Annotated in this window: 59 protein-coding genes (1 of these 59 running past the window's edge); 26 read left to right on the plus strand and 33 right to left on the minus strand. The window is 68.6% G+C overall.

Annotation, left to right across the window (positions count from 1 at the left end):
• Positions 1–171 precede the first annotated feature (171 nt).
• From ACFQ9R_RS23655 to ACFQ9R_RS23670, 4 genes are all read left to right on the plus strand, one after another.
• Positions 172–1,905, plus strand: a complete 1,734-nt coding sequence (locus tag ACFQ9R_RS23655; protein WP_378638427.1) for an ABC transporter family substrate-binding protein — start codon at positions 172–174, stop codon at positions 1,903–1,905.
• On the plus strand, positions 1,902–2,783 hold the full coding sequence (gene mshB / locus ACFQ9R_RS23660; protein WP_378993332.1) for an N-acetyl-1-D-myo-inositol-2-amino-2-deoxy-alpha-D-glucopyranoside deacetylase: 882 nt from the start codon (positions 1,902–1,904) through the stop codon (positions 2,781–2,783). Before ACFQ9R_RS23655 ends, mshB begins: the two co-directional genes overlap by 4 nt.
• A 98-nt stretch (positions 2,784–2,881) precedes the next feature.
• Entirely contained in the window at positions 2,882–4,297 is a 1,416-nt protein-coding gene (locus ACFQ9R_RS23665) for an amino acid permease (RefSeq protein ID WP_378993333.1), read from the plus strand.
• A 10-nt stretch (positions 4,298–4,307) separates the two neighbouring features.
• A complete protein-coding gene (locus ACFQ9R_RS23670; RefSeq protein WP_378993334.1) occupies positions 4,308–4,727 on the plus strand; it encodes a hypothetical protein in 420 nt (139 codons plus the stop codon).
• Here ACFQ9R_RS23670 and ACFQ9R_RS23675 read toward each other — a convergent pair.
• The 3 genes from ACFQ9R_RS23675 to ACFQ9R_RS23685 all read right to left on the minus strand — a co-directional run bounded on the left by ACFQ9R_RS23675 (position 4,717) and on the right by ACFQ9R_RS23685 (position 7,220).
• Positions 4,717–5,070, minus strand: a complete 354-nt coding sequence (locus tag ACFQ9R_RS23675; protein WP_378993335.1) for a DUF1622 domain-containing protein — start codon at positions 5,068–5,070, stop codon at positions 4,717–4,719. The genes ACFQ9R_RS23670 and ACFQ9R_RS23675 overlap by 11 nt on opposite strands.
• 102 nt (positions 5,071–5,172) lie before the next feature.
• A complete protein-coding gene (locus ACFQ9R_RS23680) occupies positions 5,173–6,684 on the minus strand; it encodes a PH domain-containing protein (RefSeq protein WP_378993562.1) in 1,512 nt (503 codons plus the stop codon).
• 35 nt (positions 6,685–6,719) lie between these two features.
• On the minus strand, positions 6,720–7,220 hold the full coding sequence (locus tag ACFQ9R_RS23685) for a PH domain-containing protein (RefSeq protein ID WP_378993337.1): 501 nt from the start codon (positions 7,218–7,220) through the stop codon (positions 6,720–6,722).
• Positions 7,221–7,371: 151 nt separating this feature from the next.
• Here ACFQ9R_RS23685 and ACFQ9R_RS23690 point away from each other — a divergent pair, with 151 nt between their 5' ends.
• From ACFQ9R_RS23690 to ACFQ9R_RS23705, 4 genes are all read left to right on the plus strand, one after another.
• Positions 7,372–9,972 carry a bifunctional FO biosynthesis protein CofGH gene (locus tag ACFQ9R_RS23690; protein WP_378993339.1) on the plus strand — a complete coding sequence of 867 codons (2,601 nt, stop codon included), beginning with the start codon at positions 7,372–7,374 and terminating at the stop codon, positions 9,970–9,972.
• A 108-nt stretch (positions 9,973–10,080) separates the two neighbouring features.
• Complete coding sequence (fdxA, locus tag ACFQ9R_RS23695; RefSeq protein WP_056813450.1) at positions 10,081–10,404, plus strand: ferredoxin; 324 nt, start codon at positions 10,081–10,083, stop codon at positions 10,402–10,404.
• 35 nt (positions 10,405–10,439) lie between these two features.
• On the plus strand, positions 10,440–11,525 hold the full coding sequence (gene dapC / locus ACFQ9R_RS23700; protein ID WP_378993563.1) for a succinyldiaminopimelate transaminase: 1,086 nt from the start codon (positions 10,440–10,442) through the stop codon (positions 11,523–11,525).
• A gap of 124 nt (positions 11,526–11,649) precedes the next feature.
• Positions 11,650–13,290, plus strand: coding sequence for a protein kinase (locus ACFQ9R_RS23705; RefSeq protein ID WP_378993341.1), 1,641 nt, complete (start codon positions 11,650–11,652; stop codon positions 13,288–13,290).
• Positions 13,291–13,322: 32 nt separating this feature from the next.
• Here ACFQ9R_RS23705 and ACFQ9R_RS23710 read toward each other — a convergent pair whose 3' ends face one another.
• Positions 13,323–14,033: a hypothetical protein gene (locus tag ACFQ9R_RS23710; RefSeq protein WP_378993342.1), complete on the minus strand. Its 711-nt coding sequence runs from the start codon at positions 14,031–14,033 to the stop codon at positions 13,323–13,325.
• Between the two features lie 92 nt (positions 14,034–14,125).
• Positions 14,126–14,977 carry an oxygenase MpaB family protein gene (locus ACFQ9R_RS23715; protein ID WP_378993344.1) on the minus strand — a complete coding sequence of 284 codons (852 nt, stop codon included), beginning with the start codon at positions 14,975–14,977 and terminating at the stop codon, positions 14,126–14,128.
• Between the two features lie 122 nt (positions 14,978–15,099).
• Between ACFQ9R_RS23715 and ACFQ9R_RS23720 the strand changes: the two genes are divergently transcribed.
• Complete coding sequence (locus tag ACFQ9R_RS23720) at positions 15,100–16,527, plus strand: acyl-CoA synthetase (RefSeq protein ID WP_378993345.1); 1,428 nt, start codon at positions 15,100–15,102, stop codon at positions 16,525–16,527.
• A gap of 19 nt (positions 16,528–16,546) precedes the next feature.
• Here the strand turns inward: ACFQ9R_RS23720 and ACFQ9R_RS23725 are convergent, their stop codons facing one another.
• Complete coding sequence (locus tag ACFQ9R_RS23725; protein ID WP_378993347.1) at positions 16,547–17,218, minus strand: molybdopterin-dependent oxidoreductase; 672 nt, start codon at positions 17,216–17,218, stop codon at positions 16,547–16,549.
• Positions 17,219–17,372: 154 nt separating this feature from the next.
• Between ACFQ9R_RS23725 and ACFQ9R_RS23730 the strand changes: the two genes are divergently transcribed.
• Positions 17,373–17,762 carry a PPOX class F420-dependent oxidoreductase gene (locus ACFQ9R_RS23730; RefSeq protein ID WP_378993348.1) on the plus strand — a complete coding sequence of 130 codons (390 nt, stop codon included), beginning with the start codon at positions 17,373–17,375 and terminating at the stop codon, positions 17,760–17,762.
• Here the strand turns inward: ACFQ9R_RS23730 and sigJ are convergent.
• The 4 genes from sigJ to dapD all read right to left on the minus strand — a co-directional run bounded on the left by sigJ (position 17,737) and on the right by dapD (position 21,569).
• The gene (gene sigJ, locus ACFQ9R_RS23735) at positions 17,737–18,615 is read right to left on the minus strand and encodes an RNA polymerase sigma factor SigJ (RefSeq protein ID WP_378993349.1); all 879 of its coding nucleotides are present in this window, start codon (positions 18,613–18,615) and stop codon (positions 17,737–17,739) included. The genes ACFQ9R_RS23730 and sigJ overlap by 26 nt on opposite strands.
• Entirely contained in the window at positions 18,612–19,691 is a 1,080-nt protein-coding gene (locus ACFQ9R_RS23740; protein ID WP_378993351.1) for an NAD(P)/FAD-dependent oxidoreductase, read from the minus strand. The genes sigJ and ACFQ9R_RS23740 overlap by 4 nt, the downstream gene beginning before the upstream one ends.
• 138 nt (positions 19,692–19,829) lie before the next feature.
• Entirely contained in the window at positions 19,830–20,309 is a 480-nt protein-coding gene (locus ACFQ9R_RS23745; RefSeq protein ID WP_378638229.1) for a hypothetical protein, read from the minus strand.
• A gap of 309 nt (positions 20,310–20,618) precedes the next feature.
• Positions 20,619–21,569, minus strand: a complete 951-nt coding sequence (gene dapD, locus ACFQ9R_RS23750) for a 2,3,4,5-tetrahydropyridine-2,6-dicarboxylate N-succinyltransferase (RefSeq protein ID WP_378993352.1) — start codon at positions 21,567–21,569, stop codon at positions 20,619–20,621.
• A gap of 119 nt (positions 21,570–21,688) precedes the next feature.
• On the opposite strand from dapD, the gene dapE reads away from it, so the two are divergent.
• Positions 21,689–22,783, plus strand: a complete 1,095-nt coding sequence (dapE, locus tag ACFQ9R_RS23755; RefSeq protein ID WP_378993354.1) for a succinyl-diaminopimelate desuccinylase — start codon at positions 21,689–21,691, stop codon at positions 22,781–22,783.
• A 4-nt stretch (positions 22,784–22,787) separates the two neighbouring features.
• Here dapE and ACFQ9R_RS23760 read toward each other — a convergent pair whose 3' ends face one another.
• Complete coding sequence (locus ACFQ9R_RS23760; protein WP_378993355.1) at positions 22,788–23,600, minus strand: hypothetical protein; 813 nt, start codon at positions 23,598–23,600, stop codon at positions 22,788–22,790.
• 101 nt (positions 23,601–23,701) lie between these two features.
• Between ACFQ9R_RS23760 and ACFQ9R_RS23765 the strand changes: the two genes are divergently transcribed.
• From ACFQ9R_RS23765 to ACFQ9R_RS23785, 5 genes are read left to right on the plus strand one after another with little or no spacing between them, the layout of a single operon-like run.
• Positions 23,702–24,502: a TIGR00730 family Rossman fold protein gene (locus ACFQ9R_RS23765; protein WP_378652287.1), complete on the plus strand. Its 801-nt coding sequence runs from the start codon at positions 23,702–23,704 to the stop codon at positions 24,500–24,502.
• Positions 24,496–25,044 carry a TIGR00730 family Rossman fold protein gene (locus tag ACFQ9R_RS23770; protein ID WP_378638240.1) on the plus strand — a complete coding sequence of 183 codons (549 nt, stop codon included), beginning with the start codon at positions 24,496–24,498 and terminating at the stop codon, positions 25,042–25,044. Before ACFQ9R_RS23765 ends, ACFQ9R_RS23770 begins: the two co-directional genes overlap by 7 nt.
• Before the next feature lie 11 nt (positions 25,045–25,055).
• Positions 25,056–26,822, plus strand: coding sequence for a long-chain-acyl-CoA synthetase (locus ACFQ9R_RS23775; protein WP_378993358.1), 1,767 nt, complete (start codon positions 25,056–25,058; stop codon positions 26,820–26,822).
• Positions 26,823–26,843: 21 nt separating this feature from the next.
• Positions 26,844–27,821, plus strand: a complete 978-nt coding sequence (folP, locus tag ACFQ9R_RS23780) for a dihydropteroate synthase (protein WP_378993360.1) — start codon at positions 26,844–26,846, stop codon at positions 27,819–27,821.
• Positions 27,818–28,756: a glucosyl-3-phosphoglycerate synthase gene (locus ACFQ9R_RS23785; RefSeq protein WP_378993362.1), complete on the plus strand. Its 939-nt coding sequence runs from the start codon at positions 27,818–27,820 to the stop codon at positions 28,754–28,756. Before folP ends, ACFQ9R_RS23785 begins: the two co-directional genes overlap by 4 nt.
• A gap of 56 nt (positions 28,757–28,812) precedes the next feature.
• Here the strand turns inward: ACFQ9R_RS23785 and ACFQ9R_RS23790 are convergent, their stop codons facing one another.
• From ACFQ9R_RS23790 to sigE, 10 genes are all read right to left on the minus strand, one after another.
• Entirely contained in the window at positions 28,813–29,256 is a 444-nt protein-coding gene (locus tag ACFQ9R_RS23790) for a DUF6640 family protein (RefSeq protein ID WP_378993363.1), read from the minus strand.
• A gap of 1 nt (position 29,257) precedes the next feature.
• On the minus strand, positions 29,258–29,851 hold the full coding sequence (locus tag ACFQ9R_RS23795; protein ID WP_378993365.1) for a TetR/AcrR family transcriptional regulator: 594 nt from the start codon (positions 29,849–29,851) through the stop codon (positions 29,258–29,260).
• Positions 29,852–29,953: 102 nt separating this feature from the next.
• The gene (locus ACFQ9R_RS23800; protein WP_378993367.1) at positions 29,954–31,033 is read right to left on the minus strand and encodes an XdhC family protein; all 1,080 of its coding nucleotides are present in this window, start codon (positions 31,031–31,033) and stop codon (positions 29,954–29,956) included.
• Between the two features lie 100 nt (positions 31,034–31,133).
• Positions 31,134–31,700 carry a hypothetical protein gene (locus ACFQ9R_RS23805; protein ID WP_378993368.1) on the minus strand — a complete coding sequence of 189 codons (567 nt, stop codon included), beginning with the start codon at positions 31,698–31,700 and terminating at the stop codon, positions 31,134–31,136.
• A 116-nt stretch (positions 31,701–31,816) separates the two neighbouring features.
• Positions 31,817–32,674, minus strand: a complete 858-nt coding sequence (locus ACFQ9R_RS23810; RefSeq protein WP_056813397.1) for a hypothetical protein — start codon at positions 32,672–32,674, stop codon at positions 31,817–31,819.
• A 191-nt stretch (positions 32,675–32,865) separates the two neighbouring features.
• Positions 32,866–33,285 carry a Sec-independent protein translocase protein TatB gene (gene tatB / locus ACFQ9R_RS23815; RefSeq protein WP_378993370.1) on the minus strand — a complete coding sequence of 140 codons (420 nt, stop codon included), beginning with the start codon at positions 33,283–33,285 and terminating at the stop codon, positions 32,866–32,868.
• A gap of 114 nt (positions 33,286–33,399) precedes the next feature.
• Positions 33,400–33,597 carry a hypothetical protein gene (locus ACFQ9R_RS23820; RefSeq protein WP_378993371.1) on the minus strand — a complete coding sequence of 66 codons (198 nt, stop codon included), beginning with the start codon at positions 33,595–33,597 and terminating at the stop codon, positions 33,400–33,402.
• A 105-nt stretch (positions 33,598–33,702) separates the two neighbouring features.
• Complete coding sequence (locus ACFQ9R_RS23825) at positions 33,703–35,265, minus strand: trypsin-like peptidase domain-containing protein (RefSeq protein ID WP_378993373.1); 1,563 nt, start codon at positions 35,263–35,265, stop codon at positions 33,703–33,705.
• Positions 35,266–35,275: 10 nt separating this feature from the next.
• The gene (locus ACFQ9R_RS23830) at positions 35,276–35,644 is read right to left on the minus strand and encodes a hypothetical protein (RefSeq protein WP_378993375.1); all 369 of its coding nucleotides are present in this window, start codon (positions 35,642–35,644) and stop codon (positions 35,276–35,278) included.
• 59 nt (positions 35,645–35,703) lie between these two features.
• Positions 35,704–36,366, minus strand: coding sequence for an RNA polymerase sigma factor SigE (gene sigE, locus ACFQ9R_RS23835; RefSeq protein ID WP_378638262.1), 663 nt, complete (start codon positions 36,364–36,366; stop codon positions 35,704–35,706).
• Positions 36,367–36,742: 376 nt separating this feature from the next.
• Between sigE and ACFQ9R_RS23840 the strand changes: the two genes are divergently transcribed.
• Positions 36,743–37,375 (plus strand): O-methyltransferase, encoded by a 633-nt coding sequence (locus ACFQ9R_RS23840; protein ID WP_378638264.1) that lies wholly within the window; start codon positions 36,743–36,745, stop codon positions 37,373–37,375.
• Here ACFQ9R_RS23840 and glgC read toward each other — a convergent pair.
• The gene (gene glgC, locus ACFQ9R_RS23845; RefSeq protein WP_378993377.1) at positions 37,372–38,589 is read right to left on the minus strand and encodes a glucose-1-phosphate adenylyltransferase; all 1,218 of its coding nucleotides are present in this window, start codon (positions 38,587–38,589) and stop codon (positions 37,372–37,374) included. The two genes, ACFQ9R_RS23840 and glgC, sit on opposite strands and share 4 nt — an antisense overlap.
• A 110-nt stretch (positions 38,590–38,699) precedes the next feature.
• Between glgC and glgA the strand changes: the two genes are divergently transcribed.
• Positions 38,700–39,866: a glycogen synthase gene (gene glgA, locus ACFQ9R_RS23850; RefSeq protein ID WP_378993564.1), complete on the plus strand. Its 1,167-nt coding sequence runs from the start codon at positions 38,700–38,702 to the stop codon at positions 39,864–39,866.
• Between the two features lies 1 nt (position 39,867).
• Here glgA and ACFQ9R_RS23855 read toward each other — a convergent pair whose 3' ends face one another.
• From ACFQ9R_RS23855 to ACFQ9R_RS23895, 9 genes are all read right to left on the minus strand, one after another.
• Positions 39,868–40,698, minus strand: coding sequence for a putative RNA methyltransferase (locus ACFQ9R_RS23855; protein ID WP_378993565.1), 831 nt, complete (start codon positions 40,696–40,698; stop codon positions 39,868–39,870).
• A complete protein-coding gene (locus ACFQ9R_RS23860) occupies positions 40,695–40,862 on the minus strand; it encodes a DUF3117 domain-containing protein (RefSeq protein WP_011211259.1) in 168 nt (55 codons plus the stop codon). The genes ACFQ9R_RS23855 and ACFQ9R_RS23860 overlap by 4 nt, the downstream gene beginning before the upstream one ends.
• Positions 40,863–40,968: 106 nt before the next feature.
• Positions 40,969–41,601, minus strand: coding sequence for a DNA-3-methyladenine glycosylase I (locus ACFQ9R_RS23865; RefSeq protein ID WP_378993379.1), 633 nt, complete (start codon positions 41,599–41,601; stop codon positions 40,969–40,971).
• Complete coding sequence (locus ACFQ9R_RS23870) at positions 41,598–41,918, minus strand: DivIVA domain-containing protein (RefSeq protein ID WP_378638270.1); 321 nt, start codon at positions 41,916–41,918, stop codon at positions 41,598–41,600. The genes ACFQ9R_RS23865 and ACFQ9R_RS23870 overlap by 4 nt, the downstream gene beginning before the upstream one ends.
• A 37-nt stretch (positions 41,919–41,955) precedes the next feature.
• Entirely contained in the window at positions 41,956–43,092 is a 1,137-nt protein-coding gene (locus ACFQ9R_RS23875; protein ID WP_378993380.1) for an Mrp/NBP35 family ATP-binding protein, read from the minus strand.
• A gap of 73 nt (positions 43,093–43,165) precedes the next feature.
• On the minus strand, positions 43,166–44,029 hold the full coding sequence (locus ACFQ9R_RS23880; RefSeq protein WP_378993381.1) for a lytic transglycosylase domain-containing protein: 864 nt from the start codon (positions 44,027–44,029) through the stop codon (positions 43,166–43,168).
• A gap of 96 nt (positions 44,030–44,125) precedes the next feature.
• Entirely contained in the window at positions 44,126–45,490 is a 1,365-nt protein-coding gene (locus ACFQ9R_RS23885; protein WP_378993383.1) for a lytic transglycosylase domain-containing protein, read from the minus strand.
• A 111-nt stretch (positions 45,491–45,601) separates the two neighbouring features.
• Positions 45,602–46,192: a DUF1003 domain-containing protein gene (locus ACFQ9R_RS23890; RefSeq protein ID WP_378993385.1), complete on the minus strand. Its 591-nt coding sequence runs from the start codon at positions 46,190–46,192 to the stop codon at positions 45,602–45,604.
• Positions 46,189–47,487, minus strand: a complete 1,299-nt coding sequence (locus ACFQ9R_RS23895; RefSeq protein ID WP_378993386.1) for a magnesium transporter MgtE N-terminal domain-containing protein — start codon at positions 47,485–47,487, stop codon at positions 46,189–46,191. The genes ACFQ9R_RS23890 and ACFQ9R_RS23895 overlap by 4 nt, the downstream gene beginning before the upstream one ends.
• Before the next feature lie 52 nt (positions 47,488–47,539).
• On the opposite strand from ACFQ9R_RS23895, the gene ACFQ9R_RS23900 reads away from it, so the two are divergent.
• From ACFQ9R_RS23900 to ACFQ9R_RS23910, 3 genes are all read left to right on the plus strand, one after another.
• Complete coding sequence (locus tag ACFQ9R_RS23900; protein ID WP_378993388.1) at positions 47,540–48,469, plus strand: HpcH/HpaI aldolase/citrate lyase family protein; 930 nt, start codon at positions 47,540–47,542, stop codon at positions 48,467–48,469.
• 66 nt (positions 48,470–48,535) lie between these two features.
• On the plus strand, positions 48,536–49,030 hold the full coding sequence (locus ACFQ9R_RS23905) for a general stress protein (protein ID WP_056813349.1): 495 nt from the start codon (positions 48,536–48,538) through the stop codon (positions 49,028–49,030).
• 4 nt (positions 49,031–49,034) lie between these two features.
• Positions 49,035–49,616, plus strand: coding sequence for a suppressor of fused domain protein (locus tag ACFQ9R_RS23910; protein ID WP_378993390.1), 582 nt, complete (start codon positions 49,035–49,037; stop codon positions 49,614–49,616).
• Here the strand turns inward: ACFQ9R_RS23910 and ACFQ9R_RS23915 are convergent.
• A complete protein-coding gene (locus ACFQ9R_RS23915) occupies positions 49,613–50,701 on the minus strand; it encodes a magnesium and cobalt transport protein CorA (RefSeq protein ID WP_378993566.1) in 1,089 nt (362 codons plus the stop codon). The two genes, ACFQ9R_RS23910 and ACFQ9R_RS23915, sit on opposite strands and share 4 nt — an antisense overlap.
• A 67-nt stretch (positions 50,702–50,768) precedes the next feature.
• On the opposite strand from ACFQ9R_RS23915, the gene ACFQ9R_RS23920 reads away from it, so the two are divergent.
• From ACFQ9R_RS23920 to ACFQ9R_RS23940, 5 genes are all read left to right on the plus strand, one after another.
• Positions 50,769–51,623 carry a PHP domain-containing protein gene (locus ACFQ9R_RS23920; protein ID WP_378638284.1) on the plus strand — a complete coding sequence of 285 codons (855 nt, stop codon included), beginning with the start codon at positions 50,769–50,771 and terminating at the stop codon, positions 51,621–51,623.
• Positions 51,620–51,886 (plus strand): hypothetical protein, encoded by a 267-nt coding sequence (locus tag ACFQ9R_RS23925; RefSeq protein WP_378993391.1) that lies wholly within the window; start codon positions 51,620–51,622, stop codon positions 51,884–51,886. Before ACFQ9R_RS23920 ends, ACFQ9R_RS23925 begins: the two co-directional genes overlap by 4 nt.
• A gap of 51 nt (positions 51,887–51,937) precedes the next feature.
• Positions 51,938–53,494: an FAD-binding protein gene (locus ACFQ9R_RS23930; RefSeq protein ID WP_378993392.1), complete on the plus strand. Its 1,557-nt coding sequence runs from the start codon at positions 51,938–51,940 to the stop codon at positions 53,492–53,494.
• Between the two features lie 425 nt (positions 53,495–53,919).
• Positions 53,920–55,140, plus strand: a complete 1,221-nt coding sequence (locus tag ACFQ9R_RS23935) for an NADP-dependent malic enzyme (RefSeq protein ID WP_378993394.1) — start codon at positions 53,920–53,922, stop codon at positions 55,138–55,140.
• A gap of 69 nt (positions 55,141–55,209) precedes the next feature.
• A complete protein-coding gene (locus ACFQ9R_RS23940; protein ID WP_378993396.1) occupies positions 55,210–55,419 on the plus strand; it encodes a ribbon-helix-helix protein, CopG family in 210 nt (69 codons plus the stop codon).
• On the opposite strand, the gene ACFQ9R_RS23945 is transcribed toward ACFQ9R_RS23940, so the two are convergent.
• Positions 55,402–55,922, minus strand: the 3' portion of a protein-coding gene (locus ACFQ9R_RS23945; RefSeq protein ID WP_378993398.1) for an ABC transporter permease. 184 nt of this gene lie beyond the right edge of the window; only the last 521 of its 705 coding nucleotides appear in the window; its start codon lies beyond the right edge, outside the window; it ends in the stop codon at positions 55,402–55,404. The genes ACFQ9R_RS23940 and ACFQ9R_RS23945 overlap by 18 nt on opposite strands.

Consider the following 55,922-nt stretch of genomic DNA (forward strand, 5'->3'; position numbering starts at 1 on the left):
TTTTTTTTTTTTTTAAAAGATTTATTTTGTGCTTATCGCGGGGGGGTGGGCCCCGTAACCCCCCCCGGCCCCACGCCGTTTTGTGGGCCTGTAATGGGCGACCGGCAGTGGATAGCGGGGTTGGGTAGAGTGCGCAGAGTGAGTCTGGGGCGGCGCGCAAGGTGGCGCGCGATGGTGCTGGCGATGATTGCCTCGACGGCGGTCGTGGCCGGTTGCACGGCGAATCCGCCACCGCCGATCGAGTCCTCCGACTCTCCCAAGACCACCCAGGCCAAGCCGGGCAAGAACACCGTCGTCGTCGCGATCGACGACATCGGGATCGGGTTCAACCCGCACCTGCGCTCGGATCAGTCGCCGGTGACCAGCGCGGTGAGTTCGATGGTGCTGCCCAGCCCGTTCCGCGCCGCGCCGAGTCCCGTGCATCCCGGTCTGGTCGACTGGGTGCCCGATACCTCGCTGATCGTGTCGGCCGATGTGACGGCCCAGGAGCCGTTCACCATCACCTACACCCTGCGTAATCAGGCCAATTGGTCCGATGGCGCCCCGATCGCCGCCGAGGACTTCCGGTTCCTCTGGCAGCAGATGATCAGCCAGCCCGGTGTGGTGGACCCGGCCGGCTACCGGCTCATCTCCGATGTGGCGTCCTCGGGTGGCGGCAAGACGGTGACGGTCACCATGACCCAGCCCTACCCGGCCTGGCGTGAACTGTTCTCGAATCTGCTGCCCTCGCACCTGGTGAAGGACTCGCCGGGTGGGTTCACCAGCGGGCTGGTCGACAAGATCCCGGTCTCTGGCGGCAATTTCACCATCAAATCGGTCGATCGCGGCCGCGACGAGATCCTGCTCGAACGCAACGACCGCTTCTGGGGCACCCCGGCCTCCCCGGATCAGATCCAGTTCCGTCGCGGCGGCACACCCTCGCAACTGGCCGAATCGCTGCGCACCGGCGACGCGCAGATGGCGCTCGTGCACGGCGGTGTGGCGACCCAGGCGCAACTGGCCGCGATCCCCTCGGTGCGGACCACGATCATGCCGCAGGCCCGCGAACTGCAACTCGCGCTCAACGGCCGTTCCGGCGATCTCGCCGATGTCCGGGTCCGCAAGGCGGTGCTCGCGCTGCTCGACCCCGCCCTGCTGGCGACCGTCGGTGCGCAGACCGGTGGTTGGGTAGAACCCGCACGCGCACAAGTGCTTTCGCCGTCGAGTCCCGGTTATGTGCCCACCGCGCCGCCGCGGATGACCGCCGATGAAGCGTTCGCCCTGCTGGCCGAGGCGGGCTTCGGTCGCGCACCGGAGGCGCAGCAGACCGGTTCGCCCACCTCGCCCGCGCCGCGCCCGCGCTCGGTGGCGCGCAACGGTAAGGGGTTGTCGGTGCGGATCGGCGCCGTCACCGAGGACGCGTCGGCGCTGGCCGTCGCCAATACCGCCGCCGACCAATTGCGCAGTGCCGGTATCGATGCCACCGTTCGCGGCCTGGCCGCCGATGAGCTGTACGGCAAGGACCTCACCGAATCCTCGATCGACGCCATCGTCGGCTGGGAGCTCGCGGGCGGCGACCCCGCCACCGCGCTCGCCTCCCGCTACGGCTGTCCGCCCGTCGAACCGGCCGGCGCCGAAGGTCCCGCCTTGGCCGCGGCCGAGGCGTACCGCAAGGCGCCCAGCAATATCGGCGGTGTGTGCGATCCGACTCTGCAACCCTCGATCGACGAAGCGCTGCGGGGGTTCGAGGTGCCGCGGATCCTGGCCGAATCCGAGCCACGATTGTGGGAACTGGCGACCGTGTTGCCGATCGTGCAGGACAACGTCGTCGCGGCGGCCGGTCCGCGCGTCGACGGTGTGTCGCTGTCGGGCGCCATCCAGGTCGGCATCTTCGGTGATACGGCACAGTGGCGGAGGATCCCATGACCGAGACCGGTGGCCTGCTCCTGGTCCACGCCCACCCCGATGACGAAACCCTCACCACGGGTGGCACTATCGCGCACTATCGCCGCCGTGGTGTCCCGGTGACGGTGGTCACCTGCACGCTCGGTGAGGAGGGTGAGGTCATCGGCGAACGGTGGTCGCGCCTGATCGCCGCCGAAGCCGACCAGCTCGGCGGCTACCGCATCGGCGAACTCACCGCCGCGCTGTCGGCCCTCGACGCGGGCGAGCCGTGGTTCCTCGGCGGCCCCGGCCGGTGGCGCGATTCCGGCATGGCGGGCACGCCGTCGGCGGCGAACCCGCGGGCCTTCGTGAATTCCGGTGACGCCGCCGTCGACGCGCTCGTCGCGGTGATTCTCGAACTGCGACCTCGGGTCGTCGTCACCTACGACCCGCGCGGCGGCTACGGCCATCCCGACCACATTCGCGCGCACGAGATCACCACCGCGGCGGTCGCGGCCGCTGCCGAACAGGGCTGGGACGTCCCGAAGTTCTACTGGACCGTCACCGACGGCGACCTGCTGCGCCAGCACACCGCCGCGCTGGCTCGCCGCACCGTCGACGAACTGCCCGGCGCACTGCCCCCGGGCTGGCGTCTGCCCGTCGAGGCGGAACTGGCCGCCATGTCGACGAGCGGGGTGACCACCGTGGTCGATGTCTCGGACGCGGTCTCGGCCAAGCGTGCCGCCATGCGCGCGCACGCCACCCAGGTCACCGTCGCACCGAGTGGCCGAGAATTCGCTCTGTCGAACAACATCGCGCTGCCGGTGCTGCCGGAGGAGCATTTCAGGCTGGTGCGCGGTACTCGCGGCCAGCTCGGCGCCGATGGGTTCGAGCACGACCTGTTCGCCGGTCTCGATTGAGTAGCTAGCCACAGGGTTGCCATCGTGCCTCGGCGCGCGGGCCGGTACCGTTCCGGTGTCCGCGTTCTCGGGTGTTCTCACACGATGGGTGGGGTGTCATGACCGCTGTGGGTGATCGACCGGATCTCGACGCCGAGGACGCCGGATATCACAAGTCCCTCGGCAGACGTCAGCTGATGATGATCGCGATCGGCGGCGCGATCGGCACCGGCCTGTTCCTGAGTTCCGGTGGCAGGCTGGCCAGTGCGGGGCCCATGCTGTGGGTCGTCTACGCGGTCTGCGGCGTGTTCGTGTTCTTCATCCTGCGCGCGCTGGGCGAGCTGGTGCTGCACCGCCCCACCTCCGGTTCGTTCGTCTCCTACGCACGCGAATTCCTCGGGGAGAAAGCCGCTTTCGTCGCGGGCTGGATGTACTTCCTGAACTGGTCGATGACCGGCATCGCCGACTCCACGGCCATCGCGCTGTACTTCCACTACTGGCAGCCGATGACCTCGGTACCGCAATGGGTGCTGGCGCTGATCGCCTTGGTGATCGTGCTGATCGTGAACCTGGTGAGCGTCAAGGCATTCGGTGAGCTGGAGTTCTGGGCCGCGCTGGTGAAGGTGACCGCGCTGTGTGCCTTCCTGGTGATCGGCACGGTGTTCCTGCTGGGGCGCTTCACCATTCGTGGCGAACAGACCGGCCCGTCGATGATCTCCGAGCACGGTGGCATGTTCCCGACCGGCATCCTGCCGCTGGTGCTGGTCACCTCGGGCGTGATCTTCGCCTATGCCGCCGTCGAATTGGTCGGTACGGCGGCGGGGGAGACCAAGGATCCCGAGAAGCTGATGCCGCGGGCGATCAACTCGGTGATCCTGCGGATCGCGGTGTTCTACGTCGGATCGCTGCTGTTGCTCGGACTCCTGCTGCCGTACACGTCCTATCACGCGGGGGAGAGCCCGTTCGTCACGTTCTTCGCCGCGCTCGGCGTGCCCGGCATCGGCTCGCTGATGAATATCGTCGTGCTCACCGCGGCGTTCTCCAGTCTCAACGCGGGTCTGTATTCGACCGGGCGCATTCTGCGTTCGATGTCGATGCGCGGTAGCGCCCCTCGGTTCACCTCGGTGATGAGCAGTCACGGCGTGCCCTACGGCGGGATCCTGCTCACCTTCGGCATCGCGCTGCTCGGGGTGGTGCTCAACGGGTTCGTTCCGGATCAGGCCTTCGAGATCGTCTTGAATGTGGCCTCGCTGGGCATCCTGGCGTCGTGGGCCACCATCGTGCTCTGTCAGCTGCGGATGTGGCACCTGTGGAAGCGGGGGCAGCTCGAGCGGCCCGCGTTCCGGATGATGGGCGCGCCGTACACCGGCTGGGCCACGCTGGCCTTCCTGTGCACGGTGCTGGTCCTGATGGCGATCGACCGCCCGGTCGGGACCTGGACGGTGGCGAGCCTGCTGGTGATCGGGCCCGCGCTGCTGATCGGCTGGCGGTTCTCCCGGGCGCGGGCGGCACAGCAGACCGCTTCGGCCGAATAGACTCACGCGCATGGTGACCGATCGCGATCAGCCCACCGCCGTGCTGCGGTCCGCACGCATCTCCGGCGTGGCGGATCCGCTGATCTCGGGGCTCATCGTCGTGCTGCTGCTGGTCGACGCGCTGATCACCCTGGCCGTCGAAGTGCTGTTCCTGCCGCTGTACATCGGCTCGCTGGCGTTTCCGGTGGTGGCGCTGTTCGCCGCACCCATCAACATCGCGCTGGTCTACGGCATGGAATCGGTGACCGACCGAATCGGCTTCACTTTCGCCCCGATCGTGGTGTGGGTGTTCGGGTTCCTGGTCTGCGCCTCGCGTGGCCCCGGCGGTGACATCATGCTCGGCAGCGACGGCCGCACCCTGTTGCTGTTCGCCTGCGGTGTGCTCGCGCCCGCGGGGTACCTGTACTACCGGTCGAACGTCAGCCGGTAGCTTTCGTCTTCTGCCACGGCCACCGGCCGGTCAGCTCGAGTTCGAGCGAGTAGCTCAGGAACGTCCGCACCAGCACGATCAAGGCCAGCACGCCCACACTGGTGAACGTCGGCGCGATGGCCACCGTGCGGATGATGTCGGCCGCCACCAGGAATTCCAGGCCGAGCAGGATCGCTCGGCCCAGCCCGCGCCGATAGGTGCCGTAGGCGAGCTCGAACTCCTCGTGCCCGGCCAGCTGTCGCAGGAAGCGGACCGTGCCGACGAGCGCGCCGATGACGATAGCCGCGACGCCCGCGGCGTCCAGCACTTTGCCCGCGTTCTCGATAACCTCGGTGAAATGCACGAATCACCCCTAGCGTCAGCGGCACGGCGATCGAATCGAACGCTACGCCGCGTCGCTGTCGCCCGCGTCGCTATCGGGCTCGGCGGGTCTTCCCCGGACCTTTCAGCGTGTGCCGAGTCCGCCCGGGGTCACTTCTTCGATCAGCGCCGCGGCCGCAGCGATCGGGATGTCGACCACCAGATAGGCCTTCTTGCCCGCGGCGGTGGCCGCGACGACGGTGGCGAGTCCGGCGCGGCGCTGCCAGAAGGTCTGCCGCACAGTCCACCCGATGATGCCGGGAGCTTCGAGGCAGTCCCGATTGCGATCGAGGCTGCCGCAGCGGGTGATCAGCCAGGTCGGGCCGGTGGTGCCGGGGAGCACGCGGTGGCCGAGGCCGCGATAGCGGTCCTCGGCGAGCAGGGCCATGACGACGGCGAAGACCACCGGGAAGGTCCAGGCCCACGGTGCCAGATGGCCACCCGTGAGCACGACGGCGAGCATGGCGACGACAACGATCCCGACAGGCCACGCGGCGCGGGTGTAGCGACGACGGCGGGCGGCGGGTCCGTGTCTGCGCAGGTCGACGGTGCCCAGGGCGGAACCGGTGATCGGTTGTGGCGCGGCCGAATCGGCCGATACTTTCGCCTGCGGGGCGCGACGGCTGCGGAGTAGTTCGTCGAGGGTGCGCTCGACGGCGACGCGGGGCGCCTGGGGAAGGATCTTCTGGCGAGGGTTCTCGCCGGTCATGATCATCTCCAGCTGGGCGGCGCGGGCGGCGCGCAGCAGGAGCGGTTCGTTGAGGGTGGCGCCACGGAAGCGGGCGAGGTCGAGGGTGATCTGGCGGGTGGTGAACAGTCCGTGGCGCAGGTGCAGGGTGGTGCCGTTGTCGAGCACGCGCAGGCCGAACCAGGTGGCGAGATACTGGCCGCACGCGGCGAGGCTCACCAGCGCCAACGTCAGCACGGTCAACCCCGCGATGGTGATCGTGACGATCGCCGTGGTGTCGTCGTCGAGGTGCTGCACGACAGCGCTTTCCGACAGCACGTCGATCACCCCGTATTGCGCGCCGAGCCCCGCGATCGGTGCGACGACAGCCAGTCCGGTCAGCGACAGCGGCGCGTAGCGCACCCACGCCGCCCTCCAGTGCCCGATCTCCACCCCGGACTCGGCAAGCGCGTCAAAGCGCGAAACATGGGGCGCTCCGGCCGCGTCGACGTGATCGGGCGCGTGTCGGCCGGTGTGGGAGAGCAATTCGGCCCGCAGCGCCGGGATCTGACTCGTATCGAGCGCGTCGAGCTTGAACTCCTCGCCCTTGTCGGTCTGCTTCCCGGTGCCGATCGCCAGCACCGCCAGCCCCAGCACCCGGTGCAGCAGATCGGCTTCCACATCCACCGACCGGATGCGGGGCCTCGGCACCGACAAGGTCCGGCGCGCCACGATTCCACTGCGCAGCTGCACGTGATCGGCGTCGATCCGATACGACGTGGTGAACCAGCGCGCGATACCGAACGCCGCGACCAGCACCACCGGGATGAGACTCCACAGCGGATTGCCGCTGGTCGTGCCGACGATGATCGAACCGAGCAGCACCGGAATGTATTTCATGATCTCGTTGACCGGATACACCAGCAGCATGCGCGGGTCGAGGCGCTGCCATTCGACGGGCTGGATCACGTCGCGTCCCCGCGGTGCTGCGCGGCGATCGCGGTCAGCCGCAGCACCGTCTCCTCGGCCACCGGCAGGTCGAGCGCACTGATCTTCACCGCTCCGGCCGACGACGCGGTGGTCACGGTGACCGTCGCCAGCCCCAGGATCCGTTCCAGCGGACCACGCTCGGTGTCCACGGTCTGCACCCGCGAGATCGGCGCGACCCGTGACTCCTGATCCAGCCACCCCACCCGCGTGTACACGGCCTCATCGGTCACCTCCCACCGATGCACCGCGTAGCGCCACACCGGGATCACCACGACGGCGAGCACCGCGAGCACCACGAGGGCCAGCCCGGCGAGCACCTGCCAGCCGCGACGGTCCCCGTCGAGCACCGCCCACACCCCGAGCGCGATGAACAACACCACCACGCCGATCGTGTTCTCCAATGCCCACAGCAGCTTGGCCTTGGCACTCGGACGCCAGGCCGGTTCGGCCAGGATGGTGGAACGCGGCAGTGACATGCTGCCCATGGTTCCATGCGCGTGCGACGGTTTCACCCCGTCGGGAATACGCGTGGTCACGGTGGAGGTTGTCGTCGGACAAGGACGACCACGCCGCGCCCGCCGTGGGCCCGTGACCTCACCGACCACACGTCCGGGGAAGAAGTAGCGCATGATCGACGGGGTGACCGATCTTCCGAAGCCGAGCGTTCCGATGTCGCCGCCGAGTCCCGCCGCGATGCGACGGGCCCTGCGCCGAGCCCGCGACGGCGTCACGTTGAACGTCGACGAGGCCACCGTCCTGCTGCATGCCACCGGCGACGACCTCGCCGATCTGTGCGCCAGCGCCGCCAGAGTCCGCGACGCGGGCCTGGAATCGGCGGGCCGCCCACGCACGATCAGCTATTCGCGCAATGTGTTCATCCCGCTCACCAAGCTGTGCCGGGACAAGTGCCATTACTGCACGTTCGTCACCGTGCCCGGCAAGCTGCGCGCCGAGGGCAAGGGCATGTTCCTCGAACCCGACGAGGTGCTCGAGATCGCCCGTCAGGGTGCTGCCCTGGGGTGCAAGGAAGCGCTGTTCACCCTGGGCGACCGGCCGGAGGACCGCTGGCCGGAGGCCGCGCAGTGGCTCGACGAGCGCGGCTACGACTCCACCCTCGACTATCTGCGCGCCGTCTCCATCCTCGTGCTGGAGGAGACCGGTCTGCTGCCGCACCTGAACCCCGGCGTGATGAGCTGGAACGAGATCTCCCGCCTCAAGCCTGTCGCCCAGTCCATGGGCATGATGCTCGAAACCACCGCCACCAGGCTGTTCACCGACAAGGGCGAATGCCACTACGGCAGCCCCGACAAGGATCCGGCGGTCCGGCTGCGCTCGATCACCGACGCGGGCAGGCTCTCGGTGCCCTACACCACTGGCATCCTGGTGGGCATCGGCGAGAATCTCACCGAGCGCGCCGAGTCGATCATGGCGATTCGCAAGCAGCACCGGGAGTTCGGGCACATCCAGGAAGTGATCGTGCAGAACTTCCGCGCCAAGGACGACACCGCCATGCGCGATGTTCCCGATGCGGGCGTGGCGGAGTTCCTGGCGACCGTCGCGGTGACGAGATTGCTGCTGGGCCCCGATGTCCCGGTGCAAGCCCCGCCGAACCTGGTGTCGCACAGTGATTGCCGGGCGCTGATCGACGCCGGCATCGACGACTGGGGTGGGGTGTCGCCGGTGACGGTCGACCACGTCAACCCCGAACGCCCGTGGCCGAATCTGGACACCCTGCGCGAGATCACCGAGGCGGCCGGGTTCACCCTCGTCGAGCGCACCTCCGCGCACCCGAAATACGTTCGCGCGGGCCATCCGTGGATCGATCCCCGGATCGGCGCGCACGTCGACGCGCTCACCGACCCCGCGACGGGCCTGGCCAGGCCCGAGGCCGTGCCGGTCGGCCTGCCGTGGCAGGAACCCGACGAGTCGTGGGATTCGGTCGGCCGCGTCGACCTGAACACCGCCATCGACACCGAGGGACGCAATACCGACAGCCGCAGCGATTCCGGGCTCGGTCAGGAAGTCGTCGGCGCGTTCGGCGACTGGGAGACGATTCGCGAACACGCCCGCGACCTGGCTGTCGTCGCGCCCGAGCGGCTCGATTCCGAGGTGCTCGACGCCCTGCGCGCCGCCGAGAAGGACCCGGCGGGTCTCACCGACGATCAGTACCTGGCCTTGGCCACCGCCGACGGCGCGAACATGGAAGCTGTTGCCGCACTGGCCGACTCGTTGCGACGCGAGGTCTCCGGCAACGAGGTCACCTACGTGGTGAACCGCAATATCAACTTCACCAATATCTGCTACACCGGCTGCCGCTTCTGCGCCTTCGCCCAGCGCAAGGGCGACGCGGACGCCTTCACCCTCAGCACCGACGAGGTCGCCGACCGCGCGTGGGAGGCCCATGTCGACGGCGCCACCGAGATCTGCATGCAGGGCGGTATCGACCCCGAACTCCCGGTCACCGGCTACGCCGACCTGGTCCGCGCCATCAAGGCGCGGGTGCCGTCGATGCACGTCCACGCGTTCAGCCCGATGGAGATCGTCAACGGCGCCTCGCGCGGGGGCCAGAGCATCCACGACTGGCTGTCGGCGCTGAAGGAAGCCGGATTGGGCTCGATCCCCGGAACGGCCGCCGAAATCCTCGACGACGAGGTCCGCTGGGTGCTCACCAAGGGCAAACTCCCCACCTCGGCCTGGATCGAGGTCATCACCACCGCGCACAAGCTGGGCATCCCGTCGAGTTCGACGATGATGTACGGACATGTGGACAACCCGAAGCACTGGGTGGGCCACTTGCGGGTGCTGCGCGGCATCCAGGACGAGACGGGCGGCTTCACCGAGTTCGTCCCGCTCCCGTTCGTCCACCAGAGCGCACCGCTCTACCTCGCAGGCGCGGCCCGGCCGGGCCCCACCAACCGCGACAACCGCGCGGTCCACGCGCTGGCCCGGATCATGCTGCACGGCCGCATCCACAACATCCAGACCAGCTGGGTGAAACTGGGTACCCTCGGTACCCAGGCCATGCTCACCGGTGGCGCCAACGATCTGGGTGGCACGCTGATGGAGGAGACCATTTCCCGGATGGCCGGTTCCCAGCACGGTTCGGCGAAAACCGTCGCCGAGCTCACCGAGATCGCGGCGGGCATCGACCGTCCGGTCCGCGAACGCACCACCACCTACGGAGTGGTCGAGGCCAAACCGGCACCGTTGCCATTGGCTATCGGATGATTGTCAGTGTGAGTTAGGGCAGGCTGACCTGGGAGTAATGTGGGCGGTCGGGATAGTGTTTCGTGGGCGGAGTAACCCCGCAGGTGAGGACAGACTAGGAGAACGGCAGTGCCGTACATCATCGCTGAACCGTGCGTTGACGTGAAGGACAAGGCGTGCATCGAGGAATGCCCCGTGGATTGCATCTACGAGGGTGGTCGCATGCTCTACATCCAACCCGACGAGTGCGTGGACTGTGGTGCGTGTGAGCCGGTCTGCCCCGTGGAGGCGATCTTCTACGAGGACGACACTCCGGATCAGTGGAGCGGTTACATCAACGCCAACGTCGACTTCTTCAACGAGCTGGGATCCCCCGGTGGCGCGACCAAGGTCGGTGTGGTCGATTTCGACCCCGCCTTCATCAAGGCGCTGCCCCCGATGGCCGAAGAGTGAGCGCAGGGGTGCCCACCCAGAGCCGGAAGGGCCGGGTGAGCGGCCTGCTGCCCGATTTTCCCTGGGACACCATCGCGGCGGTCAAGCAGAAGGCGGCCACCCACCCCGGTGGCCTCGTCGATCTGTCCGTGGGTACACCGGTGGACCCGGTCGATCCGCTGATCCGCGCGGCCCTGGGCTCGGTGGCGGCCGTTCCCGGCTATCCGACCACGCACGGCACCCCTGAGCTGCGCTCCGCCGCTGTCGCCGCGTTGGCGCGCCGGTTCGGCGTCACCGGCGTCGACCCGGCGGCGGTGCTGCCGGTGCTCGGCACGAAAGAGCTCATCGCCGGGCTGCCGCGACTGCTCGGTATCGGCGCCGACGATCTGGTGGTGATCCCCGAGATCGCCTATCCGACCTATGAGGTCGGCGCGCTGCTGGCGGGCGCGAAGCCTTGGCGCGCAGACGGTCTCACTCAGGTCGGCCCGCAGAATCCGGCGCTGATCTTCGTGAACTCGCCCTCGAACCCCACAGGCAAGGTGCTGCCCGTCGAGCACTTGCGCAAGGTGGTGGCGTTCGCGCGCGAGCGCGGCGCGATCGTCGCGTCCGACGAGTGCTACCTGGGCCTGACCTGGGAGGGCGAGGCCGTTTCGATTCTCGACCCGCGCGTCTGCGATGGTGACCACACCGGTCTGCTGGCCATCCATTCCCTGTCGAAGACCTCGAATCTGGCCAGCTACCGTGCCGGTTTCCTCGCCGGCGACCCGGAACTGGTGGCCGAACTGCTCGAGGTGCGCAAGCACTCCGGCATGATCATGCCGTTCCCGATCCAGGCCGCGATGACCGCCGCGCTCAGCGACGACGTGCACGAGGCCGAGCAACGTGAGCGTTACCGCGCCCGTCGCGAGATCCTGCGAAAAGCTTTGACGCAGGCGGGTTTCCGCATCGACTTCTCCGAAGCCGGTCTGTACCTGTGGGTTACCCGCGGCGAGCCCTGCCGCGTCACCCTGGACTGGCTCGCCGAACGCGGAATCCTCGCCGCTCCCGGCGATTTCTACGGTCCCCGTTCGCCCGAGCACGTGCGTATCGCCCTCACCGCCACCGACGAACGCATCGCCGAAGCGGCCGCACGCCTGTCCTGAACACCGTCTCCGCACGAACCGCTGGGTAGATCGCGCCCAGCGGTTCGGGCTGTCCCCGGCGGCCGATATCGTGTGGAGCACAGGGGCGGTAGCTGTCCTGCACAAGATCGAGAGGCACAGCGGAATGCGCGGGGTGGAGTTCAGTGCGGGCACGGTCTTCGCGGGGTACCGGATCGACCGGCTGCTGGGCCGGGGCGGAATGGGCACCGTGTACCTCGCGGCGCATCCGCGCCTGCCTCGGCAGGTGGCACTGAAACTGCTCGATCGCGAACTGTATTCCGACGACGAGGTCCGTGGGCGGTTCGAGCGGGAGGCGGACGTGTCCGCCCATCTCGATCATCCCGGCATCGTCTCGGTGCTCGACCGTGGCGTCGAAGACGGCCTGATGTGGATCTCCATGCAGTACGTCGACGGCCGCGACGCCTCGGTGTTCCGCGGCGAGCCGCTTGATCCGGCGCGGGCGATCGGGATCATCGCGCAGACCGCCGAGGCACTGGACTACGCCCATGACCGCGGTGTGCTGCACCGAGATGTGAAGCCCGCCAACATCTTGCTGGCCTCCAGCCGCTCCGGCGACCGTGTCCTGCTCACCGATTTCGGTATCGCGCGGCTGCGCGGCGACGCCCGCCAGCTCACCCGCACCGGAGCCTTTCTCGCCACCCTCGCCTACGCGTCGCCCGAACAACTCTCGGGCGCCCCGGTCGACCACCGCTGCGACCAGTACTCGCTCGGCTGCACTCTGTTCACGCTGCTCACCGGCCAAAGCCCCTTTCCCGCGGACAATCCCGGGGCGGTGGTCGCCGCCCACCTCACCAAGCCGGTGCCGCGCGCGTCCGCGATGATCGACGACTTGCCACCCGGAATCGACGCGGTCATCGCGCGGGTCATGGCGAAGGAACCTGCCGAAAGATTCGACAGCTGTGTGGAATTCGCGCAGGCGGCGACGGCGGCGCTGGTCCGCACCGATCTCGTGTCGCCGGGTGTCGGCAGTTTCGGGCCACCGCGTGTTCGGGAAGTCGGCAGCGCGGCAAGCGGTTCCGCTTCTGGGTCGCAAGCGCCTCGCCCTTCCGATCGGGAAGTGTGGTCTGCGGATCCTGCGGCGAATTCGCTGAACCCGACTCTGGTGAGTTCACCGTCTGCCTCCGTGCCGCGGCAGGCCGTAGATCGCGGCGGGGCGCAGGTCGGCCGTGCGCGGCCACAGCGGGCGGTTTCCTCGCGGTGGCGCGTACTCGCGGTGAGTCTGCTCGTGCTGGCGATGGTCGCCGGGGTCGGGGTGATCGGCGTCGGTGCGATCTATTGGAAGTTCTTGCGCCCGAATCGAGTTCCGCCGCCGCCCACCTGGGGTGCGCACGCGTCGGTGGCCTCGGGATTCACCGACTTGATCCCGTCGGGACCCGCCGGGCGCGGCTGGCGGGAGGCGAACTGTTCGGCGACTCCGTCGCTGGTCGTGCTGCCGGGCGACCCGGCGCCGCTCCAGCAGATCACCTGCACGGACGCCGACGGTCTCATCGCGTGGTACACCGAGTACCCCTCCGCCGCCGACGCCGATGCCTACCTGCTGCGGCACACCACCGAGGACCTCACGCGCGAACTGCACCACACCAGCCTCGCCGCCTACCGGCCACGCGACCCCGCCGCACCGTTCACTCTCGCGGCGAGGGAGCGCGGCAACGTCTTCAGCGCGAACTCGGTGGTGGAGGTGTCGTGGCCGGGCCACACCTTCGAGGAGACCCGCGACGACTGGTGGCAGCAAGCCCCGTTCTGATGCCGGCGGTGCTGTCGCACCATGAACTGCTGTCAGTACGCCCCGGCCAGGCGAAGGATCAGCGCGGGCAGGGCGTCGAGCACATCGGCGGACTGGTCGGCCGGGGTGCCGTAGGTGTGCGCGGCGACCGAGAAGCTGGGCCCGAAGGATGCGGAGGCCACCTCGGGGGCGCCCACATCCGACCATCCCCACTTGCTGCCGTGTACGCCGGGCAGCTGGGCGGTGCCCCAGTTCTGGGGAGTGCCGTCGGCGGCGGTGTTGCTCGCGCCCGCCATCCACTCGAAGATCGGCGAACCCGGGTCTGTGCGCTGCTTGGCGGCCAGGAAGTCGGTGATGTCGGCGGTGCTGGTGCTCGACCGGCCCCAGTCGGCGGTGCCGTGCGTCCCGCGCAATCCGTATTCGCCCGCGGTCGCTTCGATCGCTTGCGGATATTTGCCGGCGAGTTGGGTGGCGGCGCCGTCGTCGGAGTCACGGATCATCCGTTCCGACAGCGCGCGGTCCTGCGGCGAACCGTCGCCGTGGCGCAGCGCGTAATCGGCGATGTAGAGCTTCGACATCGACAGCGCCGCCCGCGATTCGTGCTCGTTGGCGGTGCCCCAGGCGAATCCGCCCGGCATCCGCAGCGACATGGCGGTTCGCGGCGGCACCGTCGCCGGGTCCTCGTCGGCGTGGGCGGCGGGCGCGGCCGCCATGAGGCCGACGGCGACCGCCGCCGCACACCATGTCACTGTCCGAATGCTCACGAACGTCCTCCGATTCCGCGCGACGCGTTGCGATCGTGGGGAATGAAACCCGAACGCCGCAGGTCGGCGTGGGAGGCGCGCGGCAATGCCGATCAGATCAGCGGCTTGCCGCGCCGGTTGCGGCGGCGCATGTCGACGAGGGCGACGTTGAAGGGGAAGTTGCGCAGGGGACGTGGCAGGCGGCCCGTCACCGTGCCGGTGGTGCGCATCAGGCGGTTGAGTTTGCGCTCGTCGGCGGGGCTCCACGACAGGCCGAGTTCGTCTCGGAGGTGTTGGGGGAGTAGGCCGGTGGTGAACCAGCGGTGGAAGCGGGCGAAGGGCAGGCGCAGGGGCGGGCTCACCATCTTCAGGTCGAGCAGGTCGTCGAAGTAGGCCTTGATCGTGGTGTCGATGCTGGTGAGCTTCAGATGCTCGGACCAGTAGGCATCGAACGCGGCGCGATCGGCGGGCCACATCTCGCGGGGCACCTGGAGGGTGGTGCCGAGGTAGTGGGCGTAGTCGTAGAAGGTGTCGGCGACGGCGTCGTCGACGGGGCCGTAGAGGCGACGCATCACGTCGACCGAGCCCCAGTACAGGCACGCGGCCACCCACAGCTGCAAGTTCTTGTCGAAGGCGTTGTATTTCACGGGGCTGTCGGCGGTGGAGTGGACGTGGCGGTGCGCGCCGTTGATGGCGGTGCGGAAGGCCTCGCGGTCCGCGTCGGTGCCCATCAGCGCCACCGACAGGTAGGTGAGCGTGGTTCGGGTGCGCTTCACCGGGTGCTTCATGATGCTGCCGCTGTGCACCGTCGATTCGGCGACGCCGTAGCCGACGGGGGCCAGGCTGAGCTGCATGATCACATTGGCGGTCGCGCCGTAGAAGGCCGCGGAACCGTTGACGTAGTCGCGGATGTCGAAGGGCGCCGGTTCGGACCGCTGCGAACGCGAGCGCGACAGGATGGTCATCGTTGACCCCGTTTTCGTCGAAGAGAGCGTGAGAGACTTATGCATTTAATGTCTCACCACGGTGTCGGAGTGTCAACGACGGCGGCGGCACCCACCGAATCGCGTCACGTTAGCGTTGACGGATGCCCTATGGTCCGCCGCTGCTGCTCGCCTCGCTGAATCCGGCCGCCGTCGCCGCCGGGGATGACATTCCCGACGCCGTCACCATCGATGATGCCACCGTCTCGCGCAGCGATCTGCTGGGTTCGGCAACATCGGTGGCGGAACGCATCGCTCGCGCCGACCGGGTCGCGGTGCTGGCCGAACCCACTCTGCGAACCGTGATCGCCGTGGTCGGCTGCCTGATCGCGGGGGTGACCGTGGTTCCGGTACCGCCGGACTCGGGCGCCGCCGAACGCGAGCACATCCTGCGCGATTCGGGTGCGCAGGCCTGGCTCGGCTCTGCGCCGGAGGGCACGGACCTGCCGGTGGTACCGGTGCGGCTGCACGCACGGTCCTGGCACACCTATCCCGAACCGGATCCGGCCGCGATCGCCTTCATCCTCTACACCTCGGGAACCACCGGGGCGCCCAAGGGTGTGATGCTCAGCCGCGGCGCGATCGCCGCCGGGCTCGACGCGCTGGCCGAGGCGTGGGCGTGGACGTGGAAAGACACACTGGTGCACGGGCTTCCGCTGTTCCACGTGCACGGGCTGATCCTCGGGCTGCTCGGGCCGCTGCGGGTCGGCAGTCCGGTGATCCACACCGGCAAGCCGACGCCGGAGGCCTACGCGGCCGCGGGCGGCAGTCTGTATTTCGGGGTGCCGACGGTGTGGTCACGCGTGGTCGAGCGGCCCGAACTGGCCAAGGAGCTGAGTAGGGCGCGGCTGCTCGTCTCGGGCAGCGCGCCGCTGCCGGTGCCGGTGTTCGAGAAGCTGGCCGAGCTCACCGGGCAGGCGCCGGTGGAGCGGTACGGAATGAGCGAAACCATGATCACGCTGTCCACCCGGGCCGACGGCGAGCGCAGGCCCGGCTGGGTCGGCACGCCGGTGCGCGGGGTGCAGACCAGGCTGCGCGACGAAGCGGGCGAGCCCGTTCCGCACGACGGCGCGAGCATCGGCGGCCTGCAGGTGCGCGGACCGATGCTGTTCGGCGGGTATCTGAACCGGCCGGAGACCACCGCGCGGGACTGGACCGAGGACGGGTGGTTCCGCACCGGCGATGTGGCCGTCATCGATGCCGACGGGTTCCATCGCATCGTCGGGCGCGAGTCGATCGACCTCATCAAATCCGGTGGTTACCGCATCGGCGCGGGGGAGATCGAGACCGCGCTGCTCGGGCATCCGGCGGTCGTCGAGGTTGCCGTGGTCGGGCTGCCCGACGACGACCTCGGGCAGCGGATCGTGGCCTTCGTCGTCGCGCGCGACGGGAGTTCCGACGCACTCGGTGTCGAGCTCACCGCCTATGTGGGCGAACAGCTTTCGGCCCACAAGCGGCCACGGGAGGTTCGCTTCGTCGACGCGCTCCCGCGCAACGCGATGGGCAAGGTGCAGAAGAAGCTGCTCGACTGAGGCTGTCCGGCACCGGGATTCACGCAGTTCGTTCGGTACTTCCGCGAGCGCTCATCCGGCGGATCGGCCCGATCAACGCGTGATAGATCGGCCGGACCACCCTGCCCGGCAGGTATCGATGGCGCTCTTCCGCCCAGACGCGCGCCCTGCGGTGCCCCGCGAGCGGTGACCACTTGTCCGGGTCGACGGGCTGCGCGGTGTGGAATTCGATGCGGCACAGGTGTTTCGTGTTGACGAACCCGTACTGGCCAGGACTCACCAGCCGGATCGGCGCGCCGTGGTCGCTGGTGAGTGGCTGTCCGTCGAGTCGGTCGGCGATGAGCACGTCATCGGCCATGGCGTCGGCGAGTAGCGCGACCGATCGATAACCGTCGAGCCCTTCGAAGACGACATGGCTGATCGAGCTACCCGGCGCGAGCAGCGGTTCGACGCGCGTGCGATAGAGCGTGGCGAACGGGACGCCCGCCCAGCGCAGGTCGGTGGCGGACCAGCCGGCCACGCAGTGGAAGTCGGCCCGCACCTGCACGCGCGGTAGCTCGGCGAGGTCCGCCGGGGTGAGCGTGAGCGGTTCCGTCAGCGGCCCGCCGATCTCGATCACCGGGTTCGCGGGAATCGGCGGCGGTGGGTGATGGAGATGTGTGCCGAAACGGGGGAAGCCGTCGATCGCGCGTTGACCAGGGGGAAGCGTCATGTCGAACCTCCAGTTATACGGTGCCGTATATTTGACAGCCTAGCGCGCGGACCCTGTGAGGTCGAGGGGTGATGCCCGCTCGCGGCTGTGCGCTCACCCCCTCGCCCCCGGCGACCCTTGACCTCGACCGCACTCGAGGTTTTAGCGTCGGTGCATGAGCACAACGCTGACATCGGAACACCTCGCTTACCTGTCGACCCAGCAGCTCGGGCGCTTGGCGACGGTCCGCCGCGACGGCACCCCGCAGAACAATCCGGTCGGCTTCCGCTACAACGCCGAACTCGGCACCATCGACATCGCGGGCTGGAACCTGGCCGCCTCCAAGAAGTTCCGCAATCTCGCCGACAACGCACAGGTGGCCTTCGTCGTCGACGACATCGCCTCGGTGCGCCCGTGGCGGGTGCGCTGCCTCGAGATCCGCGGCACCGCCGAGGCGCTGACCGGGGTCGAGTCCTACCTCGGTGATCAGTCCGACGCGCTCATCCGGATCCACCCCGACCGGGTGATCGCCTTCGGCCTCAGTCCGGAACCCGCACAGCACTGAGCTTTTCGGGGTTGCGCATGGAGTAGATCGCGGTGACCCGGCCGTTGGTGACCTCGATGGAAGTCACCTGGTCGAGCACGCCGTCGACGGTCGCCAGGATCGTGGGCATCGCGTTGTAGATGCCGAGGTGCGCGCCCAGGACACCGAGCCGCTGTCCCTTGGCGAGCAAGCCGATGACCAGCCTGGCCACCTTGTCCTGGCCGTGTACCGGCCTGCGCACCGCGTTCACCACACCACCGCCGTCGCCGAGGAACACCACCTCGGGGGCGAGTACGTCCATCAGTGCTTGCACATTGCCGGTGGCGGCCGCGATCGAGAACTTCTCGACCACCGACTGGGCCTGCGCGGGAGTGGCGACGGCGGTGTGGCGTGCGGCGTGCACCCGGTTGCGGGCGCGCTGATTCAGCTGTCGCACAGCGGCTTCGGATTTGTCCACCGCCGCCGCGATCTCCGGATAGTCGAACGCGAACACCTCGCGCAGCACGAACACCGCCCGCTGCACCGGCGTGAGCGTTTCCAGCACGAGCAGCATCGCGGTGGTCACAGCCTCGCCGGTCAGCACGTGCTCGACCCCGCCGTCCGCCTCGGTGGCCAGGGGCTCGGGCAGCCACGGCCCGATGTACTCCTCGCGTCTGCGGGCGGTGGAGCGCAGCACACCCAGCGCCTGCCGGGTGACGATCTGTGCGAGGTAGGCGCGCGGATTGTCGACCAGGGTGCGGTCGACCTCGCACCAGCGCAGGTAGCTGTCGTGCAGGACGTCCTCGGTGTCGACCACCGAGCCCAGGATCTCGTAGGCGATCGAGAACAGCAGCCGCCGGTTCTCGGTGAAGGTGTCGACGTGTGCCCGGATCACCGTTTCGGGCCGTTGATCCACACGCTGTTGCCGGTGCGGGAGGCGTAGGCGGCATAGCGGCTGATGCGTTCCTTGGTGAACGCCGCGACGGGTCCGCTGACGTAGAGCCGCTGGGCGGTGTCTCGGCGGTCGGTCGTCTGCAGCACTCCGTCGCGCCTGCCCAGGCTCATGCCCTGCCCGCCGTAGCCCATCGAAAATGGCTGCGGTTCCCGTCCTTTGATCATCCTGGCCAGCGTATCGGCCGCGTGTGCGCCCTGGGGAGCCGCGGTGGCGCAGGCCATGCGCATACCGGGGACGGCGGCGCAGTCGCCGACGACGAAGACGCGCGGGTCGGTGACGCTGCGCAAGGATGCGTCGACCAGGGCTCGGCCGTCGACGTCCACCGCGAGTCCGCTGCGGGCGGCCAGTTCGGGCACCGCGGAGATGATCGCCCAGAGGGTGAGGTCGGAACGCAGTTCGGTGCCCGAGTCGAGTCGCAGGGTCGTCCCGTCGATCTCGGCGATCTGGTCGGCCACGATCTCCACGTCCAACCGGGCCAGTGTGGTGCGGATGTGCCGCTGCGCACCGGCCGACAGCGCGGCGGCGACGGTCCCGCTCACCAATCGGACGCGCAGGTCGGGCCGGGCTTCGGCGACCTCGGCCGTGGTCTCGATCCCGGTCAGCCCACCCCCGATCACCGTGACGATCCCGCCGGACGGCAGCGTCTCGAGCGCGATTCGTGCCTGCTCGGCGCCTTCCCATGTGCCGACCGGGATCGCGCCGGGTAGCGGGTTCGCGATGCTGCCCGCCGCGAGGACGGCGTGATCGAAGTCCAGGCTCCGGCTGTCGTCGAGGGTGACGACACCGTCGCCGATCTTGTCCACGCTCGCGGTCTCGATCGCGATCGGGTCCCTGAGCATCTCGGTGAGCGGCCGGGCCGCGGTCCCGCTGCCCGCGAGCTGTTCGTGCAATCGCACCCGCTCGATGAAGACGCCGCGCGGATTGATCACGGTGATGCGGGCATCGGGGGCCTTGCGCTGCAGCCGGTTCGCCGCGACAGTACCCGCGTATCCTGCGCCGATAACCACGATGTTCATCTGTGCCTCCTGCCATGGGAACTGTGTGCTCAACCATGGGATGCGGCCAGGCCCTCGTTTGTGACAGTGATCCGCATCACGGCGAAAAGGCCCCGTACTCCGCAGAAGTACGAGGCCTTTCCCTATCGCGAGGTCAGATCAGGGCTGACCGGTCGCGAACGCGATCACGGCATCCAGGAATTCCTGGCCACCCATCACGTAGCCGCCGATGACCATGCCCGCCGGGATGGTGAACAGCCACAGGAACGGGAAGAACGCGCCGATGACGCCGCCGATGACGACGCCGGGCAGGTTCTTGTTGACCTGCTCCATGAGCCGGTCGTAGGAGCTGATGTCCTTCAGTTCCGCGATGTTGCTCAGTTTCGCGGAATCCTCGGGCGCCATGGTCGAGGTCAGCTTGACGGTGCGGCCGTCCTCGCTGATCTGCTGGTTCACGGCGATCGGCAGGCCCGCGACCTCGGAGCGCAGCGGCGCCTGGTCGACGATCGCGCCGTCGGTGGCCTTCAGCAGCACCGAGGCGCCGTCGGCGGCGAGCTCGAACTTGCCGCTGTCGACCGCCCAGGTGACGGTCTTGTCAGCGGGCGAGACCGTGGTCTGGTAGTTGATTCCGTGCGTCACGCCAGAAGTCACGCCCCCCGAAGCCACTACAGCGGGCTGCTCGGTGGCCACCGCGGGCGCACCGTGAGCAGTGGCCGCGGTAATCCCCACCGCAGCGACTGCCATGAAAACAGCAGTAGTGATCTTTCCGAACTTCATTCTTGTAATCCCTCCGCTTTTTCGCCGTCCTGATCGGACCAGCGAAACGAAGGTTAGCGTGCGAAATTGCTTGTCGCACATTCGGGTTCATCGTCATGAAACCGCAATATTTGCTGAATTGTTTCTGGTGCCGCGAATTGCCGGGCCGCTCGGCCCGGCAATTCGAGGAGATCAATCGTTGGCGTGCAATGCGGCGTTCAGTTCGACGCCGGTGCCCTTACGCGGCACGACCTCGACGGCGCCGGTGGTGGAATTGCGACGGAACAGCAGATTGTCCTGACCCGACAGGCTCGCGGCCTTGACGACGGTGCCGTCGGGTCCGGTGACCTTGGTGCCCGCGGTGACGTAGAGGCCGGCCTCGATCACGCAATCGTTGCCGAGGGAGATGCCGACACCCGCGTTGGCGCCGAGCAGCGAACGCTCGCCGACCGAGATGACCTGGGTGCCGCCGCCGGACAGGGTGCCCATGATGGAGGCGCCGCCGCCCACATCGGAGCCGTCGCCGACCACGACGCCCGCCGAGATACGGCCCTCGACCATCGAGTTGCCGAGGGTGCCCGCGTTGAAGTTGACGAAGCCCTCGTGCATGACGGTGGTGCCCGCGGCCAGGTGCGCGCCGAGCCGAACCCGGTCGGCGTCGCCGATGCGTACACCGGCGGGGACCACGTAGTCGACCAAGCGGGGGAACTTGTCGACGCTGAGTACCGTCACCGGGCCGCGGGCGCGCAGCTTCAGGCGCGTCTGCTCGAAGCCGTCGACCGCGCACGGGCCGTGGTTGGTCCACACGACATTGCTGAGCAGGCCGAACTGGCCGTCGAGGTTCAGGCCGTGCGGTCGCACGAGGCGGTGCGAGAGCAGATGCAGACGCAGGTAGACCTCATGCGCGTCGACCGGGGCGGCCGACAGGTCCGCGATCGTGGTGCGCACCGCGATCACCTCGACCCCACGCGCCGCGTCCACGCCGAGGAGTTCGGCGAACTCGGGCACGTCGGCGGCGTCGAGGCGCTGGGAGCCGGTCTCGGTGAACTCGCCCAGCGCGGGGCTGGGGTACCAGGTATCGAGGACGGTTCCGTCCGAGGTCACATTGGCGATACCGACTGCAGTTGCTCCCTGAATACTCACGGACGCCATTTTGCCCGTTGCGGCCGGTGCGGTGTGCCGCGGGCCCTGTGCGTTCGACCACGCGGTCTGCTTCGCCCGGATCTCCGGGATCGGGGCGCACCCGTACTACTGTCGAAGATGTGACTCTCGATTTGCGTGCCGACCCGATCAAGTTGACCGCCGCCCTCGTCGACGTGCCGAGTGTGTCGCGTGACGAGGCCAAGATCGCGGATCTGGTCGAGCAGGCGTTACGGGAGCAGACCGCCGGGTTCGAGATTCTGCGGCACGGAAACGTGGTGCTGGCGCGCACGCGGCGCGGGCTGCCGACGCGGGTGATCCTGGCGGGTCATCTGGATACCGTGCCGATCGCGGACAATGTGCCGAGCCGACCCGACGAAGTCGACGGTGAAGCGGTGCTGTTCGGTTGTGGCACAGTCGATATGAAGTCCGGCGATGCGGTATTCCTGCACCTGGCCGCCACGATCGCCGATCCGGCCCATGATTTGACGCTGATCTTCTACGACGGCGAGGAGATCGCCGCGGAGTTCAACGGCCTCGGGCACATCGAGCGGGAATTGCCGGAATGGCTCGAAGGCGATCTGGCGATTCTCGGTGAGCCCTCGGCGGGTTGGATCGAGGCAGGCTGCCAGGGCACGTTGCGGGTGCGCTTGACCACCGCGGGTGTGCGCGCGCATTCGGCGCGAGCGTGGCTGGGGGAGAACGCGATTCATGGTCTCGCGCCCGTGCTGGCGCGGTTGTCGGCCTACGAGGCGCGCGAAGTCGATATCGACGGTTGCGTGTACCGCGAGGGGCTGTCGGCCGTGCGGGTCTCGGGTGGGGTCGCGGGCAATGTGGTGCCCGATGTCGCCGAGGTGGATGTGAACTTCCGTTTCGCCCCCGATCGCAGCGTCGAGCAGGCCGTCGCGCATGTCCGCGAGGTCTTCGACGGACTCGATGTCGCCTTCGAGGTCACCGATTCCTCGCCCGGCGCCCTCCCCGGCCTGACCGCACCGGCCGCTCGCACCCTCATCGACTCCGTCAACGCGCACGGCGGTGGCGGCGTGCGCGCCAAGTACGGCTGGACCGACGTGTCCCGCTTCGCCGCCCGCGGTATCCCCGCCGTCAACTTCGGCCCCGGCGATCCCAACCTGGCCCACAAACGTGACGAGCACGTCCCGCTCAGCCAGATCACCGCCGTCACCGCGATGCTGCGGACCTACCTGTCGAAGCCCTAGCCGCTCACCAACCGCCGGTGAACAGGGCCGCCAGACCGGGGACCGGGTCCGATGCGTTGGTGGTGTTCGCGACGGCGACGACGACCATGCTCAGCGCGAGCACGGCCGAGAAGGTGCCGAACACGGCGAGGACGCGGCGAGAGCGCCGGTCGGCGGACCAGACGGCGGCACGCCACAGGAAGGCGCACACCCCGACGAGCGAAACGGCGGTGACGGCGGCGAGCGCGGCCATCGCGACGTGATAGCGAGCGAACTCCTCGATCATCACATCCAGCGGGGGTGTTCGGGTGCCGTCGGCCAACCGCTGGTCGACCTGGGCGAGGACCGTGGCGGGCCCGTCGCCCGGCAGTAAGGGAAACAGCGAGGCGAAGGGCGTCAGCGCGCCCTGCGCGTTCGCGAGCACCAGCACCAGCGAGCACAGCGCCAGCACCGCGGCGGCGCCACCCGATGCCGCGAGCGTCACCCGCTGACCGCGTCCGGCCGCACCCGCCACGAGGAACGCCCGCCAGAGCAGCACCGCCAGTGCGACGAGCACGGCCAGCAGCATCGCCGCGAGCACCGCTTTGGCGAGGTGATAGCGGAACCAGTAGTCGACCACCGTCGTGAGCTCGGCGGGGAAGTCCCGGGTTCCGGCCTGCCAGTACTCGGCGAAGGCCGTGCGCAATGCTCGCCGCAGATCGCTCTCGTCACCGAAGCCGGCGCCCGTACCGTTCGCCAGCGGGCGCGGCGCGACGACGAACGCGGCGATCAACGCACCGGCCAGGGCGACCAGCACCGCGAGAACGCGACCGGAACGCGCCGGAACTGCAAGCGACACAGAGAATCCTTCGGCTCGATCGAGTGCGCGGGGTGGCCGTGGCCCGGCCGATCCGCCAACTGCGCGCCCGTGCCCGGAATCCAACACAGTAGGTTGGGTTCATGTCTACCGATTCCGCTGATGAACAGGTTGGGAAGGCCAAGCCGAAGTTCCGTGGGCCGGTGATGTTCCGCCGCGAGCGCAAGCCCGGCGTGCGGACCGCCGACCGGAACCTGCTCGATACGCGGCAGGACAGCGAGTGGGTGCACACCGATCCGTGGCGGGTGCTGCGGATCCAGGCCGAGTTCGTCGAGGGTTTCGGTGCGCTCGCGGAGATTCCGCGCGCGGTGACGGTGTTCGGCTCGGCGCGTACGGGTCCCGATCATCCCGAGTACGTGGCGGGCAAGGCGATCGGCACCGCGCTCAGCGAAGCCGGTTTCGCGGTGATCACCGGTGGCGGGCCCGGCGCGATGGAAGCGGCCAACCGTGGCTGCTCGGAGGCGGGCGGCTACTCGATCGGACTCGGCATCGAGCTGCCGTTCGAGCAGGGGCTCAACAACTGGGTGGATCTGGGGATCAACTTCCGGTACTTCTTCGTCCGCAAGACGATGTTCGTGAAGTACTCCCAGGCCTTCGTCTGCCTGCCCGGTGGCTTCGGCACCCTCGACGAATTGTTCGAGGCGCTCACCCTGGTGCAGACCCGCAAGATCACCCGGTTCCCGATCATCCTGTTCGGGGTCGACTACTGGTCGGGCCTGGTCGACTGGCTGCGTAGTTCGCTGGCGGGCTCGGGCAAGATCTCGCCCGAGGATCTCGATCTGATCCAGCTCACCGACAGCGTCGACGAGGTCGTGCGGATCATCCAGGGCGAGACCGGCGACCACGCGAACATCGAACGTCTCGGCACCGAGGATCAATGGTGAGCTATTCCGTCTGTGTCTACTGCTCCGCCAGCACCACCGATCCCGATCTGATCAGCCTCGCCGCGCGAGTCGGCACCGAAATCGCCCGGCGCGGGTGGCAATTGGTCTCCGGCGGTGGTCACGTGTCGATGATGGGCGCGGTCGCGACCGCGGCGAGGGCCGGTGGCGCGCACACCATCGGCGTGATCCCGAAACACCTGGTGCACAAGGAAGTCGCCGATGTCGACGCCGACGAACTGCTCGTCACCGACACCATGCGCCAGCGCAAACAGCTGATGGAAGCGCGCGCCGACGCGTTCCTCACCCTGCCGGGCGGCATCGGGACACTCGAGGAGCTGTTCGAGACCTGGACCGGCGGCTACCTCGGCGAGCACGCCAAACCCGTGGTCCTGCTGAACGCGAACGGCTTCTACGACGGCCTGTTCCGCTGGATCGATGAACTGTCCGAACGCACAATTGTGCCCAGGCAGGCGCGTGAGCGCCTCGTCGTGGCCACCGACCTGCCCACCGCGTTCGCCGCGCTCGAACCGGCAGCCCAGTAGGAGAGATCGACGTGAGCACAGACGCCCGCGACACGGTAAGCGTGTTCGACTTGGCCAAAGCCCTGCCCGCAATGGCACTCGACGCCCCCGGCATGCTGCGCAACGCGCGCGGAATGCTGGTGGGGCCCAAGGACAAAGCCTCCATCGGCCTGTACTTCCAGCGGGTCGCGCACCGCAGACCCGATCGGGTGTTCCTGCGTTTCGAGGGCCGTTCCTACACCTATCGCGCCGCCAACGGTGAGGTGAACCGTTACGCCGCGGTGCTGTCCGCGCGCGGGGTTTCGCGCGGCGATGTGGTCGGTGTGCTGATGACCAACCGGCCCGAGACCTTGTTCACGGTACTGGCGGTGCTCAAACTCGGCGCCACGGTCGGTCTGCTCAACTACAACCAGCGCGATCAGGTCCTCGCCCACAGCATCGGACTGCTCGGCAGCGTGCTCAACATCGTCGGCGAGGAGTGCGCCGAGGCGCTGGAATCGCTGCCCGAGCCCGCGGCGAACGTGCTCCCCGCCGAGGAACTGGCCGAATCCGCCCGCACCGCGGCCGATTCCGATCCTGCCGTGTGCGAGCGGGTGCGGGCGGGGGAGCGGGCGTTCCTGATCTTCACCTCCGGCACCACCGGCCTGCCCAAGGCCAGCGTGATGACCCATCAGCGCTGGACCAAGAGCATGTCCGGGCTCGGCGGGCTCGGTGTCCGGTTGCGTGCCGACGACGCGCTGTACTGCTGCCTGCCGCTCTATCACAACAACGCGCTCACGGTCGCGCTGTCGGCGGTGCTCGCGGGCGAATCGACCTATGTGCTCAGCCGCAAGTTCTCGGCGTCGGGGTTCTGGGACGAGATCGCGCGCGAACGGGCCACCGCGTTCATCTACATCGGTGAGCTGTGCCGGTACCTGATCAACCAGCCGGTGCGGCCCGCCGAGCGGGGCAACCGGGTCCGGCTGGCCGTCGGCAACGGGCTGCGGCCCGAACTGTGGGACGAGTTCCGTCGCCGGTTCGGGATCAGCCGGGTGGTCGAGTTCTACGGGTCCAGCGAGGCGCCGCTGGCGTTCGTCAACGCGTTCGGCGTCGACCGGACCGCCGGGCTGTGCCCGCTGCCGTACGCGGTGGTGGAGTACGACGACGAGACCGGCCACGCCCGGCGGGGTAAGGACGGGAAGCTGCGCCGGGTGCGGTCCGGCGGGGTGGGGCTGCTGCTCGCGAAGGTGAACAATCGTCAGCCGTTCGACGGGTACACCGACAAGAAGGCGTCGGAGTCCAAGCTGGTGCGCGACGGCTTCAAGAAGGGCGACTGCTGGTTCGACACCGGCGATCTCGTCCGCGATCAGCACTTCTGGCACATCGCGTTCGTCGACCGGCTGGGCGACACCTTCCGCTGGAAGGGTGAGAACGTGGCGACCACGGAGGTCGAGGGCGCGCTCGGGCACCACGAGAGCATCGAACAGGCCGTCGTCTACGGTGTCGACATCCCCGGCACCGACGGCAAAGCGGGCATGGCCGCGATCACCCTCGCCACCGACGCCGCGTTCGACGGGAAGGCACTGGCCGCCACCGCCTACGGGCGCCTGCCGCTGTACGCGGTCCCGCTGTACGTGCGAGTGGTGCAGGAACTGGAACAGACCTCGACGTTCAAGAGCCGGAAGGTGGAACTGCGCAAGCAGGGCTACGCACCCGACCCGCACAGTCAGCTGTACGTGCTGTCCGGCCCGGCGGACGGCTACATCCCGGCTTACGACGAATACGCGGCTGACGTTGCCGTCGGCAAAGCCCCGAGGTAGCAAGGTAACGTCTGATTTCGCATGAACATCGGTAACTCGTCGGGTACGCCCGGACCCCGACCAGAGAACGAACCGCCTGCCCGGAGCACCAGCAGTCGCGGTCCTGAGTTGTCGGCAGAAGTCCCGGGGAAGCGGACCGAGCAGACTTTTTGCGGACGCGAGGTGGCGACGGATCGCGCGTTGGTGATGGCGATCGTGAATCGCACGCCGGACTCGTTCTACGACCGTGGGGCCACGTTCAGTGACGAGGCCGCGATGGAACGGGTCTCGCGCGCGGTCGACGAGGGTGCCGATCTGGTCGACATCGGCGGGGTGAAGGCCGGGCCGGGTGTCACCGTCGACGCGACGGAGGAAACGCAGCGAGTGGTGCCGTTCGTCGCGGCGATCCGGGCGAAGTATCCGGACCTGTTGATCAGTGTGGATACCTGGCGTGGTGACGTCGCGCGGGCGGCGGTCGCCGTGGGCGCCGACCTGATCAACGACACCTGGGCCGGCGCCGACCCCGATCTCGTGCACGTCGCCGCCGAGACCGGTGCGGGCATCGTCTGTAGTCACACCGGTGGCGCCGTGCCGCGCACCCGGCCGCACCGTGTCCGGTATGCCGATGTGGTGGCCGAGGTGACCGCGACGGTGGTCGCCGCGGCCGAGAACGCCGCGGCCGCGGGGGTGCGAGCCGATGGCATCGTGATCGATCCCACTCATGATTTCGGGAAAAACACCTATCACGGGCTCGAGTTGTTGCGCGGAATCGACGGTCTTGTAAAAACCGGATGGCCAGTCCTGATGGCACTGAGCAACAAGGATTTTATCGGGGAGACTCTAGGGGTAGGTCTTACCGAAAGGGTCGAGGGCACACTGGCGGCAACCGCATGGTCGGCCGCCGCGGGCGCTCGGATCTTCCGGGTTCACGAAGTCGCCGAAACCCGGCGGGTCGTGGACATGATCGCCGCGATCCAGGGCATCCGGCCCCCCGCACGAACTCTGCGAGGTCTGGCATGAAAATCCAACACCGCGAGCCCGCCTGGGCCACTACCCACACATGGGACACCCCTGATTGGACGGTCGGCGAACTCGTCGCCGCCAAGGAGGGCCGCACCGTTTCGGTGGTGCTGCCCGCGCTGAACGAACAGGACACCGTCGCCGATGTCGTGGCCAGCATCCGGCCGCTGCTCGGCACGCTGGTCGACGAACTGATCGTGCTGGACTCCGGGTCCACCGACGCGACCGCCGAACGCGCACGCGCGGCGGGCGCCGAGGTGATCTCACGCGAGGAGGCCGTTCCCGAACTCGACCCGGTCCCCGGTAAGGGGGAGGTGCTGTGGCGGTCGCTGGCGGCCACCACCGGCGACCTGATCGCCTTCGTCGACTCCGACCTGATCGATCCCGACCCAGCCTTCGTGCCCAAGCTCCTCGGCCCGCTGCTGATGATGCAGGGCACCCACCTGTCCAAGGCGTACTACCGCCGCCCGTTACGTCAGGGTGAGTCGGTCGACGCCAACGGCGGTGGCCGCGTCACCGAACTCGTCGCCCGACCACTGCTGGCCGCTCTTCGTCCCGAACTGGCGCAGGTCCTCCAGCCGCTGGGCGGCGAATACGCGGGCACCCGGGAGCTCCTCACCTCGGTTCCCTTCGCCCCCGGGTACGGCGTCGAAATCGGTCTGCTCCTCGACACCTACGACACGATGGGCCTCGACGCCATCACCCAGGTGAACCTCGGCGTCCGCACCCACCGCAACCGCCCCCTCGCCGATCTGGGCGTTATGAGCCGCCAGATCCTCGGCACCGCCCTGCGCCGCAGCGGCGTCCCCGACTCCGGCGCCCCCCTCACCCAGTTCCCGTTGATCGAGGGTGAATTCATCGCCCACACCACCACGGTCTCCCTCGAAGACCGCCCGCCGATGAAAACCCTTCGCCCCGAACAAGTCGCGGCGTAGTCGTCCACCTCGGGCGTCGCCTCGGTCGGTGGACCGGGTGCGGTGCCCGAGGTGTGTCAGTCCCGATGACGCGCGCTGAGCGTGACGGCGACGGTCAGCAGCGCCAACAGGATCACCGCCAGCAACACCTGCGGATGCAGGCCGATGATCGTGGTGGCGGCGAACTCCGGATCGTGAACGGCGGTGCCGGGAAACAGCATTGCCGCCAGCAGGCCGAGCCACGGCGTGGCCAGGATCGCGCAGGCTGTCCACAAGCTCGTCCGGGTGGCATCGCGCCGGAGCAGCAGCGTCAACGCGAGCCCGCCGAGCAGGATCGACATGGCGATGTACTGGGCGTCGTGGAATTTCGCGTGCGGCGGCCACGCGTCGTTGCGCAGATGCTGTGCCGCTCCCGCCGGAATGATGAAATCCGCCAGCAGAGCGCCGAATACGGTGATGACCGCGACGAGCGCGACGAGAACACGCGGGGCGGAGAGGTTTCTGGAGACGACGGTCGTCATGTCACGAAGTTCCTTGCTGACGTAGGTGTTTCGGGGAGTGGGTGCGGAGGAAGTCGTCGAGGACATCACGCACATAGTCGAGGTCGAAAGTCCGGTTGGCGACCAGACGACGGAAGAACAGCGGACCGTGCAGCTGATCGAGCGCGAGGTCGACATCGAGTTCGGCAGGCAGATCCCCGCGGGCGACGGCTTCGGTCAAGGTCGTGCGCGCGGCCCGGGTTCCCGACCGGTACAGCGCCTCCTTGACCTGCGCGAATCTCGGGTCGACAGCGGCCCTTTCGATCATCACCCGCATGCCCTGCTCGGTGGCCGGTTCGTGCAGCATCGCGTGAGTGGCCGTCAGTTCGGTCAGTAGATCGGCGCGCAGATCCCCGGTCGGCTCCGGCTGCGCGAGGGTGATGTGCTGGGTCAGGGTGGCGCGAACCAGATCGGTCGGCTCCGGCCAGAGCCGGTACAGGGTGGCCCGGCTGATCCCGCTGCGCGCCGCGACGGCGCCGTGCGTGAGCCCGGCCAATCCCTGCTCGATCAATAGTTCGCGAGCCGAGGTGAGCGCGGTGTCACGACTGCGCACCGTTCGTGGATCGGGTGGTCGCACCGAACTCCTTCCGGACAATCTGTTTCAGAACTTTGAAACAAACTGTATCGAAATTATTCGCGGATGAACAGGGGCCGGGTTGTTCGTATTCTCGAGGCGGCGCTAATTCGGCCGACGGTGGATGGGGCCGTCGAGGTTCGCCAGGGGTTGTGCCGTCGTGTTTCCCCGGTCGGCGAGGATCTGGGCGAGGATGGAGACGGCGGTTTCTTCGGGCGTGTCGGCGGCCAGGTCGAGGCCGAGCGGGCTGCGGATGCGGGCAGTTTCGGCGGCGGTGAGGCCGGCATCGCGCAGGCGGACAGTGCGTTCGGCGTGCGCCCGGCGGGAGCCGAGTGCGCCGATGAATCCGACGTCGGGCAGGCGCAGGGCCGAAGCCAGCAGGGGGACATCGAATTTCGGGTCATGGGTGAGAACGCAGACGACCGTGCGACCGTCGACGCGGCCGGCCTCCTGTTCCGCGTCGAGGTAGCGATGCGGCCAGTCGACGACCACCTCGTCGGCTGCCGGGAAACGCGTCGGGGTGGTGAACGTCTCGCGGGCATCGACGACGGTGACGTGGTAACCGAGGTTCATCGCGGCGACGGTCAGTGCTCGGGTGTAGTCGTTGGCGCCGGCCAGGATCATCCGGGCGGGCGCGCGGAAGACCTGTACGAAGGTGCGGGGGCGGTCGGCTTGGGCCGGGGTGCAGTCCTGGGCGCCGACGAGGCCGTTGTGGCCTGCGGTGAGGAGGGCGGCGGCGTCGTGATCGAGGCCGCGCCATGGCGAGGAAGTGCCGGGGTACAGGAGTTTTCGGTCGGGGGCCGACTCCAGGGTCGTGGCGTAGGCGACCGGGCGGCGCGCGTCGAGCGCGGCGTGGAGTGCGCGCAGTGTGGGCAGGTCGGTGCGATCGAGGCGTTCGACGAAGACTTCGATCTCGCCACCGCACGGCAGGCCGACGGTGAGTTCATCGGCGGCGGCGAAACGCTCGAGGGTGGCGTGGCCGTCGAGGAGAACCTGGTGGGCGGCGGTGAGCACCGCCGATTCGACGCAGCCGCCGGACAGCGAGCCGAGGACCCGTCCGTCTGCGGTGACCGCCATCGCGGCCCCGGTTTCGCGCGGCCCGGCACCGGTCCGGTCGACGATCCTGGCCAGCGCGAGGGCCTGATCGGGGAGCACTTCGAGCACCTGCCCGAGCAGATCACGCATCGCGCACCGGCCTCTCCACGATCACCGTCCGGGCGTTGTGACCGTGCTGACCAGCCTAGCTATCTCCGGGCATGCTCGCGCGGCGAGCGGCCGGGAGTCGTCAGTCGAGGATCTCGCGCTGCTGGAGGCCGGGCGGCACGGCACCGGTGTGGAAGAAGTCGCGGAAGATCTCCACCGCGTTGTCGGCGGTGAACACCTCTTCCGGGTAGACGTAGGTGTCCTCGTCGCCGTGCGGGAGGTAAACGGTCGGCAGGCCGAGCCGTCCGCCGGGTAGGCCGAGGGTGAAGCGCCGGGTGACGTGATCGACCGTCCTGCGCAGCTGCAGCGTCATCGCGTCCGCCGAGCCGGCGCAACCGAGCGCGAGATCGCCACGCGCCGAACTCACCGAGGTGGTGACCTCGGTGGCGGGCACCGGTTCGGGCAGCACGGTCAGATCGAGCGCGTAACGCTGATGACCGTCCATCCGGCGCAGGGGGCGCAAGAAGCTGTCCACGTCCTCGTGCGGGCCGATGAAGACCTTCAGCCGGTCGCTGTAGGTGATGCGATGGGTGGTGACGATGACGTCGCCGCTGGCCGGCCCCGCGTCGAAGGGCGGAACGGGCCTTGGGTGACCACTCGCGTGCACGGGCAGAACCCGGCATGCGCCGGCCTCAGGAGACGAGAACATCTGATGCTCACCTACTCACACTCGGTTACTCGCTAGCAATCTAACCATCGCGGGCGACTTGTGATCCATAACAGTACAGTGATGCAGATCACCAAGTATGGCAAGTTTAATTCAGACTATGGACGAACCCGGGTCGTAGCCAACTTGGGGTCTGTTTCATGCCGGTATACCGGGGTGAGTAGATCCGCATCAACTGGTTCGCCGGTTGCGCGGTCGTATCGGACCGCGATGAGAACAGAGAAAAGATGACTGCTCGCGCGCTCGTGCAGGGTCGCCAACCGGGTCGCCAGCAATCGGATCGCACCCAGCGAGCCGGGCGGGTGCAGCCCGTCGATCAGCATGATGCTGCCGCGGCGGTCGGGCCGGGGCAGCCGGGCGAGGTAGGCGATGTCGTGGGGTTCGGTGCCGCCCGGCCGGTACACGCGGCGCGCGGCCCTGTCCTCGATGCCACGCCGGGTATCGCCCGCACGGGTGACGGTGCGGCGCAGGCGGGGATCGGCCACCACCAGCTGACGCAGGCTCGGCGAGAGCTCGGGCCCGCCGAGAATCACCAGCCCGTCGCGATTGAGGTCGATCGGCCTGCCCGGCATGAACGTCTCGACGTTCGCGGCGAAGCCGAGCTGTCGCAGGAGCTCGGCCAGGCGTTGGGCGGCTTGTGGGTCGGGTGCGCCGAGCAGCCTGCCGGAGCGGACCTCGGGGGCGAGCACGGTCAGCGTGCCGTGCCCGAAGAACAGTCCCTCGGGCACGGGGCCCTGGGTGCTCACCTGGTGGATACGCGCACGCGACAATCCGGCGGCGGCACCGATCCGCGCGAACGTCCAGCCGTCGGCATGGAGTTCCCGGATCACGGCTCGCCGGATCCTCGTTAGTTCGTTGATGGTCTGCTGGGCAGCCGCCACCCCGTCGGTGGCTGCTTTGAGTCTCTCGACCTTGTCTTCGATCGCGAAAACTCGTGCCACGTCATCGGCCGACATGTGCGAAGTCTAGACAGCTCGACAGCGTTGTGTGTCTATATCGGTTGACATCGAACTGTCTTGCGAGACAACGGTCTCGGACGCGGATTGTCGGCAAATCACAGACGGGCGAGGTCGCCGCCGCAGTGTTCGGCCGGCGCGACCTCGTAGCAAATGCCGACCGTGCGGTGTGTTCCCTGGTCCGGGGCGTGCTAGGTCGCGTCGTAGTCGACCGGGGGGCGCTCGTTGCGCTCCAGCGACTTCTGCGGCTCGGGCTTGGCCGGGGTGCCGGGCATGCCGCTACTGGTGCCGAACAGTTGCTGCTTGTCGGGCACCGCGCTCTCCAGATCGCGCAGCACCGAGTCGTCACCGCCCAGCAGGTGCTTGGTGACCACGGCCCGCGGACTCATCCCGCGCAACTCGTTCAGCTCCGCGAGCGGTTTGCGCAGGTCGTCGAACTCCGGCCCGAGTTCCTGCTTCAGCTGGGACGTGGCGCCGCTGGCGTAGTCGCGCGCCTGGCGCAGCGCCCCCGTGGTCCAGCGGACGGCACCGGGCAGTCGCTCCGGGCCGAGGATCACTAGGGCGGCGACGAGCAGAATCATCATCTCGCTCCACCCGATGTTGCTGAACACAGATCTCAGACTACCGGTTGCCGGACGCCGGTACCGGAATGAGGTGATTGCGCCCAAACGAACAACAAATGCCAGGTGGCCTATCGACCACCTGGCATTCGGATGAAAATACTTCTACGTGGGATACACCACGATCTTGCCGTGGTGCGGTCCGTTGTAGCAGTATTCCTGACCGTCTGTCGCCACCGCCGTCTTCCCGCCGGTTTGCTGGCAGACGAACCAGTCGACGTACTGGTCGTTGGTTTCCGCTGCGGCCGGCGCCGCCAACGCTGCGGCAAGCGCGACCATCGCGATCGAAGATCCGATTGACAATTTGACGAGACGAAGCATCGTCACCCTCCCCAGGTAATTCCGAATCGAACGCCCCCGAGTCTATGTCGTACGACTACTGTTGCGCCAGAAAGAATTTCGGCAGGGTTAATCGGACTCCAGGGTCACCGGCACATCCACTTTGCGGCCGTCCCGAATGAGCTGGACGATCACGGTCTGATTGATCTGATGCGACTGCTCGGCCACTGTGAACTCATCCGCGCTCGTGACCTCACGGTCGCCGACCCGAACGATCACGTCACCCTCGCTGATTCCCGCCCGCCCGGCAGGGCCGTCGGGGGCGACATCGGCAACTTGGGCGCCGCTGGTGACCTCGTTGGCGACAGTCTTCGTGCGGACCGCCAGGCGCATGGTCGGGTGGTGCATCTGGCCGTCGCGGATCAGGGTCTGGGTGACGGTGGTCATCACGTCGACCGGGATGGCGAAGCCGAGGCCCACCGAACCGCCGGTCTCGCTGCGGATGGCGGTGTTGATGCCCACCACGCGGCCCTGCATGTCGACCAGCGCGCCACCGGAGTTGCCCGGGTTGATCGCGGCGTCGGTCTGGACGGCGTCGATCACCGCGTTGGTGTCGCTGCCCTCGCCCGCGAGCTTCACGGGACGGTGCAGGGCGCTGACGATGCCGGACGTGACGGTCTTGCTCAGGCCCAGCGGCGAACCGACCGCCAGCACGTCGTCGCCGACCTGGACGTCGGCGGACTTGCCGAGATTGGCCACGGTCAGGTTCTTCGCCTCGACCTTGAGCACCGCGAGGTCGGTCTTGGGATCACGGCCGACGATCTGCGCGGGCACCCGGGTGCCGTCGGAGAACTGCACCTGGATGGCGGCCCGGTTGGACTTGTCGGTCGCGGCCATCGAGATCACGTGATTGTTCGTGACGACATACCCGCCGCCGTCGATCACCACGCCGGAACCGGTCGCGCCGTTGTCGCCGACGGTGACCCGGATCGACACCACCGAGGGCAGCACGGCATTGGCGACGGCGGCGATCTGACTGTGCGGAGTCTCGACACCCGCGCTCTGATCGAGGGTCACCTTGCGTGAGGTGAGCGTGGACGCGGTCTCCGCGGTGACGCGGCCGACGAGGCCGCCGATCACGGCGATGCCGAGCGCCAGCGCGGCCAAGATCGCGAGCGCCTTGGGCGCCACCCGCGAACCGAACAGCACCTCGCGCGCGCTCAGCTTGTCCGCGACAGGCAGCCGGGCGGGCGGGGGAGTGTCGACGGCGGGCGAACCGAGCCTGGCCGCCGCGTCGGGGTCACGCCACGGATCCACCGGACCCGCGACGACGGTCTTCGGCTCGTCGGCGCCGGGCTCGCGCTGCAGCAGCTCCGAGGAGCCCTCGGGCCGGGCGAACGCCTCGGCGAGCACGCCGTCGGGCGGGCGCTGGACGATTCCGTCGTCGGCGCCCTTACCGGCCGCGCGCTGCGGGTCGTGCGGTGCGAACGAACCGGCTTGGCCGTTCGGGCGGCGGAACGCGCGCGCGGTGTGGCTGTCGATGTGCGGCCGGTAGACCGGGCGCGGGCCGAGGTTCGGCGCGTCGGAAGGGCGCAGGGTGCCCCGCGCGTCCGTGCGTGCATCCGCCCTGGGTGATTCAGCCCCCGAATCCGAGTGGTCGGCCGATCCGGAATTCGTCGATTCGCCTGTCACGTCGCAGACTCTACTTGCGCCGCCACGTTGTCCACCGGGTCGCGGTGAAGGAATCTGTGATGAATCCGAGAAATGCCTCGTTACGGCGTTGCGGTTGGGGTGCGTTGCCGGGGAGGTCGGCCAGCGGAATGCGCGAGAGACTGTCGTGCAGGCTGCGCGGAATCGCCACCTCGGCGGCGCGGCGCAGCGCGATCCGCGCCTGCTGCTGGGCATCGACCTCGGCCGCGCACTCGGGGCAGACCGAAAGATGCTGGGCGGCGCGCAGATACGCGTTCATCCGCAGTTCGCCGTCGACGAAGGCCGCGACTGCCTCACTGGCCAAGTGCTCGGTGGGCTGAAAGCGCGGCGGGCGACCTGCGGCACTGGGGTCCACACTCATGCGGATTTCTTCCTTCCGACCGACATCACCTGAGCCACCGGGTGACGTCGGAACACCCGTCACACCGATGGGGCTTCAGCGGAGTACCGCTGCTCACTTCCATTATGCGCAAGGTACTCGCGCAGTGCCTGACGCCCGCGATGGATCCGGCTGCGCACGGTCCCCAGTTTCACACCGAGCGTGGCGCCGATCTCCTCATAGGACAGACCCTCGATGTCACACAGAACCACGGCGGCACGGAACTCCGGCGCCAGCGAATCCAGTGCTTTCTGCAGGTCCGGGTCGAGACGGGAGTCGTGGTAGGCGTCCTCGGGGGTCGGCCCTTCGGCGGGCACCCGGTCGTAGTCCTCGGGCAGCGCTTCCATCCGGATGCGGTTGCGGCGGCGGACCATGTCGAGGAACAGGTTGGTGGTGATGCGGTGCAGCCAGCCCTCGAAGGTGCCGGGCTGGTAGTTCTGCAGCGAGCGGAACACCCGGATGAAGGTGTCCTGCGTGAGGTCCTCGGCGTCCTGGGCATCGCCGGAGAGGCGGTAGGCCAGGCGATAGACCCGGTCGGCGTGTTCGCGGACGAGTTCGTCCCAGGACGGCATGGCGGCGCGATCGCCGGTCGCGTCGAAAGCGGCGGTGCCGGTGAGTTCGGCGTCGAGTTCTTCGGCTTCTGCCGCGATGAGATCAGCGGGCAGAGTCTGGTCGGTGGCGTCTTGACGCGCCGTGTCTACCATCGGGATGGGACACCTCCTACTCGGGACCGCTGGCACGAAACCTTGCTGGTCCGGGTCAGCGAACCTTGCTTACCGACAATCAACCAGCAACTGTGTGTGGTTGTTCCCGAGCCTCGTGCCCGCCGCGATCGGCTGGCCTTGCGTAGGGCAACTATTTCCTGCGCTGATATGGGTCAGGTGTGGAGATCCTGAGTGTGACCTGAGAATTCTGGTCGGACTCGAGCCTAGTCCCGCCGGCAACGGAGAACCAGCAGTTCGGGGACTGTTGTGACCGATCCGCAAACCTTCGGCAATTGTTCGGGATCTGTGCGACACAGTGCCGGATCCGTCCCTTTGCTGAATACACATACCCCTCCGGTGGCTTAGCCTCATAGCTGTGGCATCGAACGTGGAGCGGAACCTGGCCTATGTGGAGGAGTCCGTCGTCGAGGACGAGGTCCTTCTCGAAGCGCGTGAGCGGGCCACCGAATTGGGTGCCGCGCCGGTGCCCGCGGCGGTCGGCGCGCTGCTGAGCATGTACGCGCAGATGCTGGGCGCGCGCTCGGTGGTAGAGGTCGGTACCGGAGCGGGCGTCAGCGGGCTGTGGCTGCTCGACGGGATGCGGGAGGACGGGACCCTGACGACGATCGACTCCGAGCCCGAGCATCAGCGCGCGGCCAAGGAGGCGTTCCGGACCGCCGAGATCACCCCGTCGCGCACGCGCCTGATCAACGGACGCGCGCTGGACGTGCTGCCCCGGCTGGCCGATGGCTCCTACGACCTGGTCTTCATCGACGCGGCGCCGATGGAACACCCCCACTACGTAGAACAGGGCGTGCGGCTGCTGCGTGCGGGTGGTGCGTTCATCCTCAACAACGCGCTACTCGGCGGGCGAGTGCCCGACCAGGAACAGCGTGACCCGGCGACGCAGGCCGTGCGCGCGGCGACCAGGGCGATCGCCGAGAACCCCGAGCTCACCAGCGTGCTGATCCCGATCGGTGACGGTCTGCTCTGCGCCTCGCGGGGCTAACCGACCCAGATCCCCTTGCCGACGGTGACCACGCCGCCGTTGCTGACGGCGAAACGCTCGCGGTCACGGTCGAGATCGAGGCCGATGATCTCGCCCTCGCCGACCACCACGTTCTTGTCCAGGATCGCGTGGCGCACCACCGCGCCACGCCCGATCCGCACACCGGGCATCAACACACTGCCCTCGACTGTCGCGCCGTCCTCGATCACCACGTTCGAGCTCAGCACCGAATTGCGGACCGTGGCCGCCGACAGGATCGAGCCTGCCCCGACGATCGATTCCTGGGCGAGCCCGCCCTGCGCGAACTTCGCCGGCGGCAGGTTCTCCGCCGCGCCGCGAATCGGCCAGTGCTTGTTGTAGAGGTTGAAGACGGGGTGCACCGAGACCAGGTCCATGTGCGCCTCGTAGAAGGCGTCGATGGTGCCGACGTCGCGCCAGTAGCCGCGGTCGCGTTCGGTGGCGCCGGGGACGTCGTTGTCGGCGAAGTCGTAGACGGCGGCCTTGCCGTCGGCGACCAGCTTCGGGATGATGTCGCCGCCCATGTCGTGGTCGGAATCGGAGTTCTCGGCGTCGGCGCGGATGGCGTCGACCAGCACGCGGGTGGTGAACACGTAGTTGCCCATCGACGCGAACGTCACGTTCGGGTCGTCGGGGGTACCCGGCGGGTGCGCGGGCTTCTCCAGGAACTGGGTGATCTTGCCGGACTCGTCGGAGTCGATGCAGCCGAACGCGCTGGCCTCGGCCCTCGGTACCCGGATCCCCGCGACGGTGACGCCGGCACCCGAGGCGATGTGGCTGGCCACCATCTGTTCCGGATCCATCCGGTACACGTGGTCGGCGCCGAACACCACGATGTAGTCGGGATCCTCGTCGTAGATCAGGTTGAGCGACTGCATGATCGCGTCGGCGCTGCCGGTGTACCAGCGCGGCCCGAGACGCTGCTGGGCGGGCACCGGGGTGATGTACTCACCGGTGAAGCCGGACAGCCGCCAGGTCTGGGAGATGTGGCGATCGAGTGAGTGCGACTTGTACTGGGTGAGCACGCACAGGCGCAGGTATCCCGCGTTCACGAGGTTGCTCAACACGAAGTCGATGAGCCGGTAGGCGCCACCGAACGGAACCGCCGGCTTGGCGCGGTCGGCCGTGAGTGGAAACAGTCGTTTGCCCTCGCCACCGGCGAGCACGATCCCGAGTACGTGCGGCTGGCTCCTCACCCTGCTCAAAGTACAGGGCCAGCGAGGTTACGGTGGCCCATGTCGACCCGAGGGTCTAATTTGGACCGGTGAGTGATGGCACCGACAGCGAGCAGACTCCAGCGCAAGCGCTGCGGGTGGCGATGCTGACCCGGGAGTATCCCCCCGAGGTGTACGGCGGTGCGGGAGTACATGTCACCGAACTCACTTCCCGATTGCGTGAGCTCTGTGACGTCACCGTGCACTGTATGGGCGCGCCGCGCGCCGGTGCTGTGGTGCATCGCCCCGACCCCGAGCTGTACGCCGCCAACGCCGCGCTGCAGATGATGTCGGCGCAGCTGCGGATGGCCGACGCGGCCGGCGGCGTGGACGTGGTGCATTCGCACACCTGGTACGCGGGCCTGGCCGGTCATCTCGCCGCCATGCTGTACGGGATCCCCCATGTGCTCACCGCGCATTCGCTGGAACCGCGCAGGCCGTGGAAGGCCGAGCAGCTCGGTGGCGGGTATCGGCTGTCGTCGTGGTCGGAACGCAACGCGATGGAGAACGCCGACGCGGTGATCGCGGTCAGCGAAGGCATGCGCCACGATGTGCTCGACGCCTATCCCGCGATCGACCCCGATCGAGTTCATGTGGTGCACAACGGTATCGACGCGAGCGTGTGGCACCCCGGCCCGCCCGCCGCCGACGAGGCGCCGGTGCTCGAGCGGCTCGGCGTGCGCGCCGACCTGCCGATCGTGTCCTTCGTCGGGCGGATCACCCGGCAGAAGGGCGTCGGGCACCTGCTCGCCGCGGCCGCCTCGTTCGCCCCCGACATCCAGGTGGTGTTGTGCGCGGGTGCGGCCGATACCAAGGAACTCGAGGTGGAGGTCGCCGCCGCCGTCGACGGATTGCAGCGGCAGCGCGGCAACGTCTTCTGGGTGAAGGAGATGCTTCCCGCCGAGCAGGTCCGCCAGATCCTGTCCGCCTCGTCGGTCTTCGTGTGCCCGTCGGTGTACGAACCGCTGGGCATCGTGAATCTGGAGGCGATGGCGTGCGCGACCGCCGTCGTGGCCTCGGATGTCGGCGGGATTCCGGAGGTGGTCGACGACGGGGTCACCGGGCGTCTGGTGCACTACGACCCCGAGGCGACCGGGGAGTACGAGCGCGCGCTCGCCGCCGCGGTGAACGAGGTCGCGGGGGATCCGGCCTTGGCGGTGCGCTACGGCGAGGCCGGGCGGGCGAGGGCGATCGCGGAGTTCGACTGGGCGCGGATCGCCGAGCACACGCTCGACGTGTATCGGAGTGTGTTGCGCTAGGTCAGTGGTTCGGCAGATAGGTCGACACGGTGACCGACGCCGTCACTTCGGTGGTGTCCGAGAGTGCCGCGATGCGTGGATCGTCGGCGGGGGTGCGGTGGAAGGCCGACGGGCCCATCGCGACGACACGGGTGACATCGGTGCGCGACAGCTTCATCGGAAACTCGACGAGGGTGTGCTCAGCACGGGCGAACGCGCCGGCGAGCGAGTCGGCCAGGCGCCGATCCTTGTCCGGATCGACGCCCACCATGCCGAGGGGGCCGATCAGTTCGCCCAGATGACGCGCCGTGGGAGTGACGACGACGAAGCGTCCGCCGGTCGCGAGGACGCGGGCGACCTCGGCGGGGTTGCGCGGGGCGAACACCGAGAGCACGCCGGTGACGGCGTCCTCGCGCAGTGGCAGGCCACGCCAGGCGTCGGCCAGCACGGAGGCCGCACGCGGGTGCGCCCGCGCGGCGCGGCGGGCGGCGGGCTTGGCCACGTCCAAGGCGATGCCGAGGGCATCGGGATGCGCGTCGAGCACGTCGGCGAGGTAGTAGCCCGTGCCCGCCCCGATTTCGAGCACCGTCGCGGCGGTGTCGAAGGCACGAACGATCGCCGCGGCGATCGGGGCGAAATGGCCCGCACCCTGGAAAGCGGCGCGGGCGTCGAGCATGTCGGCGGTGTCGCCGGTCATTTTCGTCGATGCGCCGGTCAGCAGTCCCACATAGCCCTGGCGGGCGATGTCGAAGCTGTGACCGGTACCGCATCGCAGCGCACGATCGTGCGGTTGCAGCTCGTCGCCGCACTCCGGGCAGGCCAGAAGTGCGGCGACCTCGGTCAGCGCATTCAGCTGGTGACGCTCTTCAGTTCGTCACCGAGCGCCGCAGCCTCGTCCGGTGTGAGTTCGACGACCAGACGCCCGCCACCCTCGAGTGGAACCCGCATGACGATTCCACGACCTTCCTTGGTTGCTTCGAGGGGACCGTCCCCGGTACGGGGCTTCATGGCCGCCATCCTCTGCTCCCTCCAGATCTGCGCGGTGGTTCTGCGCACTGTTTTCTCGTCTGCCGGTTGTCGCCAACCAGCGGGCTCGCCGGGTGTTCGGCGGGCCACACCGGTCCTATTCTTCCCTATTGCCGTCGCGGGCGGACACCTGAGTGCGAAATGTGACTGCGGAGTCGGTTCCGTTCGGTACCGCTGTCACCCAGCAAACATCCAGGTGATCGTCCACCATGCCGGTTGCCTGCATGAGGGCATACGCCGTCGTCGGACCGACGAAAGCGAACCCTCGGCGCTTCAATTCCTTTGCCAGAGCAATGGATTCGGGTGTGGTGGCGGGCACATTCTCGATCGAGGCCGGCCGTGGGCGTGGCGCGGGTGCGAACGACCACAGCAGCTCGTCCAGGCTCACCGGCAGGTCGCGAGCAACCCGGGCGTTGTTGATCACCGCGTCGATCTTGGCGCGGTTTCGCACGATGCCCGCGTCGGCCAGCAGCCGCGCGCGGTCGTGATCGCCGAACTCGGCGACCTTCGCGATCTCGAAACCGGCGAACGCGCTGCGGAAGGCGGGCCGCTTACGCAGGACGGTGATCCAGGCCAGCCCGGACTGGAAGGCCTCGAGGCAGAGCCGTTCGAACATGGCGTCGTCACCGTGCAGGGGCTGACCCCATTCGGTGTCGTGGTAATCGCGGTACAGCTGCGAGCCGGTCGACCAGTCGCAGCGCACGAGGCCGTCGTCGGCGAGCTCGCTCACCCGCGATCCTGGCCCGCCGCCACCTGCGCCTGCCACTGCCGAGCCTGCGCCAGCTCGAACTCGAGTTCGTCGATCCGCTCGGCCAGCCTGCCCAGCGCCCAGTCGACCTCGCCGGCCTTGTACCCGCGCACCACCTGCTGGAATCGCAACGCCCGCACATCGGCCCCCGTGACGCCGTCGGCGGGCAGCACGGTAGCGGTGGTCCCCTCGGGTAACGGCCCGAGCTCCTCGGACCGCCCGAATACCGCACTGGCGACAAGGAACAGCATCGCCGCGACCAACCCGACGATGAGCACGTATAGAAGCAGCGTCAGCATGAAGCCAGCCTAGGCAACGCCACTGACAAGTCCCGAATCAGAGATGACGGGTGGTATCGATTCCCAGTGACATGCCTGCCAGGCCGCGCTTGCGGACGGCGAGTTTGTCGGCGATACCGAGCAGGGCGACGGCGGCGGGGTTCGCCGGGTCGGAGAGCACGATCGGGTTGCCGTCGTCGCCGCCTTCGCGCAGGGCCTGCTCGATCGGGACCTGGCCGAGCAGCGGCACATTCGAGCCGACGGCGCGGGTGAGGCGGTCGGCGACGACCTGGCCGCCGCCGGAGCCGTACAGCTCCATGCGTGAACCATCCGGCAGGTCGAGCCAGGACATGTTCTCCACGACCCCGGCGATGCGCTGGCGGGTCTGCAGGGCGATCGCACCCGCACGCTCGGCCACCTCGGCGGCGGCGATCTGCGGGGTGGTGACGACCAGGATCTCGGCGCTCGGGATGAGCTGGGCGAGGGAGATCGCGACGTCGCCGGTGCCGGGCGGCAGGTCGAGCAGCAGCACGTCCAGGTCGCCCCAGAACACGTCGGCGAGGAACTGCTGCAGTGCGCGGTGCAGCATCGGACCACGCCACACCACGGGGGTATTGCCCTGGGTGAACTGCGCGATCGAGATCATCTTCACGTCGTGCGCCACCGGCGGCATGATCATCCGCTCGACCTGGGTGGGCTTGGCGTCGGAGCCGAGCATGCGCGGGATGGAGTGGCCGTAGATATCGGCGTCGAGCACACCGACCGACAGTCCACGCTGGGCCAGCGCGACGGCGAGGTTGGCGGTGACGCTGGACTTGCCGACGCCGCCCTTACCGGAAGCCACCGCGTAGACGCGGGTCAGCGAGCCGGGCTGGGCGAACGGGATGATCGGCTCGGCCGAATCGCCACGCAGCGACTTGCGCAGCTCGGTGCGCTGCTCATCGCTCATCACATCGAGATCGACGGTCACCGCCCCCGCGCCGTTGACATCCGCGACGGCCTTGGTGACCCGCTGAACGATCTCGGTCCGCAACGGGCACCCGGAGGTGGTCAGGTAGATCTCGATGTGCACGTCACCGCTGTCGGCGATGGCGATGGACTTGACCATCCCCAACTCGGTGATCGGTTTGCGGATCTCCGGGTCGTCGACCTTCGCGAGCGCCGCCCGCACATCCGCTTCCGTAATCACTGACATACCCCCGATGTTATGCGTCCCCGGATCGGTCGACGATCCGGGGACGACAGTCGCTGGCCGGTAGGCCCGCTTCCTAGTGGATTCGGGGGAGGTCCTGGGGCTTGGGGGCGAGGCCGCTGGAGTAGGAACCCGACCACGCCATCACGTTGGCGACGTAGGCCATCGAGTTGTTGTAGCGCAGGATCGCCTTCGACTGCTGGGAGAGGTCGCGCATGTTCAGGCCGCCGTCGCACAGGTAGCGGCCCGCGGTGAGGGCCGCGTCGAAGAGGTTCTGGGGGTCGGCGATGCCGTCGGCGTTGCCGTCGGCGGCGTAGCGGTGCCAGGTCTCGGGCAGGAACTGCATCGGGCCGATGGCGCGGTCGTAGCCGCCGAGGCCGTCGAGGTCGCCGCCGTCGGTGTCGTGGATGACATTGTTGCCGGAGAGGCTGCCGTCGAGGACGGGCCCGTAGACCGCCTTGATCGGGTTACCCTGCGCGTCGGCCTTGCCGTAGGCGTGGGTGGATTCGACGCGGCCGATGCCGGCCAGCAGCGACCAGGACATCCCGCAGTGCGGGTTCTCCACGGCCAGTTGCTGTTCGGCGGTCTGGTAGGCGGCAACGGCGATGCCCGGAATACCGAGCGGACCCGCGGGCAGATCGGCGGACGCGCGATCATCCGGCAGTGCAACGGTTTTCACGACCGGTGCGGCCGAGGGGGACTGGCGCGCTTCCGCGTGGACGATCTCGGCGATGTCGGCCTGGGGCGACGAGACCAGATCGGCCGTAGCCTCCGGCTCGGCGCCGGGCAGCAGGTCGTGCTCGACAGCTGCGTTGGTTGCCGTGGTCGCCTCGGTGGCGGCCGCTGTCACGGCTACCAGTCCAGCGGGGACCAATCCGGTCAGTGCGATGAGCGAGCTACGGCGAACTGTCGTAGCAGGCTGTTTCCGATGACGACCCACTGTGTGGTGCCCTCCTCAACCGTGTTGGATGAGAAGAGATTACCGCACCCGAGACCTTTTTGTTACCCCTCCGTGATCTGTATTTCGGTTTGATTTCTACGGGGCCGGTGCGGGGGCGGGCGGCAGCGGGATGACGATGCCGAACGGCAGCGTGATGCCGGGCTGCTGGGTGGGCGCCACCGGCGCGGGCTCGGCAGGTGCGGGCTCCTCGGCCGGGGCGACACCCGGTTCCGGTGTCTTCTCCGGTGTGGTGGGTGCCGGGGTCTCCGTGGGTGCGACCGTCGCCGGGGTACACGCGGCGGGCTCGACCACCGGCTGCTCGGGTGCGGCCGGATCCTTCGGCGCCGCAGCGCCGTAGGTCTGCTCGGCGGGCTTGTCGGCGGGCTGCGGCTCGGGTGCGAGCGGGTTCGGCATCTGCGCGGGCAGCGGTTCGCTCACGCACGTCTCGGGCGGTGCGACCGGCGCCGGGCAGAAGATCCCGCAGGGGATCGGCGGCAGACCGGGGAGCGTGATCATCACCTGTGTGGGCGTGGTGACCTTCGGCGTCGTCGGGGTGGGCGTGGTGGTGGGCGTGGGCGTGTTGGTCGAGGCCGCCAGCACATTGGGCGCCACCAGCGGACCGCTGCCCGGCGGGATGATCTCCGGCGAGATGGCCACCTGACTCGGCGCGCCGCCGGTCCGGTATGCCGCCGACCAGCTCAGCACGTTGGCCGCGTAGGACATCGAGTTGTTGTAGCGCAGCACCGCCCGCAACTCCTGGGCCGCCTCGCGCAGGTTCATGCCGCCCGAGCAGAGGTACTTGCCCGCGGCCAGCGCCGCGTCGAAGACATTGTGCGGGTCCGAGGCGCCGTCGCCGTTGCCGTCGGCGGCGTAGTGCGCCCAGGTGCTCGGCAGGAACTGCATCGGCCCGAGGGCTCGCACGAAACCGCCGTCGGCTTCCTTGATCACCTCGTTGCCGGGCAGGGTGCCGTCGAGCGCGGGGCCGAAGATCGGCGTCGTCGTCGTACCGGCGGCGTCGGTGCGGCCACTGCTGGCGTGTCCGGATTCGATCCGGCCGATGCCCGCGAGCAGGTTCCAGGTGAGCCCGCAGCCCGGCTGCGCGGATTCCATGGCCAGCTCGGCGTTGCGGTAGGCGGCGAGCACGATCTCCGGGATGCCGAGCGCGCCGCTGCCCGTTGGCAGCGAAATGCTTTGCAGTGGAACGGTTCCTGCGAAGGGTGCGGCGGTGTTGGCGTTGAGCGCGCGCAACCGGCGCGGCGCCTCTTGCGCGACCGGCAGCAGGCCGACGATCTCGGACGGATCGGTTTCGGGTGTGTCCTCGGCGGTGCTCGCCGTGGCCGCCAGCAGGGCCTCCGGTGCGGTCGGCGCGGTGCTCGGGTCGCTGGTGTGCACCCCGGACCCGGAGGCGACCAGACCTGCGACTACAAGGGCCGACATCGTTATCGGAGCAGAAATTCGCACGGCCACACCCTTTTCGTCGAAAAGCGGCAGGCCGCAGAGTCCCCCTCCGGCCCACCCGGAACAACGTGATCCAGGTTACCTACCGGTCAGGAAGTTGTTGAGCATTTCCGGTCATACATCTGGAGCACCAGGCGAAATCGGGGCGGAAGAGGCCGTTTGACCGGAGGTTTTCTTGCGGACCGCTTTTCGCTTTTTGTCCGGCTTCGGCGCGCCGTCGGGCGTGGTGACCGCATCGATGCGGTCGAGCACGTCCTTGATCTCCTCCAGTTCACGCCGCAGGTAGTCGCGGGTGGCGACCTCGCCCACCGCCAGCCGCAGCGAGGCGAGTTCGCGGGCGAGGAACTCGGTATCGGCCTTGGTCTGCGCGGCCCGGGTCCGGTCCTCTTCGAGCGAGACCTTGTCCCTGTTGTCCTGCCGGTTCTGCGCCAGCAGGATCAGCGGCGCCGCATAGGCGGCCTGGGTGGAGAAGGCCAGGTTGAGCAGGATGAACGGGTACGGATCCCAGCGCAGCGCCACCGCGAACACATTGAGCAGGATCCACACGATCACGATCACCGTCTGGATCGCGAGATAGCGCCCGGTGCCGAGGAACCGGGCGACGCGCTCACTGGCCTGCGCGAACGCGTCCGAATCCCAGTCGAAGCGGAAGCGCGACCCGACCGGCGTCTCCAAGCGTTGCCGCGCCGGATTCTTCTCACTCATGCCGTGCTCCCGCTCGCCTCGACCTGCTGCAGCGCCGGAGGCTCTTCTTCGCGCCAATCCTCGGGCAGCAGATGATCGAGGACGTCGTCGACGGTCACCGCGCCGAGCAGATGGTTCTCCGCGTCGACCACCGGCCCGCACACCAGGTTGTAGGTGGCGAAATAGCGGGTCACCGCCGAGAGCGGCAGGTCGGGTGACAGCGGCGCCAGGTCACTGTCGACGATCCCGCCCACCAGGTGCGCGGGCGGTTCCCGCAGCAGCTGCTGAATGTGCACACAGCCCAGGTAGCGGCCGGTCGGAGTGGCCGTGGGTGGTCGCACGACGAAGGCCATCGAGGCCAGCGCGGGCGTGAGGTCGGGGTCGCGGACCCGGGCCAGCGCTTCGGCGACGGTCGTCGCGGGCCCGAGGACGACCGGTTTCGGCGTCATCAGACCGCCCGCCGTGTCGGGGGAGTGCGCGAGCAGCCGGCGCACCGGTTCGGATTCCTCGGGATCCATCAGGGCCAGCAGCGATTCGGCTTCGCTTTCGGGCAGTTCGCCGAGCAGGTCGGCGGCGTCGTCGGGGTCCATCGCCTCGAGCACGTCGGCGGCGCGGCGCACCTCGAGATGGCCGAGCAGGTCGACCTGGTCGTCGTCGGGCAGTTCCTGGACCACGTCGGCGAGGCGTTCGTCGTCGAGAGCGATCGCCACCTCGATGCGACGTTTCTCCGGCAGCTCACGCAACCGGTGCGCCACGTCGGCCGCGCGCAGCCCCTCGAACTGGGTGAGCAGGGTGGTCACGTCCTGGCCGGGCCGGTCCACCTCGGCCGGGGTGAGCCCGTCGACCTGCGACCACTCGACCACGTGCACCGAGCGCCTGCGCCCGATCCGCCGATGCCCGCGTACCGCGACCCGGCTGACGATCCAATCCCTTGTCCTGGTCTGCTCGATCCCGAGGTCGGCGACGAGCACGTCGATATCGGCCAGGTCCGGCAGATCCGGGTCGTTCACGCGTACCGGCGAATCGAGGATCTGGGCCATGGCCAGGCGTTCGCCGGGGCGCTGGGCGAAGCGGCGCAGGCTGACGGTCCCGGTATTGAGGGTGACCATGCCGGGTTCGATCGCGGTGACCCGCAGCATCGGCACGAAAATGCGTCGCCGGGTGAGCAATTCGACGACGAGTCCGTGCACACGCGGCGGCTGGCGTCCGTGCCGGACGGCGACGACCACATCGCGGACCCGGCCGATAGACTCCCCGTCCGGACCCAGCACCGTCAGGCCGGCGAGCCGGGCGACATACACCCTGGTGGTTGCCATGACCATCAGGCTATCGGTCGGGGACGGCCGCACCAGTCAGGAGGCACTCCTCATGAAGCCACGTCGTTCGGTGCTCGCAGTGCCGGGTAGCAACCCGAAAATGATCGCGAAGGCGAAGACGCTGCCGGTCGACGAGGTGTTCCTCGATCTGGAGGACGCGGTCGCCCCCGGCGCCAAGGCGGCCGCGCGGGCGAATATCGTCGCGGCCCTGAACGAACCGGGCTGGGGTTCGCAGTTGCGGGTGGTGCGGGTCAACGACTGGTCCACCGAATGGACCTTCGCCGATGTGATCAGCGTGGTCGAGGGCGCGGGCAGCTGGCTCGACGCGATCCTGTTGCCCAAGGTCACCGACGCGGGTCAGGTGCAGGCGCTCGATCTGCTGCTCACCCAGGTGGAGAAGGCCAGCGGCCTCGAGGTCGGCCGGATCGGCATCGAACCGCAGATCGAGAACGCGCTCGGCCTGCGCAATATCGACGCCATCGCCACCGCGAGCCCGCGCGTGCAGACGCTGGTGTTCGGGCCCGCCGATTTCATGGCCAGTATCAATATGCGCACGTTGGTGGTGGGCGAGCAGCCGGAAGGCTACGACGTCGGCGACGCCTACCACCACATCCTGATGACGATCCTGCTCGCCGCCCGCGCGCACGGGCTGCAGGCGATCGACGGTCCCTACCTGCAGATTCGCGATGTCGACGGCTTCCGCCGGGCCGCTGCTCGCACGGCCGCGCTGGGTTTCGACGGCAAGTGGGTACTGCATCCCGGCCAGGTGGACGCGGCCAACGAGATCTTCAGTCCACGTCAGGCCGACTACGACCGCGCCGAGTTGATCTTGGAGACCTACGCCTTCCACACCTCCGAGGCCGGTGGCGCGCGTGGCGCTGTCATGTTGGGGGATGAGATGATCGACGAAGCGAGCGCCAAGATGGCACAGGTTGTCGCCGACAAGGGGCGCGCCGCGGGGATGACGAGAACCGGCGCTTGATCCCGCGGGGGTGGAATGGCGCGTTTCACTGCGGCACAGTCGGTCGACGAATAGCAGAATAGGACTATGACGAATCCCTTGGGCAACTCGAATCGCGGGCGGCAGGCGCTGCCGACGCCGCCGTCGGGCTGGCCGGTCGGCTCGTATCCGACCTACGCCGAGGCGCAGCGTGCGGTCGACTACCTGGCCGACGGGCAGTTCCCGGTGCAGGACGTGACCATCGTCGGTGTCGATCTGATGCAGGTGGAGCGGGTGCTGTACCGGCTCACATGGGGCAAGGTCATCGGCGGCGGCGTGGTGTCGGGTGCCTGGCTCGGCCTGTTCCTCGGTCTGTTGCTGAGCCTGTTCACCACCACCGGCGGTGCGCTCGGCCCGCTCGTCGTCGGTCTGCTCGGCGGCATCGTCTTCGGCGTCATCACCACGTCGATCCCGTACGCGGCCACCAAGGGTCAGCGCGACTTCGCCTCGACCATGCAGCTGGTCGCGGGCCGTTACGACGTGCTGTGCGATCCGAAGTCCGCCGAACAAGCCCGCGACATGCTCGCCCGATTGGCCCTGTAGCGCGATGGATGTGGAGAACACGGTTCGCGCCGCGGTGCTGGACCACTTCGATGTCGAACGCGCACAGGTCGATTCGGCGTCGCTGACCTTCCTCGGGCTCGAACCCGTCGAGATCCTGCGTATTCCGGGCGACGGCGCGGTCCACTACGCGACGCTGGGCGGTTCCCGTCATCCGATGGGTGATCCGACCGATCTGCTGGCCGACCCGGTGCGCGGACCGCGCGCGGAACTGGTCCTGACGCTGCTGATGAGCGCCGACCCGCAGGTCGGGGTGGCCAAATCCCTCGGTGTGCTGGTCGCCTCGCCCGCGGTGGAAGGCGTTGTGCTGCAGGCCGACGCGCTACTCGATCTCGGAGAACCGCTGTGGCGCAACGCGAAGTTCACCGCGGTCGTGCTCGGCGAGAGCGATATTCCCGCGATCGCGCTGCCGGACCCGGCCGACCCGGTGCGCTACCTCAGCGTCACCCCGGTGACCGCGACCGAGGCCGCCTGGGTGCGCGTGCGCGGCGCCCAGGCATTGCGCGACGCCTGGGCCGAAGCCGGGATCGACGTGCGTGATCCCGAGCGCGGTGCGGTGAATCTCTAGAGCCAGCCGTTGCGGCGGAAGCTGCGGAACAGCACCGCGCACAGCACCGCCATCACGATCAGCACCACGGGATAGCCCCACACCTGGTGCAGCTCCCACATGTGGTCGAAGTTCATGCCGTAAACGCCCGCGATCATCGTGGGTACCGCCGCCATCGCGGCATAGGCCGAGATCTTGCGCATGTCGGTGTTCTGCTGAACGCTGATCTTGGCCAGCGCGGCATTGACCAACCCGCTGAGCGCCTCGTCGAAGTAGCTGATGTGATCGGAGACGCTGGCCTGGTGATCGGCCACGTCGCGCAGATAGCGGCGGATCTCGGTCGGCACCGGTAAGTCGGTGTTGTTCACCAGCCGCTCCAGCGGAACCGCCAGCGGCGCGACTGCCCTTCGCAATTCCACCACTTCGCGTTTGAGCTGGTAGATCGAGCCGATGCCGATCTTCGAGGCGGGCGTGAACACCGCCTCTTCCATTTCGTCGATGTCGACGCCGACGGACTCGGTGACATCGACGTAGGTGTCGACGATGTGGTCGGCGACGGCGTGCAATACCGCGGTCGGCCCGTATTTCAGCTGCTCGGGCTGCTTTTCGAGCTCGTGGCGCACAGTGGACAGGTGCGTGTGCTCGCCGTGGCGCACCGTGACGGCGAAGCGCGGCCCGGTGAAGACCATGATGTCGCCGGTCTCCACGATCTCGCTGGTCGAGTCGATGTCGTGTTCGACGTAACAGACCGTGCTCATCACCAGGAACAGGGTGTCGCCGTAGCGCTCGAGCTTGGGGCGTTGCCTGCCCTGCACCGCGTCCTCCACCGCCAGTGGGTGCAGGTCGAAGATCGAGGCGATGTCGTTCATCTGCCGCTCGTCCGGGTCGTGCAGGCCGATCCAGACGAATCCCGCATCGGTCTTCTCCGCCGCGGTCAGCGCCTGTTGCGGTGTGAAATGTCCCGGCTGCCGCTCGCCGTCGACGTAGACCCCGCAGTCGACGATCGCTCGTGCCGTCGGTACGGGGACCCGCGGTCGCGGAGTTTTCGTCGCGCGATGGGGCCCGTGGAACGACGGCATCGGCGGAAATGAGGGCACCGAGTGGATCCTACGGGCACCGTCCTCGCGCACCCGGGAACGCGCGGGACCCGACACCGCACTGTAAGACTGAGGTGTGCGCATCGACCTGCATACCCATTCCACCGCCTCCGACGGCACCGACACCCCCGCCGAACTGGTGCGGCATGCCGCGGCGGCCGGCCTCGACGTCGTCGCGATCACCGACCACGACACCACCGGTGGCTGGGCGGAGGCCGAGGCTGCCCGCCCCTCGGGACTCACCCTGGTGCGCGGCATGGAGATGTCGTGCACGGGCATGGGGGAGGACGGCTACCCCGTGCCGGTGCACCTGCTGGCGTATCTGTTCGACCCCACCGACCGCGGTTTCGCCGAGGAGCGCGAGCGGTTGCGCGGTGAGCGGGTGGCCAGAGTGCGGGCGATGGCCGAGAAGATGGCGGCCGACGGACTACCGATCGATCCCGTCGATGTGATGGCGACCGCGGGTCCGGCGGTGGGCAGGCCGCATCTGGCGCAGGCACTGGTCGCGGCGGGCGTGGTCGAGAGCGTGAATGCCGCGTTCGTCGATCTGCTCGCGCCGCACGGGCCGTACTACGCCGAGAAGGCCGACACCCCGCTGCCGAGGGCCGTGCGGCTGATCGCGGCCGCGGGCGGAGTCAGCGTGATCGCCCATGCTCGCGCACGCAAGCGGGGCAGGCTGCTGGCGCTCGACGACATCAGGGAGCTGGCCGGGCTCGGCCTCGGTGGGCTCGAGATCGACCACCCTGATCACAGCGAAGCCGATCGTCTTGTGCTGACCGGTCTTTCGCGAGAACTGGGCCTGGTGCGCACCGGCTCGTCGGACTATCACGGCAGCAACAAGACCATCGAGATCGGCGCGTGTGGCACCGATCCCGATCAGTACGAAGCACTCATCGACAAGGCGAGCGGGACGCCGGTGATCGCCCCGTGACGCTGTTGCGTGCGGTCAGCGGCGTTGTCGCGGGTGGGGTACTCGTGCTCTTGTGCGTGGTCGTCGGCGCGGCGGTGATCGGCTCGCGCCGCGACTTTCCCGGGCCGGGCGCGGAATCGCTGGCGTGGCATTTCGTGGCGGCGGTCGTGGTGGTCGTCGCGCAGGTCTTCGCCGATCGGCGCCGCGGTGTGGCCACGCTGTTCGGGTCCGCGGCGGTCTTGGTCACGGCCGGTGTATTGCTTTGGACACAATGGTGGGGTTGACGGCCGCGTAATGGTTGCGGACGGGTGAACTGTGCCCGAATATTTCTCTTTGTGACCAGCATCGAAACGGATGTCTTGATCCTCGGCGGTGGACCCGCCGGGCTCTGGGCTGCTGTCTCGGCCGCGGCGACGGGCGCGCGGGTGGTGCTGGTCGACAAGAGTCGCTGCGGTTCCAGCGGTCCCACCGTGTACGGCACGACCGTGCTCTGGGATATTCCGCCCGGTCCGGGCCGCGCGGAGGCGGTCGAGGAGATGTTCGTCTCCGGCGGCGGGCTCGGGGATCGGGCCTGGCTGCACCGCGTGGTCGACGAGACCCACCGGCGATTGCAGACCTGGTCGGGCACCCGCCATCGCGTGCCCGATCCGAGCGGCGACCCGGCCCACGCGCACTTCGACGGCGCGAGCTACCTGCGCCGGCTTCGGCGCGGCGCGCTGGAGGCGGGCGTGCGCATCCTCGATCATCATCCGGCGCTGCAATTGCTGGTCGACCCGGCGGGCACCGTGGTCGGTGCGGCGGGGGTCCAGCGCCACAACAAGTTTCGGCCGTGGGTCATCCGGGCAGGCGCGGTCGTGGTCGCCACCGGTGGTTGCGCGTTCCTGTCCGGCGGTGCGGGCACCGAGGTGAGTACCGGCGAGGGCCTGCTGATGGCGGCCGAGGCAGGCGCCGAACTGTGCGGGATGGAATTCTCCAGTGCCTACGGACTGGCGCCGGTGCTGTCGCGAGTCCATCCGCATCCGGCGGTCGCGCCCGGGCTGTCGGTGCATTTCGCGGCCCTCTACGACGAAGCGGGCGCCGAACTGCCCGACCGGTACCCGGCGGCGCTCACCGCCATCGCGGACGGCCGGCGGGTCTTCGCGGCGCTGAGCGAGGTGCCCGACACCGTCCGGCACTGGCTGAGCAGGCACGGCGCGGTCGACGCCGCGGGCCGGGTGCCCGTGCGGGCGGTACTGGCGGGAACGATCCGTGGTGCGGGCGGGCTGGCCCTCGCCGATACCGATTGCTCGACGACGATCCGCGGCCTGTTCGGTGCCGGCGATGTGACCGGCCGGCAGATCGTCACCGGAGCGGCCGGCGCCCGCGGCGGCCTCAACGGGGCCTGGGCGCTGGCCTCGGGCACCTGGGCGGGGCAGGGTGCCGCGGCGTTCGCGGTCGCCAACGAAAGGGCGAGCAGTGCGAGTCCGGTGCCGGGCGCGGGCCTCGGGCCGCACGCCCACATCGACCCGCGGTCGGTGATCGGCCTGGTGCAGGAACACACGCTGCCGCTGCGCCGCAGCTACCGGCGCAGCGCGGGCAGCCTCGGCGACAGCATCGCCGAACTGGACGCGATGTGGCCCGGCGCCCAGTTCGACCTGGGTGGCCTCGGGGTGGGGCAGCTGCGGGCTCGCCAGGCGGCTGCGCTGCTCGCCGTCGCCCGGTGGGCGGGCTACAGCGCGCTCGTGCGCACCGAGAGCCGCGGTATCCACCGCCGCATCGACCACCCCGCCGCGCACTCGGACTGGCTGGTCCGACTGCGCTGCGGCGGGCTCGACGACGTCTGGGTGCGCCGGGAGGAATGGCCGGAGCCACTCGGTGGCGAGCTCACCGCGGCCACCCCCGCCACGGTGTGAAAGTTCACCGGATGTTCCCGCTGCGCTGCGAGTTTTCGCTTACGCCACGGCAATTCGACACGGCTACGCTCGACACATGACGCGGTTTGGCAATCGACGCATCGTGCTGGCAGAATGTTGCGGATTCCCTTCCCTTGCCACCGCCGGGTTCGGGGAAACATCGGTGACCTTCCGCCGTGCGACGCACCGTCGCAGCGTTGGTCGACCCGTTTTGCTCGCCCGGACACACCCGTCCGGTTCCGCTCGGCGGATCAGTGCCGCGCCACGTGTACCGGTTGCCACCGTGAAACGCGTGCGGACGCGCACCCGATGAGCGTCGTAGCGCATCAGTGTCGTAGCGATCCGGCGTCCCAGAAATTCGTAGTTCCGATATACCCGGTGGTAACCGTCCCCCGGTTGAGCCCGACTCGAGCAGGAGTGAAATCGTGTCACCTGTGACTGACGCACCGAATGCCACCGCGGCGCCCAAGGCCGATGACGCAGCGAGCCTCGCTGCGATCACCCAGGAGGAGATCTTCGCGGGTCACCTCGGTGGAAAGCTGTCTGTCGAGCTCAGCGCCCCCCTCGAGACCCAGCGCGACCTGTCCATCGCCTACACCCCCGGTGTCGCCCAGGTCAGCCGGGCGATCGCCGAGGACGCCGCGCTCACCAAGACCTACACCTGGACCGACCGGCTCGTGGTCGTGGTCAGCGACGGCACCGCCGTGCTCGGCCTCGGCGACATCGGCCCGCGCGCCTCGCTGCCCGTGATGGAGGGCAAGGCCGCGCTGTTCAAGAAGTTCGCCGGCCTGAACTCGATCCCGCTGGTGCTCGACACCACCGATCCCGACGAGATCGTCCAGACGCTGATCCACCTGCGTCCGAGCTTCGGTGCGGTGAACCTGGAAGACATCTCCGCCCCGCGCTGCTTCGAGATCGAGCGTCGCGTGATCGAGGCGCTGGACTGCCCGGTCATGCACGACGACCAGCACGGCACCGCCATCGTGGTGCTGGCCGCCCTCAAGGGCGCGGCCGCGGTGCAGGGCCGTGACATGTCCGGGCTGAAGGTTGTCGTCTCCGGCGCCGGCGCGGCCGGTGTGGCGTGCGCGAACATCCTGATCGCCGCCGGCGTTCCCGATGTGGTCGTGCTCGACTCGAAGGGCATCGTCAGCGCCGGTCGCGACGGCCTCAACGGTGTGAAGGCCGACCTGGCCGCCCGCTCCAACCCGCGTGGCCTGACCGGTGGTCCGGCCGAGGCGCTCGCCGGCGCCGATGTGTTCCTCGGTTTGTCCGCGGGCACGATCCCCGAGGAGCTCATCGCCTCGATGGCGCCCGAGGCGATCGTGTTCGCCATGTCCAACCCGGACCCGGAGATCCACCCCGACGTGGCCGCCAAGTACGTGGCGATCGTGGCGACGGGCCGCAGCGACTTCCCGAACCAGATCAACAATGTGCTCGCCTTCCCCGGCGTGTTCAAGGGTGCGCTCGACGCCGGTGCCCGCCGGATCACCGAGGGCATGAAGGTCGCCGCCGCGAACGCCATCTTCGGCGTCGTCGCCGACGAGCTGGCCGTGGACAAGATCATCCCGAGCCCGCTCGACCCGCGCGTGGCTCCGGCAGTGGCCGAGGCCGTCGCCGAAGCGGCGCGCGCCGAGGGCGTCGCCTAGTTTCTCCCGGACAGCGCCCCCGTTCCCACGGAACGGGGGCGCTGTCGTGTCATCTGGGATCATCGAACGATGACCACCATCACCGTGCAGCTTCCCGATGACGTCGCCGAACAGCTCGCGGAGGCCGCGGCGGCCGCGGGCGTTTCGGTGAATGTGGCGATGGTGCAGGCGGCGCAGGAGTGGATTCACGCCAACGCTCAGCGTGCCCGGGAACGTGCCAGGATGCAGCAGGTGCTGGCCGACGACCCGCACCTGCGGGCGCTACTCGGCGACGACTGAGATCCGGGGGTCGGTCCCCGCGCGGGTGAGCCTGCCGGTGCCGGGGGTGCTCGCCCACACCGCCACCGCGAGCAGCCCGTCGAGCACCAGCGCCAGCACCGCGACCAGCAGCGCGCCGACCAAGACGAGGTCGTATCGGTAGAGCCCGATGCCGTCGAAGATGTAGCGGCCGAGCCCGCCCAGGTTGACATAGGCCGCGATGGTCGCGGTGGCGACGACTTGCAGCGTGGCGCCGCGCAACCCGCCGAGCAGCACCGGCATCGCGTTGGGCACCTCGACCCGGAACAGGATCTGGCGTTCGGTCATCCCCATCGCCCGCGAGGCGTCGACCACATCGGCGGGCACATTCGCGATTCCCGCGTAGGCCCCCGCCAGCAGCGGTGGGATGCCGACGGTGATCAGCGCCAGCAGCGGCGGGATCAGCCCGAGCCCGAGTCCGAGCACCAGGAAGGTGAGCAGACCCAGTGTCGGCAGCGCCCGCATGGCATTGGCGAAGCCGACCA

The organism is Nocardia sp. NPDC056541, assembly GCF_042794235.1.
GTDB lineage: Bacteria > Actinomycetota > Actinomycetes > Mycobacteriales > Mycobacteriaceae > Nocardia.

Excerpts from the sequence above, each read along its gene's own strand:
- sigE (WP_378638262.1), bottom strand. The coding sequence starts at position 36,366 with ATGGTAGACACGGCGCGTCAAGACGCCACCGACCAGACTCTGCCCGCT.
- ACFQ9R_RS23680 (WP_378993562.1), bottom strand. The coding sequence starts at position 6,684 with ATGCTGCTGGTGTATCCGGTCAACGAGATCATGAAATACATTCCGGTG.
- ACFQ9R_RS23805 (WP_378993368.1), bottom strand. The coding sequence starts at position 31,700 with ATGTTCTCGTCTCCTGAGGCCGGCGCATGCCGGGTTCTGCCCGTGCAC.
- ACFQ9R_RS23730 (WP_378993348.1), top strand. The coding sequence starts at position 17,373 with ATGAGCACAACGCTGACATCGGAACACCTCGCTTACCTGTCGACCCAG.
- ACFQ9R_RS23665 (WP_378993333.1), top strand. The coding sequence starts at position 2,882 with ATGACCGCTGTGGGTGATCGACCGGATCTCGACGCCGAGGACGCCGGA.
- ACFQ9R_RS23715 (WP_378993344.1), bottom strand. The coding sequence starts at position 14,977 with ATGACCATCCTGTCGCGCTCGCGTTCGCAGCGGTCCGAACCGGCGCCC.
- ACFQ9R_RS23905 (WP_056813349.1), top strand. The coding sequence starts at position 48,536 with ATGACGAATCCCTTGGGCAACTCGAATCGCGGGCGGCAGGCGCTGCCG.
- ACFQ9R_RS23875 (WP_378993380.1), bottom strand. The coding sequence starts at position 43,092 with ATGTCAGTGATTACGGAAGCGGATGTGCGGGCGGCGCTCGCGAAGGTC.
- ACFQ9R_RS23765 (WP_378652287.1), top strand. The coding sequence starts at position 23,702 with ATGTCTACCGATTCCGCTGATGAACAGGTTGGGAAGGCCAAGCCGAAG.
- ACFQ9R_RS23895 (WP_378993386.1), bottom strand. The coding sequence starts at position 47,487 with ATGGCAACCACCAGGGTGTATGTCGCCCGGCTCGCCGGCCTGACGGTG.
- ACFQ9R_RS23770 (WP_378638240.1), top strand. The coding sequence starts at position 24,496 with ATGGTGAGCTATTCCGTCTGTGTCTACTGCTCCGCCAGCACCACCGAT.
- ACFQ9R_RS23940 (WP_378993396.1), top strand. The coding sequence starts at position 55,210 with ATGACCACCATCACCGTGCAGCTTCCCGATGACGTCGCCGAACAGCTC.
- ACFQ9R_RS23860 (WP_011211259.1), bottom strand. The coding sequence starts at position 40,862 with ATGGCGGCCATGAAGCCCCGTACCGGGGACGGTCCCCTCGAAGCAACC.
- mshB (WP_378993332.1), top strand. The coding sequence starts at position 1,902 with ATGACCGAGACCGGTGGCCTGCTCCTGGTCCACGCCCACCCCGATGAC.
- ACFQ9R_RS23870 (WP_378638270.1), bottom strand. The coding sequence starts at position 41,918 with ATGCTGACGCTGCTTCTATACGTGCTCATCGTCGGGTTGGTCGCGGCG.
- ACFQ9R_RS23655 (WP_378638427.1), top strand. The coding sequence starts at position 172 with ATGGTGCTGGCGATGATTGCCTCGACGGCGGTCGTGGCCGGTTGCACG.
- ACFQ9R_RS23720 (WP_378993345.1), top strand. The coding sequence starts at position 15,100 with ATGCCCTATGGTCCGCCGCTGCTGCTCGCCTCGCTGAATCCGGCCGCC.
- ACFQ9R_RS23725 (WP_378993347.1), bottom strand. The coding sequence starts at position 17,218 with ATGACGCTTCCCCCTGGTCAACGCGCGATCGACGGCTTCCCCCGTTTC.
- ACFQ9R_RS23705 (WP_378993341.1), top strand. The coding sequence starts at position 11,650 with ATGCGCGGGGTGGAGTTCAGTGCGGGCACGGTCTTCGCGGGGTACCGG.
- ACFQ9R_RS23810 (WP_056813397.1), bottom strand. The coding sequence starts at position 32,674 with ATGTCGGCCGATGACGTGGCACGAGTTTTCGCGATCGAAGACAAGGTC.
- ACFQ9R_RS23790 (WP_378993363.1), bottom strand. The coding sequence starts at position 29,256 with ATGACGACCGTCGTCTCCAGAAACCTCTCCGCCCCGCGTGTTCTCGTC.
- ACFQ9R_RS23785 (WP_378993362.1), top strand. The coding sequence starts at position 27,818 with ATGAAAATCCAACACCGCGAGCCCGCCTGGGCCACTACCCACACATGG.
- ACFQ9R_RS23670 (WP_378993334.1), top strand. The coding sequence starts at position 4,308 with ATGGTGACCGATCGCGATCAGCCCACCGCCGTGCTGCGGTCCGCACGC.
- ACFQ9R_RS23690 (WP_378993339.1), top strand. The coding sequence starts at position 7,372 with ATGATCGACGGGGTGACCGATCTTCCGAAGCCGAGCGTTCCGATGTCG.
- ACFQ9R_RS23910 (WP_378993390.1), top strand. The coding sequence starts at position 49,035 with ATGGATGTGGAGAACACGGTTCGCGCCGCGGTGCTGGACCACTTCGAT.
- folP (WP_378993360.1), top strand. The coding sequence starts at position 26,844 with ATGAACATCGGTAACTCGTCGGGTACGCCCGGACCCCGACCAGAGAAC.
- ACFQ9R_RS23890 (WP_378993385.1), bottom strand. The coding sequence starts at position 46,192 with ATGAGTGAGAAGAATCCGGCGCGGCAACGCTTGGAGACGCCGGTCGGG.
- ACFQ9R_RS23740 (WP_378993351.1), bottom strand. The coding sequence starts at position 19,691 with ATGAACATCGTGGTTATCGGCGCAGGATACGCGGGTACTGTCGCGGCG.
- ACFQ9R_RS23685 (WP_378993337.1), bottom strand. The coding sequence starts at position 7,220 with ATGTCACTGCCGCGTTCCACCATCCTGGCCGAACCGGCCTGGCGTCCG.
- ACFQ9R_RS23800 (WP_378993367.1), bottom strand. The coding sequence starts at position 31,033 with ATGCGTGATCTGCTCGGGCAGGTGCTCGAAGTGCTCCCCGATCAGGCC.
- ACFQ9R_RS23900 (WP_378993388.1), top strand. The coding sequence starts at position 47,540 with ATGAAGCCACGTCGTTCGGTGCTCGCAGTGCCGGGTAGCAACCCGAAA.
- ACFQ9R_RS23830 (WP_378993375.1), bottom strand. The coding sequence starts at position 35,644 with ATGAGTGTGGACCCCAGTGCCGCAGGTCGCCCGCCGCGCTTTCAGCCC.